The organism is Bradyrhizobium sp. AUGA SZCCT0105 (genome assembly GCF_018129565.1).
Classification (GTDB): Bacteria; Pseudomonadota; Alphaproteobacteria; order Rhizobiales; family Xanthobacteraceae; genus Bradyrhizobium.
The window spans coordinates 172863-229719 of the sequence record NZ_JAFCMK010000004.1; the positions used below are offsets into that span (position 1 = coordinate 172863).

Annotated in this window: 53 protein-coding genes (2 of these 53 only partly in view); 26 read left to right on the forward strand and 27 right to left on the reverse strand. The window is 64.5% G+C overall.

Annotation, left to right across the window (positions count from 1 at the left end):
* Positions 1-1329, reverse strand: partial view of an alkaline phosphatase family protein gene (locus tag JQ573_RS20430; RefSeq protein ID WP_249132050.1) — the 5' portion only. 330 nt of this gene lie to the left of the window's left edge; 1329 of the gene's 1659 nt are visible here — the first part of the coding sequence; the start codon lies at positions 1327-1329; the stop codon falls past the left edge of the window.
* A gap of 380 nt (positions 1330-1709) precedes the next feature.
* Between JQ573_RS20430 and JQ573_RS20435 the strand changes: the two genes are divergently transcribed.
* The 8 genes from JQ573_RS20435 to JQ573_RS20470 all read left to right on the forward strand — a co-directional run bounded on the left by JQ573_RS20435 (position 1710) and on the right by JQ573_RS20470 (position 7315).
* Positions 1710-2606, forward strand: coding sequence for a tripartite tricarboxylate transporter substrate-binding protein (locus JQ573_RS20435; protein ID WP_249132131.1), 897 nt, complete (start codon positions 1710-1712; stop codon positions 2604-2606).
* A gap of 192 nt (positions 2607-2798) precedes the next feature.
* The gene (pstS, locus tag JQ573_RS20440; RefSeq protein ID WP_212316730.1) at positions 2799-3809 is read left to right on the forward strand and encodes a phosphate ABC transporter substrate-binding protein PstS; all 1011 of its coding nucleotides are present in this window, start codon (positions 2799-2801) and stop codon (positions 3807-3809) included.
* A gap of 199 nt (positions 3810-4008) precedes the next feature.
* A complete protein-coding gene (locus JQ573_RS20445; RefSeq protein WP_249132051.1) occupies positions 4009-4725 on the forward strand; it encodes a TetR/AcrR family transcriptional regulator in 717 nt (238 codons plus the stop codon).
* Positions 4726-4772: 47 nt separating this feature from the next.
* A complete protein-coding gene (locus JQ573_RS20450; RefSeq protein WP_212316731.1) occupies positions 4773-5021 on the forward strand; it encodes a hypothetical protein in 249 nt (82 codons plus the stop codon).
* 169 nt (positions 5022-5190) lie between these two features.
* Positions 5191-5907, forward strand: coding sequence for a septum site-determining protein MinC (minC, locus tag JQ573_RS20455; protein WP_212316732.1), 717 nt, complete (start codon positions 5191-5193; stop codon positions 5905-5907).
* 21 nt (positions 5908-5928) lie between these two features.
* Entirely contained in the window at positions 5929-6744 is an 816-nt protein-coding gene (gene minD, locus JQ573_RS20460) for a septum site-determining protein MinD (protein ID WP_212316733.1), read from the forward strand.
* Positions 6744-7022, forward strand: coding sequence for a cell division topological specificity factor MinE (gene minE, locus JQ573_RS20465; RefSeq protein ID WP_171948207.1), 279 nt, complete (start codon positions 6744-6746; stop codon positions 7020-7022). The genes minD and minE overlap by 1 nt, the downstream gene beginning before the upstream one ends.
* Positions 7019-7315, forward strand: coding sequence for a hypothetical protein (locus JQ573_RS20470; RefSeq protein WP_092122321.1), 297 nt, complete (start codon positions 7019-7021; stop codon positions 7313-7315). The genes minE and JQ573_RS20470 overlap by 4 nt, the downstream gene beginning before the upstream one ends.
* A gap of 23 nt (positions 7316-7338) precedes the next feature.
* Here the strand turns inward: JQ573_RS20470 and JQ573_RS20475 are convergent, their stop codons facing one another.
* Entirely contained in the window at positions 7339-8310 is a 972-nt protein-coding gene (locus tag JQ573_RS20475; protein WP_312011548.1) for an NAD-dependent protein deacetylase, read from the reverse strand.
* Here JQ573_RS20475 and JQ573_RS20480 point away from each other — a divergent pair.
* Complete coding sequence (locus JQ573_RS20480; protein ID WP_312011549.1) at positions 8294-8674, forward strand: c-type cytochrome; 381 nt, start codon at positions 8294-8296, stop codon at positions 8672-8674. The genes JQ573_RS20475 and JQ573_RS20480 overlap by 17 nt on opposite strands.
* Positions 8675-8694: 20 nt before the next feature.
* Here the strand turns inward: JQ573_RS20480 and JQ573_RS20485 are convergent, their stop codons facing one another.
* Together JQ573_RS20485 and JQ573_RS20490 are read right to left on the reverse strand one after the other, a co-directional pair.
* The gene (locus JQ573_RS20485) at positions 8695-9828 is read right to left on the reverse strand and encodes a LysM peptidoglycan-binding domain-containing protein (protein WP_249132053.1); all 1134 of its coding nucleotides are present in this window, start codon (positions 9826-9828) and stop codon (positions 8695-8697) included.
* Positions 9829-10023: 195 nt separating this feature from the next.
* A complete protein-coding gene (locus JQ573_RS20490) occupies positions 10024-10230 on the reverse strand; it encodes a hypothetical protein (RefSeq protein ID WP_092122331.1) in 207 nt (68 codons plus the stop codon).
* A 294-nt stretch (positions 10231-10524) separates the two neighbouring features.
* Here JQ573_RS20490 and JQ573_RS20495 point away from each other — a divergent pair, with 294 nt between their 5' ends.
* Positions 10525-10767 carry a hypothetical protein gene (locus tag JQ573_RS20495; protein WP_176534192.1) on the forward strand — a complete coding sequence of 81 codons (243 nt, stop codon included), beginning with the start codon at positions 10525-10527 and terminating at the stop codon, positions 10765-10767.
* Between the two features lie 20 nt (positions 10768-10787).
* Here the strand turns inward: JQ573_RS20495 and JQ573_RS20500 are convergent, their stop codons facing one another.
* Entirely contained in the window at positions 10788-11252 is a 465-nt protein-coding gene (locus JQ573_RS20500) for an Lrp/AsnC family transcriptional regulator (protein ID WP_092122337.1), read from the reverse strand.
* 161 nt (positions 11253-11413) lie between these two features.
* Here JQ573_RS20500 and JQ573_RS20505 point away from each other — a divergent pair, with 161 nt between their 5' ends.
* Positions 11414-12427: a 1-aminocyclopropane-1-carboxylate deaminase gene (locus JQ573_RS20505; RefSeq protein WP_212316739.1), complete on the forward strand. Its 1014-nt coding sequence runs from the start codon at positions 11414-11416 to the stop codon at positions 12425-12427.
* Between the two features lie 125 nt (positions 12428-12552).
* Here the strand turns inward: JQ573_RS20505 and JQ573_RS20510 are convergent, their stop codons facing one another.
* Positions 12553-12783, reverse strand: a complete 231-nt coding sequence (locus JQ573_RS20510; RefSeq protein WP_212316741.1) for a hypothetical protein — start codon at positions 12781-12783, stop codon at positions 12553-12555.
* Positions 12784-13060: 277 nt separating this feature from the next.
* Here JQ573_RS20510 and JQ573_RS20515 point away from each other — a divergent pair, with 277 nt between their 5' ends.
* Positions 13061-14326 carry a S1C family serine protease gene (locus JQ573_RS20515; RefSeq protein ID WP_212316742.1) on the forward strand — a complete coding sequence of 422 codons (1266 nt, stop codon included), beginning with the start codon at positions 13061-13063 and terminating at the stop codon, positions 14324-14326.
* Positions 14327-14486: 160 nt separating this feature from the next.
* Here the strand turns inward: JQ573_RS20515 and JQ573_RS20520 are convergent, their stop codons facing one another.
* Together JQ573_RS20520 and JQ573_RS20525 are read right to left on the reverse strand one after the other, a co-directional pair.
* Positions 14487-15428 (reverse strand): metallophosphoesterase, encoded by a 942-nt coding sequence (locus JQ573_RS20520; protein WP_212316743.1) that lies wholly within the window; start codon positions 15426-15428, stop codon positions 14487-14489.
* An 83-nt stretch (positions 15429-15511) separates the two neighbouring features.
* The gene (locus JQ573_RS20525) at positions 15512-17260 is read right to left on the reverse strand and encodes an NAD(P)/FAD-dependent oxidoreductase (RefSeq protein WP_212316744.1); all 1749 of its coding nucleotides are present in this window, start codon (positions 17258-17260) and stop codon (positions 15512-15514) included.
* Positions 17261-17643: 383 nt separating this feature from the next.
* Here JQ573_RS20525 and JQ573_RS20530 point away from each other — a divergent pair, with 383 nt between their 5' ends.
* Positions 17644-19350 (forward strand): SWIM zinc finger domain-containing protein, encoded by a 1707-nt coding sequence (locus JQ573_RS20530; protein WP_212316745.1) that lies wholly within the window; start codon positions 17644-17646, stop codon positions 19348-19350.
* Between the two features lie 7 nt (positions 19351-19357).
* Here JQ573_RS20530 and recQ read toward each other — a convergent pair whose 3' ends face one another.
* Together recQ and JQ573_RS20540 are read right to left on the reverse strand one after the other, a co-directional pair.
* On the reverse strand, positions 19358-21226 hold the full coding sequence (recQ, locus tag JQ573_RS20535) for a DNA helicase RecQ (protein WP_212316746.1): 1869 nt from the start codon (positions 21224-21226) through the stop codon (positions 19358-19360).
* Positions 21227-21470: 244 nt separating this feature from the next.
* Positions 21471-22691, reverse strand: a complete 1221-nt coding sequence (locus JQ573_RS20540; RefSeq protein ID WP_212316747.1) for a DUF2235 domain-containing protein — start codon at positions 22689-22691, stop codon at positions 21471-21473.
* Between the two features lie 331 nt (positions 22692-23022).
* Here JQ573_RS20540 and JQ573_RS20545 point away from each other — a divergent pair, with 331 nt between their 5' ends.
* Entirely contained in the window at positions 23023-23550 is a 528-nt protein-coding gene (locus JQ573_RS20545; protein WP_249132056.1) for a hypothetical protein, read from the forward strand.
* 113 nt (positions 23551-23663) lie between these two features.
* On the opposite strand, the gene JQ573_RS20550 is transcribed toward JQ573_RS20545, so the two are convergent.
* The 9 genes from JQ573_RS20550 to JQ573_RS20590 all read right to left on the reverse strand — a co-directional run bounded on the left by JQ573_RS20550 (position 23664) and on the right by JQ573_RS20590 (position 31619).
* Positions 23664-25040, reverse strand: a complete 1377-nt coding sequence (locus tag JQ573_RS20550) for a VWA domain-containing protein (RefSeq protein ID WP_212316748.1) — start codon at positions 25038-25040, stop codon at positions 23664-23666.
* Between the two features lie 6 nt (positions 25041-25046).
* Positions 25047-25994: a MoxR family ATPase gene (locus tag JQ573_RS20555; protein WP_212316750.1), complete on the reverse strand. Its 948-nt coding sequence runs from the start codon at positions 25992-25994 to the stop codon at positions 25047-25049.
* Between the two features lie 164 nt (positions 25995-26158).
* The gene (locus tag JQ573_RS20560; RefSeq protein WP_173639424.1) at positions 26159-26482 is read right to left on the reverse strand and encodes a hypothetical protein; all 324 of its coding nucleotides are present in this window, start codon (positions 26480-26482) and stop codon (positions 26159-26161) included.
* Positions 26483-26657: 175 nt separating this feature from the next.
* The gene (locus JQ573_RS20565) at positions 26658-27290 is read right to left on the reverse strand and encodes an HAD-IA family hydrolase (RefSeq protein ID WP_212316751.1); all 633 of its coding nucleotides are present in this window, start codon (positions 27288-27290) and stop codon (positions 26658-26660) included.
* A gap of 154 nt (positions 27291-27444) precedes the next feature.
* Positions 27445-28131, reverse strand: coding sequence for an isoprenylcysteine carboxylmethyltransferase family protein (locus tag JQ573_RS20570; RefSeq protein WP_212316753.1), 687 nt, complete (start codon positions 28129-28131; stop codon positions 27445-27447).
* 99 nt (positions 28132-28230) lie between these two features.
* Positions 28231-28572, reverse strand: coding sequence for a hypothetical protein (locus JQ573_RS20575; protein ID WP_212316755.1), 342 nt, complete (start codon positions 28570-28572; stop codon positions 28231-28233).
* A gap of 36 nt (positions 28573-28608) precedes the next feature.
* The gene (locus tag JQ573_RS20580) at positions 28609-28788 is read right to left on the reverse strand and encodes a hypothetical protein (RefSeq protein ID WP_092126523.1); all 180 of its coding nucleotides are present in this window, start codon (positions 28786-28788) and stop codon (positions 28609-28611) included.
* Positions 28789-28847: 59 nt separating this feature from the next.
* Entirely contained in the window at positions 28848-29039 is a 192-nt protein-coding gene (locus JQ573_RS20585; RefSeq protein WP_029080476.1) for a hypothetical protein, read from the reverse strand.
* A 174-nt stretch (positions 29040-29213) separates the two neighbouring features.
* A complete protein-coding gene (locus tag JQ573_RS20590; protein WP_312011550.1) occupies positions 29214-31619 on the reverse strand; it encodes a S8 family serine peptidase in 2406 nt (801 codons plus the stop codon).
* On the opposite strand from JQ573_RS20590, the gene JQ573_RS20595 reads away from it, so the two are divergent.
* Positions 31578-31877, forward strand: a complete 300-nt coding sequence (locus JQ573_RS20595; protein WP_212317303.1) for a hypothetical protein — start codon at positions 31578-31580, stop codon at positions 31875-31877. The two genes, JQ573_RS20590 and JQ573_RS20595, sit on opposite strands and share 42 nt — an antisense overlap.
* Before the next feature lie 162 nt (positions 31878-32039).
* Here the strand turns inward: JQ573_RS20595 and JQ573_RS20600 are convergent, their stop codons facing one another.
* Complete coding sequence (locus JQ573_RS20600) at positions 32040-32714, reverse strand: response regulator transcription factor (protein ID WP_212316759.1); 675 nt, start codon at positions 32712-32714, stop codon at positions 32040-32042.
* 439 nt (positions 32715-33153) lie between these two features.
* Here JQ573_RS20600 and JQ573_RS20605 point away from each other — a divergent pair, with 439 nt between their 5' ends.
* The gene (locus tag JQ573_RS20605; protein ID WP_212316761.1) at positions 33154-33915 is read left to right on the forward strand and encodes a trypsin-like serine protease; all 762 of its coding nucleotides are present in this window, start codon (positions 33154-33156) and stop codon (positions 33913-33915) included.
* A 164-nt stretch (positions 33916-34079) separates the two neighbouring features.
* On the opposite strand, the gene JQ573_RS20610 is transcribed toward JQ573_RS20605, so the two are convergent.
* From JQ573_RS20610 to JQ573_RS20620, 3 genes are all read right to left on the reverse strand, one after another.
* Complete coding sequence (locus tag JQ573_RS20610) at positions 34080-36302, reverse strand: acetate--CoA ligase family protein (protein WP_212316763.1); 2223 nt, start codon at positions 36300-36302, stop codon at positions 34080-34082.
* Positions 36303-36470: 168 nt separating this feature from the next.
* On the reverse strand, positions 36471-37061 hold the full coding sequence (locus JQ573_RS20615) for a class GN sortase (RefSeq protein ID WP_212316765.1): 591 nt from the start codon (positions 37059-37061) through the stop codon (positions 36471-36473).
* Between the two features lie 191 nt (positions 37062-37252).
* Positions 37253-39472, reverse strand: coding sequence for a marine proteobacterial sortase target protein (locus JQ573_RS20620; protein ID WP_409334692.1), 2220 nt, complete (start codon positions 39470-39472; stop codon positions 37253-37255).
* Between the two features lie 253 nt (positions 39473-39725).
* On the opposite strand from JQ573_RS20620, the gene JQ573_RS20625 reads away from it, so the two are divergent.
* Positions 39726-40490 (forward strand): helix-turn-helix transcriptional regulator, encoded by a 765-nt coding sequence (locus JQ573_RS20625; RefSeq protein ID WP_212316769.1) that lies wholly within the window; start codon positions 39726-39728, stop codon positions 40488-40490.
* A 283-nt stretch (positions 40491-40773) separates the two neighbouring features.
* On the opposite strand, the gene JQ573_RS20630 is transcribed toward JQ573_RS20625, so the two are convergent.
* Both JQ573_RS20630 and JQ573_RS20635 read right to left on the reverse strand, forming a co-directional pair.
* Positions 40774-41994 carry an ABC transporter substrate-binding protein gene (locus tag JQ573_RS20630; protein WP_212316772.1) on the reverse strand — a complete coding sequence of 407 codons (1221 nt, stop codon included), beginning with the start codon at positions 41992-41994 and terminating at the stop codon, positions 40774-40776.
* 127 nt (positions 41995-42121) lie between these two features.
* Positions 42122-43663, reverse strand: a complete 1542-nt coding sequence (locus tag JQ573_RS20635) for a long-chain fatty acid--CoA ligase (RefSeq protein WP_212316774.1) — start codon at positions 43661-43663, stop codon at positions 42122-42124.
* A 215-nt stretch (positions 43664-43878) separates the two neighbouring features.
* Here JQ573_RS20635 and JQ573_RS20640 point away from each other — a divergent pair, with 215 nt between their 5' ends.
* The 5 genes from JQ573_RS20640 to JQ573_RS20660 all read left to right on the forward strand — a co-directional run bounded on the left by JQ573_RS20640 (position 43879) and on the right by JQ573_RS20660 (position 49366).
* Positions 43879-45015 (forward strand): acyl-CoA dehydrogenase family protein, encoded by a 1137-nt coding sequence (locus JQ573_RS20640; protein ID WP_212316775.1) that lies wholly within the window; start codon positions 43879-43881, stop codon positions 45013-45015.
* 141 nt (positions 45016-45156) lie between these two features.
* A complete protein-coding gene (locus JQ573_RS20645) occupies positions 45157-46314 on the forward strand; it encodes an acyl-CoA dehydrogenase family protein (RefSeq protein WP_212316776.1) in 1158 nt (385 codons plus the stop codon).
* 50 nt (positions 46315-46364) lie between these two features.
* The gene (locus JQ573_RS20650) at positions 46365-47576 is read left to right on the forward strand and encodes an acyl-CoA dehydrogenase family protein (RefSeq protein ID WP_212316777.1); all 1212 of its coding nucleotides are present in this window, start codon (positions 46365-46367) and stop codon (positions 47574-47576) included.
* Between the two features lie 99 nt (positions 47577-47675).
* A complete protein-coding gene (locus JQ573_RS20655) occupies positions 47676-48332 on the forward strand; it encodes a glutathione S-transferase family protein (RefSeq protein WP_212316778.1) in 657 nt (218 codons plus the stop codon).
* Positions 48333-48538: 206 nt separating this feature from the next.
* Positions 48539-49366: a helix-turn-helix domain-containing protein gene (locus JQ573_RS20660; protein WP_212316779.1), complete on the forward strand. Its 828-nt coding sequence runs from the start codon at positions 48539-48541 to the stop codon at positions 49364-49366.
* Between the two features lie 25 nt (positions 49367-49391).
* Here the strand turns inward: JQ573_RS20660 and JQ573_RS20665 are convergent, their stop codons facing one another.
* Together JQ573_RS20665 and JQ573_RS20670 are read right to left on the reverse strand one after the other, a co-directional pair.
* Positions 49392-50342 carry a hypothetical protein gene (locus JQ573_RS20665; protein WP_212316780.1) on the reverse strand — a complete coding sequence of 317 codons (951 nt, stop codon included), beginning with the start codon at positions 50340-50342 and terminating at the stop codon, positions 49392-49394.
* A 69-nt stretch (positions 50343-50411) separates the two neighbouring features.
* Entirely contained in the window at positions 50412-51635 is a 1224-nt protein-coding gene (locus JQ573_RS20670) for an ABC transporter substrate-binding protein (protein ID WP_212316781.1), read from the reverse strand.
* Between the two features lie 215 nt (positions 51636-51850).
* Here JQ573_RS20670 and JQ573_RS20675 point away from each other — a divergent pair, with 215 nt between their 5' ends.
* From JQ573_RS20675 to JQ573_RS20690, 4 genes are all read left to right on the forward strand, one after another.
* A complete protein-coding gene (locus JQ573_RS20675) occupies positions 51851-52717 on the forward strand; it encodes a 3-keto-5-aminohexanoate cleavage protein (RefSeq protein WP_212316783.1) in 867 nt (288 codons plus the stop codon).
* 124 nt (positions 52718-52841) lie between these two features.
* Positions 52842-54443: an AMP-binding protein gene (locus JQ573_RS20680; RefSeq protein ID WP_212316785.1), complete on the forward strand. Its 1602-nt coding sequence runs from the start codon at positions 52842-52844 to the stop codon at positions 54441-54443.
* Between the two features lie 132 nt (positions 54444-54575).
* Complete coding sequence (locus JQ573_RS20685) at positions 54576-56192, forward strand: acyl-CoA carboxylase subunit beta (protein WP_212316787.1); 1617 nt, start codon at positions 54576-54578, stop codon at positions 56190-56192.
* Positions 56189-56857, forward strand: partial view of an acetyl-CoA carboxylase biotin carboxylase subunit gene (locus tag JQ573_RS20690; RefSeq protein WP_212316789.1) — the beginning only. Its footprint extends 1311 nt past the window's final position; 669 of the gene's 1980 nt are visible here — the first part of the coding sequence; it begins with the start codon at positions 56189-56191; its stop codon lies off the right edge, out of view. Before JQ573_RS20685 ends, JQ573_RS20690 begins: the two co-directional genes overlap by 4 nt.

A 56857-nucleotide genomic window follows, 5' to 3' on the forward strand; every position in this document is an offset into this window, starting at 1 on the left:
CAGATCGGCGGCGTGGGCCAGGATGTAAGCCTTGGCATCTGCGTAGTAGGGATGGCCAGTCGCCGGATTGGTCGCCTGCTGCAGCTCCGGCGACAACCAGACGAGCGCCTCGTCGTCGCAGATCTCGAAGCCGTTGGTGCCGAAACCGGGCGCCTTGCTGTACAGCGCGTCGGAGATCGCCACGCGGTCCTTGACGTCGATCGGTGACTGGCCGTGCTTGGCGCTGACGATGATCAGCGTCGAATCGTAGAGATTTTGCGTCTTGAGCTCGTTGACGAACTTGCCGAGCGCATCGTCCACGAACTGGAATTGCAGCGTGAGCGCATTACCGGGCGTCGCTTTGCCGTCGGCATAGCCGCCGACAAGCGATTTGTCGGCGTCCGCGTGGCCGGCCTTGGCGAGCTTCTGGCCGACGCTGACCGCCTGGAAGTTCATGCCGAAGATCGCGGGCACCGGCTGACGCTGGGTTCGCGTGCCGTCATAGCCGTCGATCCAGTTCAACACCGCCTTCACTTTCAGCGAGTCGTAGGAGCGGACGCCGGTGAAGCTCTTGGTGTAGTCGTCGCCGGGCTGGGCGCCGGGGTCGATCGTGTCCTGCGAGTTGATCTCCGGCGTGAAGAGCTCGTCGAGGCCCTTGCCCGACGGACCCGCGAGGTCCTCGTAGGCAGGATGCTTGTCGGACCAGGCCGTGCGCATGCCGGCCTCCTTGATCACCTCGAAGACCGTGTTGGTGCGCACGTATTCGTGGGGATAGACCGGCACGCACTGGCCGTTCACCAGCTTGCGCTGCATGTGATCCGGATCGAGCTGGGTGTAGACCTGACCCAGCGTGCCGCCGGCGGTGTAATCGGCGACCAGCCCGCTGGAGTAATTGTAGGTCTTGTCGAGCGCTTCGAAGTTGGTGAGCTCGGTTCCCGCCGGGCCGACGCAACCGGGGTCCGCAAGACCCTGGCTGGTGTAGAAGGCCTTGGCCGGATATTCGGTGCGGTCATAGCTGTCGTCATAGAACAGGCCGCCGCCCTTCGGCGTGGCGCCCGTGACCTGCGCGAGCATGCCGGGAAAGCTGTCGGATGGCGCGGTGGTCAAAGCGTTCGGATAGACGACGCCCTTTCCGGTGAGCTGGGCGAAGTTGCCGCCGGGGCGGCTTTCGACCCAACGCTTCAAATCGACGGCGTGCATGCCGTCGACGCTGATCAGCAGGACGTGCTTGTAGCCATGTCGCTGCGAATGGTCGTTGTCGTCATCCGCTTGCGCGACGGCGACGCCGCAAGCCAGCATGGCTGCCGCGATCGCGGCAGTTGACAGGAAATAGTCACGAAAGCCACTCATGAGTTCGCCCCTCTTTGATTTCGGTGAATTTGGAATCGCCTGCGCTGGCCGCGACAACTTGTCGCGGTCAATTGACGGCGGGATGACGCTTTCATGCGAGTTCGATGACCGTGGTCGTGGCTGACCGGCATCCCATGGTTGCAGGATTGGCCCAATCTGGGCGACGCGCCGGCCGGGCGACGCCGCGCAACGACAAGCTTTGCCGTTCAAACGCGGACATCACGTCTCTGACGTCTTACGCTGGACCGCGCGACACTGCCGGCTCTATGAGAGCATGAGGGGGAACGCGCATGCCCAACATGTCTCGCCGGCCATTCCTGCAACTCGCGCTCGGCGCGGCGACGCTGCCGCTTGCTTCCCGTCGCGCGCGCGCCGAGACCATGGCGCGCCCCATCACTTTGATCGTGCCGTTCGCCGCCGGTGGGCCGACCGACGTGCTGGCGCGGATCCTCGCCGAATATATGCGCAATACGCTCGGCCATCCCGTCATCATCGAGAATGTCACGGGCGCCTCCGGCACTGTCGCGGGCCTGCGCGCCTCGCGCGCGGCGCCGGACGGCACCACGATCACGATCGGGCACTGGGGCACGCATTGCCTCAACGGCGCGATCTATCAGCTGCAATATGACGTGCGCGAATTCGCGCCGATTGCACTGATCGCGAGCGGACCGCAGCTCATCATCGGACGGCCCGATCTGCCGGCGCAGAATCTGAACGAGCTGATCGCCTGGCTCAAGACCAATGGCGACAAGGCCACCGCCGGCACCGCGGGCCCGGGTTCGGGCGCGCATGTCGCGGGCGTGTTCTTCCAGCAGTTGACGAACACGAACTTCTCCTTCGTGCCGTATCGCGGCGCTGGTCCCGCGCTGAACGATCTGATGGCCGGGCATATCGACATCATGTTCGATCAGGCCTCCAACTCGCTGCCGCAGGTGAAGAGCGGGACCGTGAAGGCCTTTGCGGTGACAGCGTCGTCGCGGCTCGCATCGGCACCCGATATTCCGACCGTCGACGAAGCCGGACTGCCGGGTCTCTACATCGCCTATTGGCACGGCATCTGGGCGCCGAAGGGCACGCCGGCCGATATCGTATCTGTTCTGTCGAAGGCGGTGACGTCGGCGCTCGCCGAGCCCGTCGTCCGGCAACGCTTCGCCGAACTCGGGCAGGAGATCCCGTCACCGGATAGACAGAGCCCCGCCGCGCTGCGCGACCATCAAGCCGCCGAGGTCGAGAAGTGGTGGCCGATCGTCAAGTCGGCCAACATCAAGGCGGAATAACTTCCAGCGCGACGCTCCGTCAAACTCAAGGGAACCGCGACAGGCGGTATCCCGTGCGGTTCCGAACTTTTGACGTAGGCCGAAGGTCAGGGGCCACTGTCATCCCGTCGTCATGGGCCTCCGAAAAAACGTTGCGACAGCTTACGAGAGCATCGCGCGCGCGAGACCTCTCGCGTTTCCACGGAGATCAACATGAAAATCGTCAAGACAATCGTGGCCGCCAGTCTGGTGGCTATGGCGACGCCGAGCTTCGCAGCCGACATCACCGGTGCCGGTTCGACATTTATCTTCCCTGTCCTCTCCAAATGGGCCGACGCCTACAAGAAGGATTCAGGCAGTGGCGTGAATTACCAGTCGATCGGTTCGGGTGCCGGCATCAAGCAGATTGAAGCCAACACCGTGACCTTCGGTGCCACCGACGCGCCGCTGAAGTCCGACCAGTTGCAGAAGGACGGTCTTGCGCAGTGGCCGATGATCATGGGGGCGATCGTTCCGGTGGTGAACCTCGACGGCGTGAAGGCCGGCGATCTGGTTCTCGACGGTCCGACGCTTGCCAACATTTTCCTCGGCAAGATCACCAAGTGGGATGACGCCGCGATCAAGAAGCTCAATCCGAAGGCCAAGCTGCCATCCGAGGCGATCTCGGTGGTTCATCGCGCCGACGGTTCGGGAACGACTTTCAACTTCACCGACTATCTGAGCAAGGTCAGCCCGGATTGGAAGAGCAAGATCGGTTCCGGCACCGCGGTCGAATGGCCGGTCGGCGTCGGCGCCAAGGGCAACGAAGGCGTTGCGGGCAATATCGCGCAGGCCAAGAACTCGATCGGCTATGTCGAGTATGCCTACGCCAAGCAGAACAAGCTGACCTACACCGCGTTGATCAACAAGGCGGGCAAGACCATTCAGCCGACCAACGAAGCGTTCCAGGCTGCGGCGTCGAACGCCGACTGGACCAACGCGCCCGGCTACTACCTGATCCTGACCGACCAGCCGGGCGACAAGTCCTGGCCGATCGTCGCTTCGACGTTCATCCTGTTGCACAAGGACGCGACCGACAAGGCGGCCTCGAAGGAAGCGCTCAAGTTCTTCAAGTTCGCCTTTGACAAGGGCGCCAAGAGCGCGGAAGAGCTCGACTACATCCCGATGCCGGACAGCGTCGTGAAGCAGATCGAGAAGACCTGGGCTGCTGACGTCAAGAGCTGAGCTGCCCACTTTCGGATCCGCTCAATGGCATGAAGCCGGCGTCGGTTGACGCCGGCTTTTTCTTCGGCGGTTGACCGCCACGCTCACATTCGCGGCATTTCATCTATCTACCTGAATGTTATGCGCTTTTAGATCGTGCCTCGAACTTGAAATGCGGACTTACCAATTTATATGTTCGTCTGAACATATTTGGTGAGCGATGATTGGAACGACGACTGCCGCCGCGCTGCCGGCCTCCCGGCCCAAGGGACGCCGCAGCAAGGACATGCCCGACGGCCGCCAGGCGCTGCTGATCGCGGCGACCGAGGCCTTTGCGAGCCTCGGTTTCGACGGCGCCGACCTGCGTAGCGTCGCCGCGGCAGCGGGCGTCGCGCCGAATCTCGTGCGCGTCCACTTCGGCAACAAGGCCGCGCTATGGGAGGCCTGCCTCGACCGCATCGTGACGCTTGCGGAGCCTGTGATGGCCGAGGTGCACACCATCGCCACCGACACGCGCCGTTCGCTGGCCGACCGGCTGCGCGATCTCATCATCCGCGTCGCCACGTTCTATGCCTCGCATCCGCAGGTGAGGGACTTCGTGGTTCGCCACGGTGCGGAAGCGCCGGAGCGCTCCGCAATGGTGACCGAAAAGCTGCTGCGTCCGGCCTATGAGAGCGCGCGCGAGCTCTTCGAGGCCGGCATCGCGGCGGGCATCATCCGCAGCAGCCATCCGGCGCTGTTCTTTGCGTTGCTCAACGCGGCGCTCAACCAGCCGCCGGCCTTTCCGATGCTGCTCGGCCGGTTTGCGCCCGAGATCGATCCCGAGACAGGGCGGACGCAGCTGCTCGATACGACGATCGCAACGCTTCTGCATCTTCCGCCGTCGCAAGCCGACGCCGAACCCGCAGCCGGCAACGGCCGCAAGCCGCTGTCGTGACATCCAGCCTCGACCAACACTTCAACCTGCCAGTGAGAGAGTGATCCATGAAACTTCGTCTTGCCCTCGTGCTTCTCGGTGCAACCATCGCGCCCGCCATGGCCCAGTCCGGACTGAACGAATCCATGCAGCGTCAAGCCTGCATGGGTGACGCGGTCCGCCTGTGCGGCGCCTACATTCCGGATCGCGGCCGGATCAGGGATTGCATGGCGGCGCAGGTCGAGCAGCTCAGCCCGTCATGCCGCGCGGTGTTCGATGCATCGGTGCAGGCCGAGCGATCGCCGTCGCGGCGTTGATCCTCGCCGCCGGTCCCAGAATCATGCGTCCAGGCAACAGGTCGCAGCCAACAGCGGTTGTCCGAGGAGCAGTCCTCGCAAATCCGTGAAAACACCTCCTTCCGTTAACCTTTGATTAACCATGCGGTCCGATTGTTAACCATTCGACAAGAGAACCGAGTCAGAGGCGATGGACGCAACTCAACAGGTGGCACGTCAGCAGGTCCGCATGCGCGGCCGTTCCTATGTTGCGTTCGTTTTCTCGCCCGTCGTGCCGGTCGTGTCCTGGCTCGCCGAGATCGACGCGACGCTGGGAAAGTCGCCGGGCTTCTTCGCCGGCAAGCCTGTGGTGCTCGACCTTTCGGCGGTCGACCTCAGCCAGGCCGCGATCGCGCATCTGGTCGGCAGCCTCGCTGAACGCAACATCCGCATTCTCGGCATCGAGGGCGTCGACGAATCCAAGCTCGGCGCCAACCTGCCGCCGCTTCTGACCGGCGGCCGCGCCTGCGCGATCACCCATGTCGAGCCGAAGACGCCGCCGGCGCAGGAAAAGAACAAAGACAAGGACAAGACCAAGCTGCCGTCGCTGCTGCTGGAAAGCCCGGTGCGTTCCGGCCAGTCGATCGTGTTCGCCGAGGGCGACGTCACCGTGCTCGGCTCGGTCGGCTCCGGCGCCGAGATCGTCGCCGGCGGCTCGATCCATGTCTACGGCACGCTGCGCGGCCGCGCGATGGCCGGCATCAACGGCAATTCGGCGGCCCGGATCTTCTGCCAGAGGATCGAGGCCGAACTGCTCGCCATCGACGGCTACTACCAGACCGCAGATGAAATCGCCGACAGCTTGCGCAACCGGCCCGCCCAGGCGTGGCTCGAGGGCGAGATGCTGCGCATCACAGCTTTGAACTGATCGACCACAAGGAGAGAGAGAATGGCCAAGGTATTGGTCGTGACGTCTGGGAAGGGCGGGGTCGGCAAGACGACCTCCACCGCCGCGCTTGGCGCGGCGCTCGCGCAAATGGGCCAGAACGTCGTCGTCATCGATTTCGACGTCGGCCTGCGTAACCTCGATTTGGTGATGGGCGCGGAACGGCGGGTCGTGTTCGACCTCATCAATGTGGTGCAGGGCGTCGCCAAGCTGCCGCAGGCCTTGATCCGCGACAAGCGGTTGGAGAATCTCTGGCTGCTGCCGGCGTCGCAGACCCGCGACAAGGACGCGCTGACCGAAGAAGGCGTCAAGCGCGTGATCGCCGATCTCAAGACCAAGTTCGACTGGATCCTGTGCGACAGCCCGGCCGGCATCGAGCGCGGCGCGACGCTCGCGATGCGCTATGCCGACGAGGCGATCATCGTCACCAATCCGGAAGTGTCGTCGGTGCGCGATTCCGACCGCATCATCGGCATGCTGGATTCCAAGACGGCTCGCGCCGAGCGTGGCGAGCGGGTCGAGAAGCATCTGCTGGTCACCCGCTATGACAGCGCCCGCGCCGCGCGCGGCGAGATGCTGTCGATCGACGACATTCTGGAGATCCTTGCCACGCCGCTGCTCGGCATCGTCCCCGAAAGCCAGGACGTGCTGCGCGCCTCCAATGTCGGCTGCCCGGTCACGCTGAACGCTGCAAGCAGCGCGCCGGCGCGGGCCTATACCGACGCGGTGCGCCGCCTGATGGGCGAGGCGGTCGAGATGATCGTGCCGGTCGAGCGCAAGGGGTTGATGGACCGGCTGCTGCGACGGAGGGCGGCATGATGAACGTAATGCGGCTGTTCGGCGGCCGCTCTGCATCGGCGCCCGTCGCGCGGGAGCGGTTGCAGATCCTGCTTTCGCATGAGCGCGGCCGGACCGGCACGCCGGACCTTCTAGAGATGCTCCGCTCGGAAATCCTGGGCGTGGTCTCCAAGCATATCGATGTCGATCCCGACAAGGTCGTGGTCCGGATGGACCGGGGCAAGTTCGTTTCGATGCTCGAAGTCGACATCGAGGTTCCCAACGGCGTGCAACGATCAAAGATGGTGGCGGCCACATGACAGCAGACAGCAACAGTCACATCGCCTGGCAGCGCGCGCAGCTGAAGAAGCTGCGTGCGGCGTTGAAGGCGATCGAGGTCGATCAGCTCGGCAAGGCCAATTGCGGCCGCGCGACGCAGATGACGATCGACGAATTGCAGCGCAAGATCGGCGAATCAGGCCGCTGCATCGCCGAGTACGAGCGCCGCACGCGTCGTCCGTTGGCAACGGACCGCGGCAGCCTCGCCAGCGTCAGCTGGACGCACTGGAACGCCAACATGCCGATGGCCAAGTCGCAGCGCCATCGCGCGTGAGAGCGCGGGCGAACGGCGCTGGCCTATAGCAAAAACGCCAGCGCCGTCTCGCACTGGTCCTCGATCTTGAGCGTGAGCAGCTCGTCGGCGCGGGTGCGGCCGAGATTGACCCCGGCGATCGGCAAGCCGCGCTGCTCCGCCATCCGGACGAAGCGAAACCCGGAATAGACCATCAGCGAGGAGCCGACGACCAGGAGAGCGTCGGCCTGCTCGAGATGCGCCTGCGCCGACGCAACGGTGTCGCGCGGCACGTTCTCGCCGAAGAACACCACGTCGGGTTTCAGCACGCCGCCGCAGGCCTCGCAGGCCGGCACCACGAACGACGAAAAATCCTGCTCGAGATCGGCATCGCCGTCAGGGGCATCGACGGCATCGAGCGCGAGCCAGGCGGGATTCAGCCGCGCCAGCTCGCCCTGAAACTGCTCGCGGGGCGTCGTCGCGCCGCAGCCGAGGCAGCGCACCACATCGAGCCGGCCGTGCAGGTCGATCACGCGCTGGCTGCCCGCGGCCTGATGCAGGCGGTCGACATTTTGCGTCAGCAGCAGCTCGCAGCGGCCTTGTTGTTCGAGCTTCGCCAGGGCGCGATGCGCACCATTTGGCATCGCGCGACCAAACCGCCGCCAGCCGACCATGCTGCGCGCCCAGTAGCGCTGGCGCGTCGCCGCCTCACCCAGGAATGCCTGGATCGTCACCGGCCGCGTCCGCTTCCAGTTGCCGTCGCTGTCGCGATAGTCGGGAATGCCGGAATTGGTGCTGCAGCCGGCCCCGGTCAGGACAAACAGGCGCTGGTGGCCGGCGACGAAATCCTCAAGGGCGGGGTGCTGCATGGCAGCACATCTAGTGTGGCGGGCATGCCTGCGCCAGATGTGGGGCCTGCCAGATGAGGACCCTTCGCGTGGCCTCTGCGTTGACCGCATGGCGGCCGGGGAGGGATGTTGCAAACTGTCTTGCTTAGCGCAATTGCCGAGGGAGAGACCGATGCGGCCAGGATTCATCGTCGTCGTTTGCGGCCTGATGTCCCTGCTTTTGTCGCCGTCCCATGGCGAGGATGCGGGCGTGTCCGGCGAGCAGGCGTTCAATAATTCTTGCCGCACCTGCCACACCGTCAAGGAGGGGGACAATCGTGTCGGCCCGAACCTGCACGGCATCATCGGCCGCAAGGCCGGATCCTTGGCGAACTTTCCCTGCTCGGAGGCGATGAAATCATCCGACATTGTCTGGGATGACAGCGCGCTGCTGCGCTTCATCGAGGATCCCGAAGCCGTGGTGTCGGGCAACGGCATGAAGCCGCATACCGGCGTGCGCTCGGCGGAGGATCGCGCCAAGATCGTCGCCTTCCTGAAATCCCCCGGCAAGTGAGCGTTGCCGGAATGCCGGCCTCACCGTGCCGGCAGCACAAAGACCTGGCCGGGATAGATCAAATTGGGATTACGGATCTGCTGCGAGTTGGCCCGATAGATCACCGCGTAGCGCTGGCCGGCACCCAATGCGCGCTGGCTGATCCGCCACAGGCTGTCGCCGCGCGCCACGGTGGTCGTGGTGATCTTCGGCACGATCACGGCGGAGGGTGAGCTCAATGCGGCGGTGGTTGCCGCCGCAACCTGCGGCGTGGTCCCATCCGTACGGCCGGACGATGCCGCAGGCGCCGGGATCGATGCGGTCGTCGTCGTGTCCGGAACGTTGAACGGCACTTCGGCACGCGCGCGGACCTTGCCTGAGCCGGGGTCGACGTCGTCAAGCCGGATCCGATAATCGCCGGTCGTTACGCCCTTGTTGATCGTGACCGAGAGGTGCCCCGCTGCGTCGGCAGTCGCGGATGTGATCAGACTGTCGTTGAGATAGAGCCTGACGTTCGCGCCGGGAGTTGCCTGAGCGCTGACATGGAGCTTGCCGCCCGGTTCGGTCTCGACGGCCTCGACAGCCACCTTCCCGTGCGTCGCTGCCGCAGGTTGCGACAGCACGCGGATCGGCTTGTCCGGCGCCATCAGCGCGACCATCGGCCGCTCGCTGGCCGCAGCGTCGAGCGCCACTGCCACGCTCTGCTTGGAGGTCATCTGCTTGCCGTCATGCGTGATGCGCAGGGTGAGGTCATAGTTTCCCGGCGGAAGCGGGCGCGGCACCATGACGAACTGGCCGGACTTGTCCGCCACGGCGCGATCATGCACCTCGCCATTGCGCAGCAATTCCACCGTCGCGCCAGGGAGCGCCCGGCCGGCGACAACGGTCTCGCCGGTCGGCTCGATGCTGACGACGTCGAACTCCGGCACCGCGTTGCCGCCCGGTGTTGGCGACGGTCCTGCCAAAGCGTTGGCCAGCGCCGCGGTCTCGGTCTGCGTCTTTGCCAGCGCAGTCTTGTCTTGGTCTTGCGTGGGCGCGGATGGCGCCGTCGCCATCAAGCGGGTGTTTACGCCCAGGATCTGTTGGGTTTGATGGATGCCGAAGATGAACGCAGCGGTGCCGCCGGCCGCAAGTGCCAGCAACGGTATGGCCAGTCTCATCGCCGTGACGTTCATGACGGTCATCCCCGGATGAATCGACCCGCGCATCCACGCGCGCGACCCTGCAGCCCTGTGGGGAGTCCGGAAAGAGACTGCGCCGATTTGCGCGGCCCATCAAGTCGAATGAAAGGACTACTCCTCTCGGGCAGGCTGGCCGACGCCGCAGCTGTAGGGGATCGCGTCTGGCTCAGAACCCCGGCGGCGCATTGCCTATTGCGAGTACGTCAGCTGCTCTTCCGTCACCACGCGCTCGATATTGCCTGCCTTGCTCCTGATTCGGTATCGAAGCCGCCCGTCTGCCTCAATCGGCATGCGTTGAATGATGGTGTAGACCGCCGGCTCATCGGCCTCGGCGCGACCTTGCGGCCCCTGGGCCCGGTGGTGAACGTCTTCATTCAGCTTGTAGGCATATGACATCTGTCCACCTCTGCAGTTGGGGGTGCTCTCACGCAGGACTGTGCTGTGACGCAATGGAGCTGTGGCTTCCCGTATGGACGCGGCTTGCTGTTCGATAGCCGCGTCAGGCCTCTCCGGAGTCCGCAGGAGCACGTTGGTTACATTGACCGAATTCGCCGCAAATAGCCACCGAATACTCGCCTTCGACCAAGGATGGGTGAGAGTGTTGGGTGGGTTCCCGGCCGTTTGCGGCCTCAATTGCCATTTGATCTCCGCAGGCAGATGCTGCCAGCCAATGGTACAAGGGAGAGCAACATGAGCAAGGCAGGTCTCGACCACCGGCATCCCAACAAGGATGGCGAAATCAGCGGCAAGCACGGCAACACGCTGCTCCGCACCTTGCGCAAGGTTTACGGGCCAGGTTTCGCGGCGGGTTATCCCGAAACCGAGAAGCTGAGCGATGTCCTGGCTGCGTTGAACGAGACCTCGCTGAGCCAACTCCGCAGAGATCATCAGACCGGCCACCTCGCGCACAAGATCGCCAAAGCTTCGAAGTAGGTGCTGAGCGGAACCGCAGCTCAGAACTCCAGCTCCGCATTGTCCACCACCTCCTTCATCACGAAGAAGGTGCGGGTCTGCCGCACACCGGGCAGCGCGATCAGCTGGTCGCCATGGATGCGGTTGAAATCCTCCATGTCGCCGACGCGGATCTTGAGGAAATAATCGAAGTCGCCGGCGACGAGGTGACAGTCGAGCACGAACTTCAGCTTCGCCACCGCCTGCTCGAAGCTCGCAAAGCTCTCCGGCGTCGAGCGGTCGAGCACGACGCCGACCATCACCAGAGCGCCCTTGCCGACCTTGCGCGGCGCGACCATGGCGCGGACGCCGCTGAGAAAGCCCTCGTCGAACAGCGCCTGGGTCCGGCGATGGCAGGTGGCGGGGCTGACGCCGACCTGGTCGGCCAGCTCGGCGTTGCTGAGCCGGCCGTTCTTTTGCAGCAATCTCAACATCTTGAGGTCGATGCGGTCGAGTCGGGCGGACATGGAAGAATCTCTCATTGTTAGCCAGTAATGTGAGAGAAAACATATCATCCAGTGCAAATTCAGCAATCTTCGGCGATCGGGCGGCCTGACTTAGAGAGCACCTTTCGCAGCTGTAGTGATAGTTCTGGCCGCCGTTCCAGACCACCAAAGAGGATGCCAGTATGCTGGAGAAGTTCGCACGCTACCCGCTCACCTTCGGGCCGACCGCCATCGAGAAGCTCGATCGGCTGTCCAAGCACCTCGGCGGCAAGGTCGAGCTCTATGCCAAGCGCGAGGATTGCAATTCCGGGCTCGCCTTCGGCGGCAACAAGCTGCGCAAGCTCGAATACATCATCCCCGACGCGATCGCCTCCAACGCCGACACGCTGGTGTCGATCGGCGGCGTGCAGTCGAACCATACGCGCATGGTTGCGGCGGTTGCGGCCAAGATCGGCATGAAGTGCCGGCTGGTGCAGGAAAGCTGGGTGCCGCATGAGGACGCAGTCTATGACCGCGTCGGCAACATCCTGCTCTCGCGCGTGATGGGCGCGGATGTGCGCCTGGTCGACGAAGGTTTTGACATCGGCATCCGCCAGAGCTGGGAACAGGCGATCGAGGAAGTGAAGGCGGCGGGCGGCAAGCCCTACGCGATCCCGGCCGGCGCTTCCGTGCACAAATATGGTGGGCTCGGCTATGTCGGCTTCGCCGAAGAGGTGCGCGCGCAGGAGCGTCAGCTCGGCGTCAAGTTCGACTACATCATCGTCTGCACGGTGACCGGCTCGACCCATGCCGGCATGCTGGTCGGCTTCGCCGCCGACGGGCGCGCGCGCAACGTGATCGGCATCGATGGTTCGTTCACGCCTGCGCAGACCAAGGCACAGGTGCTGTCGATCGCGCAGAACACCGCTGATCTGGTCGAGCTCGGCCGCGACATTGTCGAGGATGATGTCGTGCTGATCGAGGACTACGCTTATCCCGCCTATGGCGTGCCGTCGGAAGAGACCAAGGCGGCGATCCGGCTCAGCGCGCGGCTGGAGGGCATGATCACCGACCCTGTCTACGAGGGGAAATCGATGCAGGGCATGATCGATCTGGTGCAGAAGGGTTTCTTCCCGGCCGGGTCGAAGGTGCTCTACGCCCATCTCGGCGGCGCGCCGGCGCTCAACGGCTACGCCTACGCGTTCAGGAACGGCTGAGGCAGGCGACGCTTCTCATTTCGTAGCCCGGATGGAGCGAAGCGCAATCCGGGACAACCGAGGCCCCGGATTTCGCTTCGCTTCATCCGGGCTACAGGTCCCGTCCGTCCTGCGTCAGGTCCGCGTCAGCTTCGCCCGGTATTTTCGTCGTGCCGGGCGAGTCGGGAGACCTTCGCGTGAGGATGATGAATGCAGCCGGCCGAGCCATCGCCGCGCTCGGCGTCGGCATCGTCGCGGTGGGGCATTGGTTTTGGGCTTACCCGGGCCACGGCGCCGTGTTGCGCGCCCGCCTGCTGGCGCTGAACCACGCGGTCGAACTCTATGCCGGCATTTTCCTGATCGGTATCGGCGTTCATGGGCTGGCATCCCGCTGCTGGTTCAGCGATCCAAATCCGCCGGCGCAGTCTTCGGTTCGGGAGCCGCAATAGCGTCCGCCTGGCGCGGCGGCTGGACTATGTCCGGGTTGACATTTCAGGAACATAATAGGAACATGCCATGTGTAACCAGAGGGTGTGGTGATCGCCTCATCCGCGGCGGTATTGCGTGGCCGCTGGACCAAAGGCCAAGCCGCGCACCACTTGCGGATGAATTTCTCCGCCTCCTATAAGGGGTTGTGGCTGGGGAGTGCATGTCATGAGAGTTGCGATCTGGGCGGCCGTTGTGGCCGCGTGGCTGTTTGCGTCCGCAACTCCATCGAGCGCCCGCGGTCCCTACGGCTCGATCACGGTCGGCAATTGGAAGGGCGGCGCCTTCACCGACGACAAGAGCGGTGCGTTCACGCATTGCTCGGCGGGGAGCACCTACCAGAGCGGCATCTTCTTCATGGTGGCGGTTGCCGCGAATGGCAGCTGGCGGCTGGGCTTGGCTCATGACAGTTGGCGTTTGACGCCGGGCGAAGCCTTTCCGCTTGCGCTGACCTTCGACGGCCAGCCTGCGTTCAATGTCTACGGCATGCCGCTCGGCGAGAAGCTCGTGAATGTCGAGATGCCGGTGAATTCGGCGCTGATCAACCAGTTCCGCAAGGCGCGCCAGATGACGGCGTTCGCGCAGGGGCAATTGTTTCAGTTCAACCTCAATCAGACCGCGCAGCTGTTGCCGGCGCTGCTCAACTGCGTGGTCTCGGTGAAGAAGAACGGCGTCTCCAACGCCGGCGAGTTCGCGGTCGCGACAAAGCCTGCGGCCGCGCCGCCGCAACAGGCTGCTGCACCCAACGCGCCGCCCGCGAAGCAGGCGAGATCAGGCACCGGCACCGGCTTCGTCGTCAGCGATAGCGGTCACGTCGTCACCAACCATCATGTCGTCGATGGTTGCAGCGAGATCACGGGCAATCTGAGCGGTGCGGCGGCTGTCAAATTGCGGTTAGTGTCCGACGACGAGACCAACGATCTCGCGCTGCTGCAGGCGCCGTCCCCGTTCAAGGATGTCGCGAGCATCCGGCAGAACTCGATTCGGGTTGGCGACGGAGTCGTGGCGATCGGCTACCCCTATCATGGCCTGCTGACATCCGATTTCACGGTGACCACGGGCATCGTTTCTTCGCTGAGCGGCATCCTCAACGACACGCGTCATCTGCAGATCAGCGCCGCGGTACAGCCCGGCAACAGCGGTGGGCCGCTGTTCGATCTCGGCGGCGCCGTGGTCGGCGTGGTGGCCGCGAAGCTCGACGCGGTCAGGATGGCGCGGGCCACGGGATCGATCCCGGAAAACATCAACTTCGCCATCAAGACCGGCGCGCTGCGCGACTTCCTTGACAACAGCGCGGTGATGTACCGGACCGCCGAATGGCGCGACGGGACCAAGAAGGAGACGTCCGATATCGCCAAGGATGCGCGCGGCTACACCCTGTTGATCACCTGCACGGTGGACGAGCAGAGCGCGAGCGCGAAGAAGGGCAATTGAGACCTCCGCTACTCCCTCTCCCCATCCTTACGGCAGGGCGATCGCATATGGCGATCGGCCACACGTCATTCCCTGCGAAAGTCCGGGCAGCCGCCGGCTACTTTGCATGGGGTTGTTTTCGATATTTTGGCCGTGCGCGCCTGCGACGTACGGGCGGGTATCAGCCGAGCCGGCGCAGCGTATGCACCGTGATCTCGGCCGGGCAGTTCAGCCGCACCGGCGCAAGGCTGGTGCCGGCGCCGGCCGAGGTGTAGCCGGCAAGTTCGCCGAACCGCCAGGCGCCCCGGCCCATCCGGCGCGGCAGCCGCGCCTCCAGCTTGATCGCGATGCCGCCGGGCAGGCAGAGCTGGCCGCCATGGGTATGGCCGCTCAGCATCAGGTCGAAGCCGGCCGCTGCCGCCTCGCGATAGGATTCCGGCGTATGCGCGAGCAGGATCGAGAACGCATCGCGCGGGATCGCCGCGGCAGATTTTGCAATGTCGTCGGTGCGATAGAAATGCGCATCGTCGATGCCGGCGAGATGGATCGTCGCGCCATCGCGCGTGATCGGCTCCTGCTCGTTGAACAGCATCCTGATGCCCATCGCTTCCAGCGCCGGCGTCATGCGGATGCTGTCGTGGTTGCCGAGGATGCCGTAGAGCGGCAGCTTGATCAGTGCGCAGAGATCCTTCATCAGCGCGAGACTGGTTTCGAACGGGCCAAACGTCTTGCCGCGATAATCGCCGGTGAGGACGCAGATGTCGCAAGCGACATAGCGGACGATGTCAGCCAGATGCCGCATCGCTCCCTGGCTGATGTCGGCGTGGAGATCGCTGAGATGAAGGATGGTGAAGCCGTCGAACGCCGCCGGCAGGCGCGTCGACGTCACCAGGTTGCGCCTTACCTCGACCCGGTCGGCGTTGCGCCGCGCGCGGCCATGGAGGCCGGTCAGCTTGAGCGCAGTTTCGACGACCCATGGCGCCAGCTTCCAGTTCTCGACGTTGAACACGAGTGTGCCTTGGCCGAACAGTTGCTTCTCATGCGCGGCCTCGATTCCGAGTCGGCGCACGACGTGATCCGCGCCGATCCGCTCGACCAATCCCTGCAATGCCGTGTCGGCCATCGTCCCCCGTGCGGCCCGCGATGCGAAACGCGAACCCGGCGCGACACTATCATGCGCAATCCCGGCGGGGATACCGCGGAAGCTCAGACCATGGGGACGCGCTTGGCGGCAACCGCGGCCGGCGAGATCACCTCGATGTCGAGCGGCACCTGCCAGCGCTCGGTGAAGCGGACCTGCGGCGGCGTGTTGGCTTTGCGCGCACCCTGCAGCACGAAGCCGTCATAGCCCGAATTCATCACCTCATTGCATTTCTGCACATAGATCGGGAAGCCGCCGATATAGGGCATGAACACGCGGGGACGGCCCGGGATGTTGGCGCCGACATACCAGGAGCTGCAGGTCGAGCGCAGCGATACCGTGGAGACGTCGTTGACATGGGCGACCCAGGCGTCCTCATCGTCGCGGACCGCCTCGATCGTGCCTGCGCCGATGTCGCGCATGTGGCTGATGCAGTCCGCCAGCCAGTCGACATGCTGCTCGATCGCCTGGATCATGCTCGCGAGCACCGATGGGCTGCCGGGCCCGGTGATCATGAACAGGTTCGGAAATCCCTCCGAGGCGAGGCCGAGATAGGCGCGCGGGCCGGCCTGCCATTTTTCGGCGAGCGTCTGCCCGCCGCGGCCGGTGATCGCGATCTTGTCGAACGAGCCCGTCATGGCGGCAAAGCCGGTGGCGGAGACGATCGCATCGAACTTGTATTCGGTGCCGTCGACCACAATGCCCTCGGTGGTGAAGCGCTCGATCGGCGTCTTCGACACGTCGACCAGCTTCACATGCGGCAGATTGTAGGTCTCGAAATAGTTGGTATCGACGCAGAGCCGCTTGCAGCCGAACACGTTTTGCGGGCACAGCAGCTCGGCAGTGGCGGGATCCTTGACGATGCCGCGGATCTTCTCGCGTGCGAAATCGGCGATGGTGTCGTTGGCGGCCTTCTCGAACAAGAGGTCGCCGAACGCGCCGAGGAAGGGCAGGCCGCCGCGCTGCCAGGCTTCCTCATACAGCCGCTCGCGTTCGTGCTCGCTTGCCTGTAAGGCGGGCTGGGCGTTGAACTGAAAGTAGAAGCCGGTCGGGCGCGCACGTGCTTTCGCGCGCAGCTCCGGATAATGCGCCTTGGCTTCCTTCAGATACTCCGCCGACAGGCGCTCGTTCCATGCCGGCACCGACCAGGTCGCGGTACGCTGGAACACGGTGAGCTCGGACGCCTGCTGCGCGATGATCGGGATCGACTGGATCGCGGACGATCCGGTTCCGATGACGCCGACGCGCAGGCCGGTGAAGTCGACACCCTCATGCGGCCATTCGCCGGTGTGATAGATTGGTCCGCGGAAATCCGCCATCCCGGGGAAAGCGGGTCGGTTCGGCGCCGACAGGCAGCCCACCGCCATGATGCAGAATTTGGCGGTGACCCTGTCGCCGCGATCGGTTTCGATCAACCAGCTGCCTGCCTTCTCGTCGAACGTCGCCGCGGTGACGCGGGTGTCGAACACGATCTGGCTGCGCAGGTCGAAGCGGTCGGCGACGTGGTTGGCGTAGGCGAGAATTTCGGGCTGCGGAGAATATTTCTCCGACCAGCTCCAGTCCTGATCGAGTTCCTCGGAGAACGAGAAGGAGTATTGCAGGCTCTCGACGTCGCAGCGCGCGCCGGGATAGCGATTCCAATACCAGGTGCCGCCGACGCCGCCGCCGGCCTCATAGACCCGCGCGGTGAAGCCGAGCCCGCGCAGCCGATGCAGCATGTACATGCCGGCGAACCCTGCACCGATCACGACGGCGTCGAACGTTCCACTTTCGGCAGGGCGCGCAGCTTTGCGCGCGGTGCTCTCCTGAGCCATGGCCCGTCTCTTCCCTATCTCTTGTCGTTATGACTTGTCCGCGCCTCGGTGGACGCGTTGGGCAAAAGATTAGGGCGAGGGCGACGCGGCCCGCAAGCACATGGGTTGCCGCGCCGGGTATGGCTCCTATGCCGCTGGGCGGAGGGCTGCGGTATCCGGGCGCTGCTTCAGGCGAGGCGCTGAACCTTGCGCGCGAGGCCGCGAACAGCAAGAGCGGCAGATGACGGAACAGGGGACTGTCGTCAATCCCTGTGATCTTGAGACCCTCGAATCTCGTCGGGGTCGGCGCAGTCGGATATAGTCCGGGCTATCGAACCTCTCGAGAGCAATGGGCCGTCCATATGGCGCAAGCCCGAAAGCGATCCGCCTCCGATATTGAGGCTATGCTACGGACCGACCGATTCGATCTCGCGGCGTTGCGCGAGGTCGCTGGTGACAAGACCTTTGCTCGCGGCAGCGCTTATCAGGCGGATCGGCGGGTGGAGATCATCACGATCGACGAGGCCCGCGTGGTTGCGCGGGTAGCAGGTACTGAAATCTATCGCTGTGAGCTGACCGGCCAAGGCGAGATCTTTTCCGGCGCTTGCACTTGTCAGGCCTTCGCCGATCGAGGCTTCTGCAAGCATCTGACCGCGGTAGCCTTGACCGTCAACAATCTGGAGCCGGACGAACTGGGACAGGCCTCGAACCGGCTTGGCAAGATCCGTGATCATCTGCGCGCGAAGGGCATCGATCGTCTTGTCGAAATGATTATTGGACTCGCTGAGCGCGCTCCCAAATTGCTTGAGGAGCTGGAGCTGTCGGCCGCGCTCGACTCGGCCGACGATGCCACGCTGAGCGCACAACTCAAGAGAGCCATCACTGACGCGACCCGCGTCCGCGGCTACATCGAATATCGCGACATGCGCGACTGGGTGCGTCACATTGATGGCGCACTTGATCGCATTTCGGTTCTGCTCGGAGGCGGGAGAGCGTTGCTTGTCCTCGAACTGCTCGATCATTTCTTCGGACGAATGGACGAGGCGCTGACCAAGGTCGATGATTCCGATGGCGGCGGGGGAGCTTGCTACGCGCGGGCCTGCGAAATTCATCTTGCCGCCTGCGAGCAGGCAAAGCCTGATTCCATCGAATTGGCGCGCGTGCTGTTTGCCCGCGAAGTCAATTCCGACTGGGACTTCTTCTTTGGCGCGAGCGAGACCTATGCTGATGTCTTGGGTACGGCGGGGCTAGCCGAGTATCGCAGGCTGGCGACCGAAGCGTGGCAAAAGATAAGATCCAGGCGAGGGAGGCGAACCGAGATCCGGACCGGCGGAGAATATGCGCTTCGGGCTATGATGGAGCGCTTTGCTGAACGAGACGGTGATGTCGACGCGGGCATCGCCATTCGGGCGAGTGATCTGTCGACTGCGTATGACTATCTCGGTATTGCTCAGCTCTGTCTCGACAACGGACGGGAACAGGAAGCGCTGAAATGGGCTGAAGAGGGGTTGTGGAAATTCGAGGATGAGCCCGACCAGCGTCTGGTTCTCTTTACCTGTGGTCTGCTTCAGCGCAGCGGCCGAAATGAAGACGCCAACGAACGGCTCTGGAAGCTGTTCAGTCGGGAACCCAGCGTCGAGCTGTACCTGCGATTGAAATCCGACGCCGGCGATTGCAACGCCCAGATCCTCGTCCGCGACAAGGCCATCGCCGCGCTGAGCGTCCGAGCGGGGAAGTCTGGTTCGCAATCGGAATGGAGTGTGTTCGGAGCAGCCGAGGTTCTGGTTCGAGTGCTCATGGCGGAGGGTCTGCTGGCAGACGCATGGGCGGCTGCCGACAAGCACGGATGCCGCGAAATTCTGATGGAAGAACTCGCCAGGGCGAGCGAAACGGATCTTCCTGCCGAGGCGTTGAAGGCCTATGCTCAGCTGGTCGAACGCAAGGTTCGGCTAGGTGGCCAGGGCAACTACAGCGACGCTCACGCTATGATCAAACGGATGCGGCGGCTTGACGGAGCCATCCAACATTCGGCCTACCTCGCTGACCTCATGACGCGCCACAAGGCGAAGCGGAATTTTATCAAGCTGTTGACGTCGAAGATGGTATCTTGAGGTTGGTTCAGCCTTCCGTCCTTTTCACGATCCGGATCAGCTCGTCGCCGTAATGCTCGAGCTTCTTGTCGCCGATCCCGGCGACGTTGCGCAGTTCGTCCAGCGTATCCGGCCGCATCGCGGCGATGCCGTCGATGGTCGAATCGTGCAGCACCACATAGGCCGGCACGCCGCGCTGCCGCGCGACCTCCGAGCGCCAGGCGCGCAGCGCCGCATGCAGCGCTGGGCTTGCGATCCCGCCGGGGCTGTCGGCGGCGGGCGCGAGCTCGCCGCGGCGCGACTTGCCGCGGACCGCGCGATTGCGCGCGCCTTCCGGCTGCTCGCGCAGCATCACCGCGGTCTCGCCTTTCAGCACACCGCGGGCGCTGTCGGTCAGCTTCAGCGCGCCAAAGGCGTCGCTGTCGGCGCGCAGATGGCCCATTGCCACCAGCTGGCGCAGCACCGCGCGCCATTGCTTCTCGTTGAGCTCGCGGCCGATGCCGAACACCGACAATTGGTCGTGATTGAACTGCTTGACGCGTTCGGTCAGCCGCCCCACCAGCACGTCGATCAGGTGCATGGCGCCGAAGCGTTGTCCGGTGCGATAGACGCAGGACAATAGCTTCTGTGCGAGCACCCTGCCGTCGCGGACACGCGGCGGCGTCAGGCAGTTGTCGCAATTGCCGCAGCTTTCGTCCGTGCGGGTCTCGCCGAAATAGCCGAGCAGGCGCTGGCGCCGGCAATGCACCGTCTCCGCGAGCGCAACCAGCGCGTCGAGCTTGCCGATCGAGACGCGCTTGAAGGCGTCGGAGCCGGTCGATTCGTCGATCATGCGGCGCTGCTGCACGATGTCGGAGAGACCATAGGCCATCCACGCAGCCGACGGCTTGCCGTCGCGCCCGGCGCGTCCGGTTTCCTGGTAGTAGGCCTCGATGCTCTTGGGCAAATCGAGATGCGCGACGAAGCGCACGTCGGGCTTGTCGATGCCCATGCCGAACGCAATCGTGGCAACGATCACGATGCCGTCCTCATTGAGGAAGCGATCCTGATGCCGGGCGCGCACGCTGGCGTCGAGCCCGGCGTGATAGGGCAGCGCGGGAATGCCGGCCTCGCTCAGCGATGCCGCGACGTCCTCGACCTTGGCGCGGGACAGGCAATAGACCACACCGGCATCGCCGGTATGCCGCTCCTTGATGAAGGACTTCAGCTGCGTGGTGGCGTTCTGCTTGTCGACGATCTCGTAGCGGATGTTGGGGCGGTCGAAGCTTGCGACGAACTCCGGTGCGTCGGTGAGTGACAGCCGCTCGGCGATCTCCTTTCGCGTCATCGCATCCGCGGTCGCCGTCAGCGCGATGCGCGGCACCTTGGGGAAGCGCTCGGCGAGTGCGGACAGGCCGATATATTCCGGGCGGAAGTCATGGCCCCATTGCGAGACGCAATGCGCCTCGTCGATCGCAAACAGCGCGATCTGCGCCTGGCCCAGCAGATTGAGGCAGCGTGGCGTCAGCAGCCGTTCCGGCGCAACATAGAGCAGGTCGAGATCGCCCGCGAGCAGCCGCCGCTCGACCTCGGAGGCTTCCTGATAGGACAGCGTCGAGTTCAGCACCGCGGCGTTGACGCCGGCCTCGGAGAGGCCCGCGACCTGGTCACGCATCAGCGCGATCAAGGGCGACACCACGATGCCGCAGCCGTCGCGCAGCAGCGACGGCAGCTGGTAGCACAGCGACTTGCCGCCGCCGGTCGGCATCAGCACCAGGCAATTGCCGCCATCGGTGACATGGCGGACGATCTTCTCCTGCGCACCGCGGAAGCCCGACAGGCCGAACACGGAACTGAGCACGGACCGCGCGTCGCGAGGCGAAGCGGATGCATGATCGAGGGCTGGTTGGGCGGTCATGATCCCTGAGAGGGCGATTCGGGTTCCCGGATCGAACGATTCCGGAACGAAACGTGTTAATACACCGTCCTGCGATAAACTCAATTGAGGCAATGGCAGCCGGCCATCGCGCGCGCCGATACGGTCGGCTGAGCTCAGCCGCACGCGGATCAAGGATACCGATCGATTCGCAAAGCGCTTTCGAGCGAAGTGGATGCCGCTTCGCGTAAAGAAAAGCGCCTCAGGATAGGAAACTCTGACGTTGTCAGGCCGCCGGAGCGGGCGGCGCCGGTGGCGGCGTCATTGGCTCGACCTTGTAGGTCTTCGGCAGGTTGATCGGCCGGTAGGCCGGATCCTTGTCCATGCGCTCCAGCACCGAGGCGTGGATGGTCGCCCCCTCCGGTATAGGCCGCGGCTCGCCGCGCGGCAGATAGAAGCCGAGGAAGGACTTCCGTTCCGGCCATTCCTTCCATTTGTCGCTCTTCGGAATCCATTCCAGGATTTCCCAGGCGGCGGTCAGCGAATTGTGCAGCGGAGCCGTCGCGCTCGGCGGCACGTAGTCGTGCTTGTGCGGCGGCAGCGGCATCCCCCAGGCGAGATGATCGATCAGCGCCTGATCCATGTGCAGCCCGGCGGACCTGGCCTGCTCGAGCATCCAGATCAGCGGAAACTTTGACGGCCCGCTCTGGTCCTCGGGATAGCCGCCGCCGACGTCGGAGTGCACGCCGGCGAACCAGACCTGGCGAATGTCCTGCTCCACCTCCGTTGCCGGATTGAATGGATCGGAGCGGAACTTCTGCGGTTCGATCCAGCGGTTGAGGCGGAACATGCGCCTGCGTTCATCGATCGAGATCGCCTGGCGGAATCGCCTGACACTGGAATTGGTGCGGGTGAACAGCAGCGTCTGGATGTCGAACAGGAAGTTGTCCTGCCGCGGCACGATGATCGAGGCGACGGTGTCCCAGACTCCGACGAACTCGATGTCGATGTTGCGCCCGCCGGCGATCTGGCTGAAGTGCCAGGCTTCCTTCAGCGGGGCATCGTCGAACGTGCCGTCCGATTTCTGGGAGTCGGAGCTGGCTTTCTTGTAGGTGTTGAACGCGTAGTCCGCGATATCGAGCTGGTCGACCGGCAGGAGGCCCATTACATGGACGAAGGCCGCCAGCGTGCGCACGGTATAGGCGCCGCGGCTGAAGCCGAACATCCAGACCCGGTCGCCGGGCTCCCAGAGCCGGCACAAAAACTGGTAGGCGCCAAGCGTGTCCTCGTCGAGACCGGCACCGAAGGCCAGCCCGAAAAGGCCGCGCACCTCCTGCTTGAAGCGGCCCCAGCTGTTCTGCAGGCCGATCGTGCCGAGACCCGGATGATAGTAGATACGCTGCCGGTCATCCTTGTCGGCGACGCGAAACAGCTTCAGGACGTTGGAAATATTGGCGCCGATCTCGTTGCCGGTGCCGTCGCAACAAATCACAAGATCCTTCGGCATCCGTTGCCCCCGCGGCCGCCGTGAAAATTCGCGACCTCTATGTACGGCAGAACACGGGGATGATTCAATCTCCAATTGAAGGCGGTTCTGTGTACGCGGCATGAACGCCGACTGTCGTTCTGGAGTCTGCGGCCGGCATCGGTCGCGCGCGCGCACTCCACGGCGATCCGCAGAATTCAATTGCAACACTTTGGAAAAGGTGGAAATCTCATCGACAGTCATTGCGATATTGCGTCGATATTTTCTCCCCTTCAGGGATTTCGCCGGTGCGCGCGATCATCTTGCCCGCTGCTTTCCGCAGCTTCCGCAGCCTGGACAGGAACGGATCGGCATGAGCCACCAAGCTCTCGTGACGATCATTCTCGCGGGATTGGTGGTGAGTGCGTTCGGACTGTTCTGGTGGGTCGGCAGCTACTCCGATCGCGTTTTCGCCGATAGATTCCGGACCCGCTTTCCAGAGAAGACGCTGAGCTACACCGGCGATCAGCTCGGCGAGCTGGTGCAATCCGATCTCCGGATGAAATATGTCTTCCCGATTCTGTTCCCGCTCGATCTCGTCGTCATGCTGGCGCTGGCGGGCGCGATGGGCGCGGCGTCATCATACTGGCTCAACCAGATCTATCCGACCGCAGCGTGGCTCGGCCTGGTCGTGCCGGCCGTGTATCTGCTGAGCGACCTGATCGAGGATTGCTTGCTGGCCTGGTTGTTGCTGCACGGCGACCCGCATGCGGCGGCACGTTCCGTTTCGATCCTGAAGGCGATCACGACGATCAAGCTCGTGAGCATCTTTGCCTCGATCGCGCTGACGCTGGTTGCGTTCGTCGGATGGCAATTCCACAGCGACTCGCTTCGCCTCTAGAGCTTCGGTTCTGATTGAATCAGGACCGAAGCTCTAGATTTTTGTTTTGACGCGTTTTTCTTCACGCGAACCGGTGTCCACTTCGCTCGAAAACGCTCTAAAGCGCTGGCGATCTACTGATACGTCGCCACGATGTCGGAGACGGCGCGCTCGAGCTGCCGGGCGGTCGCGCATTGGCGCACCACGGTGCAGAAGGTCGCGTAGCGCGGCATCTCGGAATCGCCGAAGCCCCAGACCATGCGGCCTTCGGGGTTGAGCCACACCAGGCGCTTGGAGCGCTCGCCGATGCGACGCAGGATGTCGGCGCGCGGATCGAGATTGTTGCTGCGGGCGTCGCCGAGCACGATCACCGTGGTCTGCGGCGTGATCGCGCTCATCCAATTGTGCTCGAAATCGGCGAACGAATTGCCATAGTCGGACGAGCCGAAGCCGACCTTGGACATGATCTCCTTCATCGCCTCTTCCGGCGATTTCGATTCCAGGATGTCGCTGACCTCGATCAGGTGGCCCGAGAAGGCGAACGAGCGGACGTCGTCGACCACCTCGTGCAGGCTGTGGATCAGGAGCAGGAAGAAGTCCGACACGCGGGCAACCGAACCCGAGACGTCGCACAGCGCGACGATCTTCGGCCGGTCGCGATGCTTGCGCTTCCACGCGGTGAGGAACGGCACGCCGCCCCAGGCCGCGTTCCGGCGCAGCGTGCGGCGAACGTCGAGATGGCCGCGGCGCTGACGCTTGCGCGGCTTGGAATAGCGCTCGCGCAGCCGGCGCGCGATCTGGCGGATCAGCGCGCGCATCTGCTCGACCTGGCGCGGCTCGATCCGCGCCAGCGGCGCGTTGCGCAGGATCTCGTTGCGCAAATTTTCGGTCTCTTCGCGCCCGTAAAGCAGCAAGGCTTGCGAGACCGCGTCGCGAACCGTGCCGCGCAGGCCGTTGAGCGCTTCCTGCAGCCGCTCGGCGAGCGCCGGATTGCGCGTGGTCTGCTCGTCGATGTCGTCGCGCAGGCGCTGGATGCCCATCGCATCGAGGATGCGGGTCTGGAAGATGCCGCGCTGGGTGAAGTAGCGGATGTCGGGTAGCGAGGCGGCGCCGGAGGCATTGGCGATCGCCGTCGATATCGCGGCGCGATCCTGCGACAGCAGCATCTGCGCCAGCGGCCCGACATTCTCGTTGGCGGCGCCGCCCGCCGCATCGCCATGCTCATCGGCCGACGGGTTGGCGCCGGATTCGCTGTTGTCGTCGGTCTTGTTCTGCTCGGCGCTTTCCTGCTGCGGCTCGGGCTGGCTGAAGAACAGGTCAAAGCATTCGCCGAGCGAGCGCTTCTCGTCCTGGGTCTTGGCAAGCGTCAGCAGGAACGTGTCGCGCAGGATGTCGCGGTCGGCAAAGCCGACCTGGGCGACCGCTCGCATCGCATCGATGCTTTCCGCGGGCGAGACCCGGACCCCGGCTCCCCGCGCCGCACGAAAGAAGCGATGCAGGTTCTCGCGCATCTTGGTCTAGCTGAACACGCCTTGGCGCGACGCCTTGGCGATGAAGGACGAAATCTGCGGCGTCGCGGCCTCGATATCGGCCTCGTATTTCAGGAGCACGTTGAGCGTGTCCTTGACGATCTCGGTGTCGAGCTCGCTCGCTTGTAGCAGAACCAGCACGCGGGCCCAGTCGATCGCCTCGCTGACCGAGGGCAGCTTCTTCAGGTCGAGCGAGCGGATCTCGTGGATGAAGCCGACCATCTGCTTGCGCAGCGTCTGCGAGATGCCGGGCACCCGGCTCTCGACGATGCGCTCTTCAAGCTTCTGCTCGGGGAAGCCGATATGCAGATGCATGCAGCGCCGCTTCAAGGCATCGCCGAGATCGCGTTCGCTGTTGGAGGTCAGGATCACGGTCGGCGGCGCCACCGCGGAGACGGTGCCGAGCTCGGGGATCGTGACCTGGAAGTCGGAGAGAATTTCCAGCAGCAGCGATTCGAATTCGGCGTCCGACTTGTCGATCTCGTCGATCAGCAGCACGCAGCCGGCCGGCTGCTCCAGCGCCTGCAACAGTGGCCGCGGCTCGACGAATTCCTTGGAGAAAAACACGTCGCCGAAGGTGTGGAGCTGGTCGAGCGCTGCGGCCAGCGTCTGCGCGCCGCCGAGCACCTCGCCGAGCTTGTCCTTCAGGATCTGGGTGTAGAGCAGCTGCTTGGCATATTTCCACTCATACAGAGCCTTGGCTTCGTCGAGGCCTTCATAGCACTGCAGGCGGATCATCTTCAGGCCGCGCCAGGCGGCGATCGCCTTCGCAAGCTCGGTCTTGCCGACGCCGGCAGGGCCTTCGACCAGGATCGGCTTCTCGATCTGCTGCGACAGATAGACCGCAGTCGCGATCTGCCGGCTCGCAATATAGCCTTGCGCGGCGAGGCCGCTTTCCACGGCCTCGATCGAGGCGGTGGGCCTGGTGTCAGCCACGAGGATCAGCTCCGAATTTGCCTTGAACTCGGACCTGTTCTGCTCCCGTTGCGGGCAAAGCACAAGGCTCGTTTGGCCGCAACGGCATGAGGATTAAAGGCTGGGGTTAGCGCATGGTTCCGGGGTTATTTCCGCCGAGCGCAATACGGGAGGAGCGGCAGCCTCTAGCCCGCGCAGCTCTTCACGAAATCCTTGCGCTGTGGGCCGACGATCTTCTGGTCGATCGCCTGCTTCAGGCAATCGAGATGCGCCTGGGCCATGCAGAGCTGCATCTGGTCATGCCGGTCCTGTCCCTTCAGCGCCTTCGCCGCGCTCTGGCAGGCCGCGCGCTTGGCACCGGGGACGGGCGCTGCCGCCGACGTGTTCTCTTGCGCGGGAGCCGCCGCCGGCGCTGCCGCCGGTGCGGGGGTTGAAGTCGATTGCGCGAACGCTGCGACCGAGACCAGCAGCGAACCAGCCGAGACCAAGGCGACGACGAGATGTTTCATGGGATGTGCCTCCGCGGGCATGATCCGGAGAAGTGAACGTCGGCTTTTCCGGAACGTCATGCTCAGACCAGGAATGGGATCACGATGCGATTTCATGGTCGCGCCGTGACCCAAGGGGAGGCTGAGAATTAGTGACTGCCGCCTGAATGCGGAGTGAATATGCCGCCAGGCCGCTTCACCTCAGCGTGAGGCCGGTCGCCGCTTCGAGCTCGGAGATCGCCTGCGCGGCGTCCGCGACCTTGATCGTGGTCATGCCCACCTCGCGCGCCGGCTTCAGGTTGACACCGAGATCGTCGAGATAGACGCAGTTCTTCGGGTTCACCCGCAGCGTCTCCACCATCATCTGGTAGATGCGCGGGTTCGGCTTGCGCAGGCCGATCTTCGCGGACTCGATGACGTGGTCGAACAGCGACATCACCTCGGCAACATAGAGCGTGCGTCCGCTATGGCTGCCGATTGCGTTCGACGGCAGATTGTTGGTGATGCAGCCGGTCTTGAATTTCGCCTTGATGCGCTTCAGCGCCTCGACCATTTCCGGGCGCAGGTCGCCGGACAGCAGCGGCAACACGTCCTTGCCACGCACCTCGGCGCCGAGCGCCTTCGATTCCGTCGCGAACAGCTCGTCGAACGCGTCGATGCCGATCTCGGCGCGCTCGAACTTGGCCCAGGCGTTTTCCAGATGGTTGGCGGCGTTGGTGCGGCGGATGATGTCGACCGGCAGGCCGCGCTCGGTCTCGTAGCGCGCGAAGGCCTCGAACGGCGAGGTGGTCAACACGCCGCCGAAATCCCAGATCACTGCCTCGATCATCAATGTCCTGCCCGTTGCAAGGCGGCGGCTTCGCCTCGGGTCGTCCGGCCGTTTTGGCCGAAGACAGGGAAACGCGCGTTCAGCCTTCTTTATTGGAATTGCCGCCGATCAGGCAAGCCGCCAGTTTGCGGCAAACTCCGCCATACGGAACGGCTCACCAGACCATCGGAACCAGGCGGTAGCGCACGCGCCCGAGATATTCGGCATAACCGTCGAGCTCGGCAGCGAGCATCCGCTCCTCCATCATGGACCGCAAACCGAGCAGCGCCGCCATGACAGGCACGATGCCAAGGCCATACCAGGATCCGAGCAGCAACGGCGTGCCGATATAGGTCAACAGGCCGCTGGCATAGATCGGATGCCGCACATAGGCGTACGGCCCCGTCGTCACCGCAGCATGTCCGCGCTCGCGCTGGATCTTCACGACCGGGGCGGCGTAGCTGTTTTCCCGGTAGGTCCGGTAGACGATGTAGAACGACGCGGCGATCATCACCGCGCCGGCGCATTGCAGCCAGAGCGGGATGAACGATGTCTGGTAGCGCACCGCGTGGAGCGCCATCAGCGGCAGCCATGTCAGCCACAACAGCGGCATGATCGTCGTGATGACGCGATCCCACCCGGCCTGGCCGCGCGCGGTGCGGCGCTCCGCCAGCAGCCCCGGATCATGTCTTGCGAGCCATGCCTCGGTGATCAGTCCGCCGATCGTGATCTCGAGCAGGAACATCCAGGCGCCGGCCCATCGTATGGTGCCGGCCGCTAGAAACAGGAGAGTCCCGAGGCCCACAAATGTGCAGGCGGCGCGGCGCAGATTGATGCCAGGGGGATTGCCGTTCTGGTTCATGTCTCTCTCCGACGAGCGGCAACGGCCGCGCCGCCGGATCGGGCGGGCCGTTGCATGTCCGGGTAGCGGATCGAAGCGCCGCTCAGTGCGTGGACCTGGTCACGGTCTGCGGGTCCAGTTTCGTGCCTGTCCGGAATAGACCTTGCTCGGCAACCCGCGGGCCGTGGGATCGAGCAGGATCTTCATCGCGGTGTTGAGGCGCTCCTCCGAACGCGGCGAGCCATCATGGCGCATCTGCTGCGGAGCACCGGGGCCCTGCGGAGGCGCCATGTAGGCCGACGTTGTCGGCGGGGCGGGCGTGGTGGCGATCTTCGGACGGGCGACAACGGCCGCCTCCAACGGGCGCCGCGCGTCGGCAAGGCTTGACGCTGCGGATGCTGATTCCGCCGGCGGCGGAGAGGCGGCGCTGTCGGATCCGGATTTGCGGGGCGGTTTTGCCATGGCATCGGCTCCATAGGTTGGGTGATGACGACGACGTCAGGATTTGTCTTCGTCGGATGTGGTGCGTTTGGCGATGATCGGGTTGCGGTCGCTGATCGCGGCGAGCAGCGAGGCGTGGCTCACGACTGACGACACGACGATCTTTCCGGACGGCTCGATCCGGCGACCGTTCTGCTGCTGTTGCTGTGGGCTCCTGGCGGTGGATTTCTGCATCATGTCGGCCTCCTCGAGGGCAGGGGGTGGGGCCCGACAGCGCCGGGCCCCGAGTTTGGCGATCAGATGCCGAAAGCACCGAGGACGCCCGGCAGCGCCTGCACGGCCGTACCGAGGATGTCCTGCCAACCCTGCGGGTTGACCGACCCGTTGGTCGCCACTTCGGCAATCCGCTTCGGACCGCGCTCGATGCCCTCACACTGGATCGGGCTACGCACGCTGCCGAAGGTCTCAAAGTCGTTCCTTGCGTACATGTTCAGCTCCTTCTTTCGGTTTGAATTGACGGCAACTACGGGAGGTGGGCACCGACCGGGGCAGCCGTCGCTGGACGTCGCCCAGGGGATCGCTCATCGCGTCGATCCCCTGGACCACGTGACGCTAATTCGCGCCACGTTCTGATCTCCTCCGGACGCAGAGGAGCAATCGCGTCAATAGACCTGCCACTGCCGCAGCGGCCCGACCGCCACCGGCACCACGTCGCTCACGTCGATCGTGTACTGATAGACTTCGCGCGCCTGGGTCAGGACCTGCGTCGGGTTGAAGAAGCGGTAGGTCACGTCGTGGCAAATCGATTCCGGACGGCAGATGAGACTCTGGTCGACCTCGACGGTGTCGAGCCGCAAGCCCTTCTTGGCGACGTCGGTGAAGATCTTCCGCGTATTGTAGGCATTCATCGCCGAGTAGTTCAGCGCGCGATCCTGCGGCGAAAGTCCGACATTGCGGAATTCGTTGTAGATCCGCTCGAGGAAGCCCTCGGCCCCGTCCGGCCAGGTGGTGGGGTCGGGCCCGAACAGCGTGTAGAGATCCCACTGGTAGAAGCCGCGCCAATCGGTCACCAGCGTCGGAACGACCGTGCCGTTGAGCAGTTTGGTCGTGTTGGTGCTGTCGACCCAGCCGGCCATCGAGACCCGCGCGACGCCGCCGCGCGGCGGGAATGCGGGCGGCGTGATCGGTCGTGCGTCAGCGCCGGCGGCAGCCGCATTCGCCAGCACCACGGTGCGGGTCGTTGCGGGATCGTCGTGCGAAACCTCCTGATGCCACAGCGCCAGGATCAGCGCGGCGAAGAATCCGAGACCGAACACGTCGAGCGGCTTGATCGCATAGATCGGGATCGAATCGATCGTCATCGTCCAGGTGATGGCGTCGGCGTCCGGGAAGTTGTTGCCGGCGCCGGCCGGAGTCGCGGTCTCGCCTTCAGCCTGGTTCAGCAGATAACGCGCCATGATCGCCGGATTGTACGGCGCCGAGGTATCGCCGGAGTGATCGCGCTCCGGTCCGAACGCCGGATCGCCGCGTCCGATCAGGCTGTCGCGCCAGTTGGCGATCGCCTGCACGAAGTAGTCGAGGCGGGCTTCCTTGCCGAAATCGTAGAACAGCCGGCCGATCGGGAAGGCGAGTTGTCCGGTGGACTCGGGCGTCGCGCCCTGCGGACGCATGCCGCCGCCACAGCCGCAGTTCTTCTCGCTGGTTCGAACCGCGGGCGCTTCGTACATCGGCAGCGCCTGGGGCATTGCGACGGGAAGCGCATTGCTCGGCATCAGCGCGTGCAGTTGCTGCGGCTGCAGCCAGGTTTGCGGCATCATGCCGGCCGTCGGCATCGCCATCTGCGGCATCATCATCTGCGGCATCATCATCTGCGGCATCACCATCTGGGGTGCCGGTGCCGGCATCCAGACCATGTCGCCGCCCGCATGGGGGGCGTGATACGGATAAGGCGCGGGTGCGGCGATCGGCGCGGCGACGACGCCGTGATCAACGGGGACGGCCATGGCCGCAGGTGCCGTCGGCGCGGCGGGCTGCGCCTCGCTTGGCATGATCCCGGCGTTGCTTCGCAGGACCGAGCCGTCAGGCCCGAATATGCGCGGAGCCGATGGTGCAGACATTGCTGATAGATCTCCCATGGAACCCTCTCTGGTTGCAGTTGGCTGAGCGGCGGATGACGGTTGGACGAAAGGGCGCGCGGACACTCCCCAGAAGCGGGGAGGCGCGGCCGTGGCACCCGACGGCATGACGGCGTCCGCCTGCTCGCCAAGCAGGGCGGCGACAGCCGCGGGAATATCGAGCCGTCCGGCGAGACAGCGCGAGGCGCTGCCATCGTTGCGGCACGGCGCCGCGCTTTCGAGCAGCGCGGCACGGACGGCTTGCGGATCGGCCTTGCGTCCGTTCTGGCGCAGGCATGAGAGCAGCAGCGCGACGACGCCGGTGACGATCGGCGCCGCGTAGCTCGTTCCGGAACGCAGGCTGACGTTGCGGACCGGCGAGGCGCCGGCGATGTTCTCGCCCGGCGCCAGGATGCCGTTCTCGAGATAGGCGTCGCCGAAATTGCTGAACGGCAGCGGGTTGCCGGCCAGATCGCACGCGCCGACCGCAAGCACCGAAGCGAGGCTGCCCGGCACCTGGACGCAGCGGCAGCCATCATTGCCGGCGGCGGCGACGATCAGTTTGCCGGCGCGCTCGCAGGCCCGCACCGCGTCGACCAGAATGCGATCGGCCTGTCCCGTCGCGGATTGCTGACCGCTGCTGATGTTGATGATGTCGGCGCCCACCGCCAGCGCCTGGTTGATCGCAAGCGCCAATGTGCTTTGCGAGGACGGCTCGATCTGTCCGGCGGCATTCTCGCGATAGATCGAGAACACGGTTGCGTTGCAGTTCGGCGCGACGCCGAGCACCGGGCTGCCGGGCGTGCCCATCAGCACGCTCGTGACATGCGTGCCGTGCTCGGACTGGATGATCGATGAAGACGGCGCGACGAACTCGCCGCCCATGGCGACACGGGCCTGCCTGAGCGAGGGATGATTGAGATCGACGGGGCCGTCGATGATCGCGATCTTCACCGCGGGGTCGCCACCCGACGTTCTCTGCCACAAGGCAGCCAGACCAGCGATGTCGGCAACTGGATTCATGAAATCGATCCTGGCCGATCTGCTGCGAATTCGTGCAGCCGATCCGTCTTCCACGGCAATCTGCAACCGCGCAGCGAGCAAAAAGAGCGGCACGTCGCTGCGTTGGTGCTGTTGTGGCAGGTGTGCCGCGAAAGGCCTATTCACCGCGGTGGATCAGAAAGGATCGAGCCGATGATGCGGATCGACTGATCCATGAGATCGATCCTGCGCCTCGAAAGATCGATCAAAGGGTTTAGTCGGGATCGGTCTCACGGCGTGATGCGCTCTCATGCGCGCAAAGCCGCGCAGCATCTGCGCAGCAATGCATGCGCGCGCTGCGGTCAGTCGAATACGGAATTCAGGTCGCTGGTGTCAGTCGAGCTCGCGGCGACGATCGAGAGCCGGCGCAGATGATGCGAGCCACGGCGCTTCGCGGACCCGCCGCATCGCCTGCGCCCGGCGCGGCAGGCCGAGCTTTTGCAGCACGTGATGGACGTGATGCTTGACGGTGGCAAGACTGAGATTGAGATCGCGCGCGATCTCCTTGTTCGACATGCCCTGCCCGATGAGCTTGAGAACCTCGCCTTCGCGGCGCGTCAGTCCCTGGTCCGTATCGATCGTATCTGCCTGACGTTCCATGCAAAACAACGCGCGCAGCAGTCCGCCGGAAATCTCGGCGCTGCAGGCAAGCCGCCCTGACGCCACGTCCGACAGTGCGCGGCAGAGCTCGTCGAAGCTGGCATTCCGGGAAATGTAGCCGCTAAACCCGGCCCGGCCGCAGCGAACCACGTCGCGCCGGTCCTCATTGAGGCCGAGCGCCACCAGCGCGATCTCCGCATGCTCGCTCGCAATCACGCGCACCTCGTCGAGATCGATGCCCTGTGTGACGTCGATCAGAATGACACTCACACTGTTGGTCTCGAGGGTCGCGCGCAGGCCGGCAAGATCGGCGACCGCCGCCTCGACGGCAAACTCGGCGTGGTTCTGGAAACTCGAGGTAAGCCCCTCGCTGAACAGCCTGATCGGCGTGACGACCGCGATCCTCATGATTATCCTCGAAACTCAACGAAATGGCGGATGAAAAGCCGTCTGTAAGTCAACGGCACCGGCATCCAGAAAGTCATGAAGGTAAGTATGCGGTATGCTGCCAGAGGTTGTATTATATTATCAGGTCGAAATTACGGCTCTGATGCGCGCGGGATCAAGAGATACAGTTCACATTCGAACGTCGTGCCGGCAGCGCAGCGCAGGATACGATGTGATGGATATCGCGGCAAGCTGGCGACACGCAGCGCGTGCGCACCATGGGCTGCAGGAAATCTCGTGGCGGCTTCAACGCCGTAGTGATCGACGCCTAGATATTTAGACAATTGACGCGTGTGGGCGCGGGTGCTCTGTACAAGATTGCGTGTTCTTCGGCCGAGTGTGAGCGACGCAATGCCGCGCCTCGGATGTGCTCAATCCAGATGCAGATCGACAGGATTCCATGACGAGCGTGATTCGAGCGACAGCCTTTCTGACCCTGTTGATGGCAACGCCGGCCCTTGCGATCGTCGGTGGTGGCGCGCCGTCGACCGATGGCGTCGCGCGCGCCGTCGTCACCATCGTCGGCTCGCGTGGCAATTTCTGCACCGGCGCGCTGATCGCGCCGAAGGTGGTGCTGACCGCGGCGCATTGCGTGCAGGCCGGCGCCGACTACAAGATCGTCGACTATGGGCCGGACCGGCAACCGAAGCTGCAGGACGTCAAGACGGTTGCGATCCATCCCGGCTTTCGGATGCAGGCGATGACCAATCATGTCGCGACCGCCGATGTCGCGCTGCTGCAGCTTGCGGATCCGGCCGCAGGCAAGGCGCCGGCCGTGCTCGGCATGCCCAACATTCCGATCCAGGTCGGCGGCCGCTTCACCGTCGCAGGCGTCGGTGTCACCGTGCGCGGCGACGGCAAGAGCGGCGGCAGCATTCGCGTCGCTGGCCTGATCGCGAGCGGCAAGCCCGGCACGCTGCAGATCCGTCTGGTCGATCCGGTCGGGCAGGGCGTGCGCGACGGGCTCGGCGCCTGCACCGGCGATTCCGGTGCGCCCGTGTTCGAAGACAAGCCAGGCGGGCCTGTCATCGTCGGCGTGGTGAGCTGGTCCACCGGCCCGAACGGCACCGCCGGTTGCGGCGGCATCACCGGGGTGACGCCGCTCACGCTCTATCGTGACTGGGTGATGCAGACCGCGCTGCAGTGGGGGGCGAGCTTCTAGCCGAGCGATGCTTTCGAGCCAGCCGGACACTCGCGATCCGTCATCCTGAGGTGCGAGCCTCTTCGGCGAGCCTCGAAGGATGCACGGCCCCACTGTGGCCGATTCATCCTTCGAGGCTCGCTGCGCTCGCACCTCAGGATGACGGTGATGAATTCGCGATGAACCTAATGCCCCGCCGCCTTGTTCGCGGCGGCGTTGTTCAGCACGATCAGGCCGTCGACGGCGACGCCGAGCTTGCTGTTGATCAGGAACGGATTGACGTCGATCGAGGCGATGCGGCCATTGGCGTCGGCCATCAGGTTGGAGAGCCCGACCAGCGCCTTCACCGCCGACGGCTCGTGCAGCGCGGGCTTGCCGCGATAGCCCTTCAGCTTGACGCCGGCCTTGGTCTTGGCGATCAGCTCTTTCGCCTCGGCGGCATCGAGCGGCGCGCCGGCAAGGGCGACGTCCTTCAGCAGTTCGATGTCGACGCCGCCGGTGCCGAACAGCACCACGGGGCCCATCTCGGCATCGAGCGAAGCGCCGACCACGAGCTCGAGGTCGGCCTTGACCTGTTGCGCAATCAGGATGCCCTCGAGCTTCGGCTTGCCCTTCAGCTTCTTCACCCGCGCGGTGATGTCGTTGAACGCCTTCTTCACCTCCGCCGCATTGCCGAGGTTCAGCACCACGCCGCCGATATCCGACTTGTGCAGGATGTCGGGGCTGACAACTTTCGCGACCACCGGGAAGCCGATTGCCTTGGCGATCTTCACGGCCTCCGCCGCGGTCTGCGCGACGTCTTCCTTGGAGATCGGGATGCCATAGGCCTTGAGCAGCTGCTTCGAGGCAACCTCGTCGAGCGCGGCGGCGCCGTTGGCCGCCTTCAGCGTCTTCTCCAGCACCGCGCGCGCGGATGCCTTCGAGCTCGACACGATGTCGGGCACTTCCTTGCGCAGACCTGCGTACTCGATCAGCGACTTGATCGCGCCGACCGCGCGGTCGAGCCCCTGCATGACCGCGATATCGGGCAGCGACTTGCGCAGTCCCTTGGTGAACTCGGTGAAGCCGATCGACATCGCGCTGATATAGATCACCGGCTTGTTGGCCTGGCCCGCCATCTCGTTGACGATGCGCAGATTGCGCTCGCGCAGCTCATGCGGCGCCTTCGGCAGCTCGGCATCGATGATGACGATGTCGGTGTCGGGATCGTCGATCATGATCTTGATCGACTTCATGTAGACGGAGGGATCGACCACCGCAGCGAAGCCGGCGTCGAGCGGGTTGCCGACGATGCTGCCGGGCCCGAGCATCTTGGCCAGCTGCTCCGTCGCGTTCGGGCTCAGGGCTGCGAAATTCAGGCCGGCGGAATAGAACGCGTCGATCAGCAGCCCGCGCTTCCCGCCCGACAGCGACACCGCCGCGAGGCGGTTGCCCTTTGGCGGATCGGCATGGACGAAGCACTCGGTGGTCTCGATCAATTCATCCAGCCCGCGCACCCGGATCACGCCTTCGCGGGTCGAGATCGCATCGAATGTCTCGATCGAGCCGGCGAGCGCGCCGGTATGCGCCATTGCGGCGGCGCGACCGCCTTCGGAGGAGCCGAGCTTGAGCGCGATCACCGGCTTGCCTGCGGCGCGCGCGGCCTTGCAGGCTTCGCGGAACACCTTTGTGTTCCTGACGCCTTCGAGATAGACCACGATGACGCGGATGCTCGGATCGGCGGCGAAATAGCTCATCAGGTCCGGGGTCTCGAGGCCGGATTCATTGCCGGTCGTGACCATGTAGCCGACGCCGACGCCGCGATCCTCCAGCGCCTGGCGGATCGCCATCACGATCGCGCCGGATTGACCGGCGATCGCCACCGCGCCCGGCTCCATGGTGACGATGCGGTCGTCGATATTGGTGAACAGGTTCTCGCCGGCGCTGAGATTGCCGAGGCAATTCGGACCGGTGACGGCCAGTCCGGTCTCCTTGATCGCCTGCTTCAGCTCCTCCGCGAGCCGCTGGCTCTCCTCGTCCTGTAGCTCGCTGAAGCCGGATGTGACGATGGTCGCCGAGCGGGCGCCGGCAGCGGCCGCGTCGCGGATCACTTGCACGGCGAATCGCGCCGGTACCAGCACCAACACATGGTCCGGCTTTTCCGGAAGGCTGGCGAAATCCTTGTAGCAGGTGACGCCCCAGATCGTTTCGCGCTTGGCGTTGATCGGAAACAGGCCGCCGGCATATTCGTATTTGACGAGATTGTTCCAGATCCGTTCGGCATAGTTGCCGGGCTTGTCGGTGGCGCCGACCAGCACGATGTTGCGCGGGTGCAGCATCGCGTGGATGCTCTTGACGATGTCGCTGGCGTCAGCGGGCGGTGCCCATTTGCGGGACGAATGTGACGCGGTGCCTGCGAAAGCTTCCATGGAGCCTGCCCTTATCCTTGTTCTACTTGTTTCCTCTGGCCCACGGCGGATCACCGCAGAACGCGACTTTTCATTGTTTTTATGGCCGATGGAAGGGGGTAGCAACTCACGCTGGCGCAAGTCAGGCCAACGCTTGCAATATCCCGGCAGGCGCAAAATCGATGCGGATCAGGAACCTGAGTCGGATAGGCTCGAATCCGATTGAATCATGGTCGCGTGCAACAGATAACGCTCGGGGCCGGATGTCAGCGCGTCGAACGGCCAGCAGGTCGACAGCACCAGCTCATACCGGTTGGTGAGCGGAACGATGCCCGATTGATCGAAGCGGACGACCGAGCTGCGATCGGCCCGGTAGCGAAAAATCTTGCCGTCGCTTCTCGTGACGTCGATCTCGTCACCGATTGTGACGTCCTTGAGAAAGCGGAAATGGGTGTCGCGATGCGCGGAATAGACCGCGATGCCCGGCTCGCCGGCATCGACGGTCTCTTCGACATGGCCGGGACCGAACGCCAGCGCCTGGCCGCTGCTGCCGGCCAACGCAATCGCGGAAGCGTGCAGACGCTTCACCTCGATCCGGGCGACGGGCCAGGTATCGGCCCAGCGCCACGGCTTCACGGGATGTCCGGTCGCGATGCTCTTTGCGAAAGCGCGCTCCAGCAGCACCTGCGCGAGCAGTGCCTTGGCGTGGATATAGGCGCCTTGGCCGAACAGGATCAGGCCGATGAGGGCGAAAGCGAGCGGGAGGATAAAGCGGCGCATTGTTGAGCCTTCCGTCATTCCGGGGCGCGTAGCGAACCCGGAATCTCGAGATTCCGGGTTCGATGCTGCACATCGCCCCGGAATGACACTCGAAGAGAAAGTGGCGCGCGCGGCCCCGGGGGGACGGGTGAGAAGGCCGCGCGCGCTCTTGAAAGAGAAGGTCGGGGGGCACCGCCTCCTTTCATCCGACGTCAGTGGGACAACGTCTGACGTCGGTTGAACACCAGAAGCAGAAGGCTGACCGTAAGCAGGATCACACCTGCGATCATCTTCAGCTCGGCGTCGGTCGCGGTCTTCGGCAGCTGGATCGTGCCGGGACCTTGCGTCGCGACTGGTGACCGCTTCAGCGCGGTGAGCTGCACCTTGCCGTCACCCGCGTCGGCGCGCCGCTCGGTCGGTGCAGCTGGCAGGCGCGGACGCTCGCCGAACACCTTTGCGAAATCCCAGCCGGCGGGCAGGTTGAGCGGCAGTTCGGAGAGCTTGAGCGGCTCGCCTTCGGGACGGCTCGGCGTCTTGTCGACCGCAACCAGGCTGGTCAGCCGCGTCACAAGCTGATGCTCCAGCGCCAGCGCGAGGATGGTCTTGTCGGCATCTTCAGGGCTCTGTTGGCGTGTGGTGCGCGTGACCTCGGCATCCTCGATCTTGCGGCGTGCCCACAGTTTCGACAGGCCCTTGCCTTCGGCCGCACCGGCGAGCGGCAGCGTCACGCTCCACGGACGGTCGCCGATGCGGCCCTTGATCTCGACCGAGCCGGCAAGCTTGTCGAGCTTCGCGGCCAGCACCAGCGGCTCGTCGCGGTAGACGTCGGGCAGTGCCGACGGCGTCAGGTCGGCCGTCGCATCGGAGAATTTTGCGGTGAGGTTGGTCACCGCGGGATTCTCCAGCTTGCCGAACAGGTCGCGCATCCGCTCGTCGACCTGCTCGACCGAGCCGATATGGGTGAAGGTGCCGCGGCCGAGCTCGGCAGCGCGCGTCATCAGGTAGGTGTTCGGCGCCGAGCCGATGCCGACCATGAAGATTCGTGAGCGACCGCGCAGCGCGCTGACGGTCTCGAACAATTGCTGCTCGTTGCCGATGGCGCCGTCGGTGAGGAACACGACCTGCCGGACATGGTCGGCGTCGTCGTGGTTGGTGTCGGAGAGCGCCGCGCGCATCGCCGGCACCATCTCGGTGCCGCCACGGGCCTGGATCGCACTGACGAACGACGTCGCGTTGCCGATATTGGCGCTGTTGGCGGCGACCGGCGACGGGAACAGGGTGTCCATGGTGTCGTCGAAGCGGATCACGTTGAAGCGATCGGTCGGCTGCAGGCGGCCGAGCGCGTAGATGAGGCTCGCCTTGGCCTGGATGATCGAGGTGCCGCCCATCGAGCCGGAATTGTCGATCACGAAGATCACTTCGCGCGGCAGGGCCTTCTGTTGCGCCTGCTCGACCGATGGCGGGGTGACGAAGGCCAGCAGATAGTCGGAATTGCCGACATGCTCGCGGAACAGTCCGACCGACGGCGCCTTCTCGGCGGCCGGCTTCCAGGTCAGCTCGAAATCGCGATCGGCGGGCACCGGGCCTTCGGCGAGTTTGACAACGCGCGTGGTGCTGTCGGGGCTCTCGATCCTGACCTGGTGGAAATGGCTCTTCACGTCACCGAGCGGGAACCCAGCGTTGAGGTGCACCGTGATGTTGGTCGGATTGATCGGGGCGTTCGTCGCGGGATCGAGCACTTCAGAGGTGATGCGATCGCGGTCCGGCACCGGATCGGTCGTGGTGGCGCCCCAGCCACTGCCATCGGCGCGGAGGTCGACGCTCTGCACCACCGGGCGCGGATTATAGCGCGGGCCGATCACCATCGGCACCCGCAGCGAGAATTCGTTGCCGTTCTGCTGCACCGGCTCCTGATACTCGATCTGCACCAGCACGGTCTCGCCGGGACCGATATTGGCCACCGAGTTGGTGAAGATGTTCGGCCGCTCCTGTTCAGTGAGCGCGGCCTTCTGGCCATTCTGCTTGGCCTGCTCGTAGATCGCGCGGGCCTGCTGCCGCTCCTTGATGTCGCCGACTACGATGCGGTCGCCGACCACCATCTTCAGCGTGTCGACCGCGCCGCCGGCCGGCAGCGGATAGACATAGGTCGCTTCCACCCAGTCCTTGGTCGGGTTGCGGAAGATCTGCGTGACGCGGGCGCGGACCGTCGGGCCCGACACGGTGAGGTCGACATCGATGCCGAGCCTGGTTGCGTCGGCATAACCGTCGTCGGTCTTGAACAACAGCGATCCGGAGCGGGCCTCGCTCGGCCGCAGCACCGCCTGTTGCGGCAACTCGGCTGACCACACAGGATCGAAGCTCACGAACAGCGCCGCAAAGCCGATCACCAGCGCGGCGACGCCTTCCACCAGGAAGAACAGCGCAATGCGCATCCGGCGCGACAGCCGGATCTGCCGGCCGCTCTCACATGCATCGTAAATCGTCATTTTCGTCACTCCCGAGCGAGACTTTCGCTGCCTCGCGATCATGGAGAACGGCGGTTTTGGCGCGAGCAGAATGATCGGCAATGATTGGCCGCCGTCCGGCGCGGGCCGCCGGCGGCCGAGGCGGGTTTGTGCGGTTTTGTGATGGATTGTCCGGTCTGCTAGACTGCACGGAATCAAGGGGAACCGGGCAGGAATCAGGATGCCGACGCCTGACAAGCAGCTTTCAGCCGAGCAGAGCCAGCAGGTCGCGGAGACCATCCGCGAGGAAATCGCGCGCCGCCGCATCTCGCGGCAGACGCTGGCCGAGCAGGCGAAGCTCAGCCTGTCGACACTGGAGAAGGTGCTCGGCGGCCGCCGCCCGTTCACGCTAGCGACCACCGTGCGGCTCGAGCAGGCGCTCGGCGTCCCCTTGCGCAAGCTGCCGGAGGCGATGGCGGCGGCTGTGCCTGCCAATGGCGGGATCGCGCCTGACAGCCTCGGATCCTATTCGCGCCGCTCGGTGGCGCGGATCGAAGGCACTTACATCACGGTGCGCCCGTCGTTCGGCGAGCAGGGCGCGGTCTATGCCTATCGGACGGAGATCGCCTGGGACGATGCGGCGTCATCGCTCGGCTTCCGCGAGGGCGAGCGGCAGGATGCCGATTACACCCAGTATGGCGAGGTGGCGGTGCCGAATGAATCGGGCTTCGTCTATCTCGTGACTAACCGGCACGGCCAGCATCGCGTGATCACGGTCTCGCGCCCGCGCAATTCCGGCGAGATGTACGGCATCATCACGACGCTGCTCGCCGGCCGCGGCTCGCTACTGACGCCGGTCGCCGCGCCGATCGCATTCCTGCCGGTCAAGAACGTGCCGAAGCCGAGCCTCGGCCGGGTGTCGGCCGACGATGTCAACTACGCCCTCTATCGCGAGCACCTGCGCCGCACGATCGACGAGCCGTTCGCGATTTTTTTGCCGGGGTAGCTCCAGTTGCGCCGGTCGCGGCGATCGTTGCTGCGCAACTAACCACGTCGCGCCGCTAGTTCCGTCATCCTGAGGTGCGAGCGGAGCGAGCCTCGAAGGATGCACGGCCGCCAGCGGGGCCGTCGACCTTTCGAGACGCCGCTCTGCGGCTCCTCAGGGTGACGGTGAGAGAGACGGGCGCGCGACCCACTTGCTCTGGCCTCGGCCTCAACACTCCTGCAAAATAACGAAGCCGCCCGAATGGGCGGCTTCGCAATAACGTTCACTCGTCGAGCGGCTGACACTAGCCGCCGGTCTCGGCGCTGATGATGTCGCCGAACAGCTCCCACTGTCCGTTCTTGAACTGCATCATCTTGAGCTGCTCGACCGGAGCGAAGTCGGTCGCGCTGGTGTTGATCCGGATGCCGGGGATCAGCGTGTCGGGCGTGAAGTCCTTCAGGCTGGCGGCCTGCTTCATCACGTTCTCACGCGTCAAATTGTCACCGGCCTGCTTCAACACCTGCACCATGGTCTGCGCCGCGGCGTAGCCATAGACCAGATTGGCGTCGGACAGGTTGGCGCCCGGCATGTACTTCTCGGCGAAGGCCATGAACTTCTTCATGCCCTCGTCATTCTTCCACTGCGGATCGGACGCGTCCTTGAGGTACCCGGCCGACAGTACGCCTTCGGATGCTTCGAGGCCGGCGGGCTTCATGACAGCGCCGATCGAGATCGAGACGTCGGTCATCACGTGCATCGGCTTCCAGCCGAGCTCGGCGATCTTCTTGATCGCCTGCGCGGCGAATTTCGGCGTCGAGATGTTGACGAACACGTCGGCGCCGGTGTCCTTCAGCTTGACGATGTGAGAATCGATCGACGGCTCTGTCGTCTCGTAGCTTTCCTCGGCGACGATCTTGACGCTCGACTTGTCGAGCACCTCCTTGAGGCCGACCAGGTAGTCCTTGCCGAAATCGTCATTGGCATAGAAGATCACGACCTTGGCATCGGGCTTGGCCTTGAGGATGTACTTGCCGAAGATCCGCGCCTCGACGCGATAGCTCGGCTGGAAGCCCATGGTCCACGGGAAATCCTTCGGATCGTTCCACTTGCTGGCGCCGGTGGCGAGGAACAGCTGCGGCACCTTCTTGGCGTTGTGATACTTCTGCACCGCGGTCTGGGTCGGCGTGCCCAGCGCGTTGAACACCAGGAACACCTCGTCGCTCTCGATCAGCTTGCGGATCTGCTCCACGGTCTTCGGCGGCGAGTAGCCGTCGTCATAGGAGATCCAGTTGATCTTGCGGCCGTTGATGCCGCCCTGATCGTTGATCATCTTGAAATAGGCTTCTTCGGTCTTGCCGATGACGCCGTAGGCGGAGGCGGGACCGCTATAGGCCTCGACATTGCCGATCTTGATCTCGGTGTCGGAGGCGCCGGTGTCATACTTCTTTTGTGCAAAGGTGGCCTGGGTGGAGAGCAGGCAGAGCGCCGCGGCGGCGGCCAGCAGCGACAATTTTGTGGTTTTCATAAAGGCAATTTCCTCGATTGATTCGGGTTGGGGACTTACGCAACGAACCCGCAGCCGGTTCGGGCAGACGGTTGCGGGCAACACTTCTCTCGACATGGCCAGGGAGACGCGACACGCGTCCCCAGGCTCATGCGGCAGTATCGGTCGGCTTCGGCTGGCTGAATTGCTGCCGCAGCGTCGGCTTATGAATTTTGCCTGTCGCATTCCGCGGCAGGGCATCGATGAATTCGATCAGGCGCGGGCACTTGAACCGCGCCAGATTGGCCTGGCAATGCGCGTGGATCTCGGCCGGCGTCAGCGTGTGGCCCGGCTTCACGGCGATCACGGCCATCCCGACCTCGCCCCATTGCTCGTTCGGGATGCCGATGACGGCGGCCTCGGCGACGGCCGCCAATTGATGCAGCACGCTCTCGACCTCGGCCGGATAGACGTTCTCGCCGCCGGAAATGTACATGTCCTTCCAGCGGTCGACGATGTAGTAGAAGCCTTCCTCGTCGATCCGCGTGGCGTCGCCGGTGTGCAGCCAGCCGTCGGTGAAGGACGAGGCGTTGGCGTCCGGCCTGTTCCAGTAGCCCGGCGTGATGTTCGGGCCCTTGACCCAGAGCTCGCCGAGTTCGCCGACCGCGGCATCGCTGCCGTCGGGCCGTACGATCCGAACTTCGGTATGCAGCACGGGCTTGCCGGACGAGCCGGCCTTGCGCGCGGCATCCTCGCGATCGAGCACCATTACCGCGGGCGAGGTTTCGGTCATGCCGTAGCCCTGCTGCAGCGCGACGCCGCGCGCCTCCCAGGTTTTCAGCAGCGGCACCGGCATCGGCGCGCCGCCGACGCCGCCGATCAGCAGGCGGCTGAAGTCCACTGATGCGAAGGCCGGATGCTGCGCCATGAACTGGTAGATCGCGGGCACGCCGAAGAACACGTTGATGCCCTGCAAGGGATCGCCGATCAGCTTCAGCGCCTCGCCGGGATCGAACGCGCGCATGATCAGCACCGTGCCGCCGGCATGCAGCACCGGGTTGGTGTAGCAATTCAGCCCGCCGGTGTGGAACAGTGGTAGCACCGTCAGCAGCACCGAGGCCGGCGAGATGTAGGCGGGGCCGCCGAGATTGACGCAATTCCAGAACGTCATCCCATGCGTGATGATCGCGCCCTTGGGCTGGCCCGTGGTGCCCGAGGTGTACATGATGGTCGAGATGTCATCGAGCGTGACCTCCTCGAACCGTTCGAGCGGTTTCGCCGCCGCGATGCCGGCCTCATAGGCACCGCCCGGGCCGAGCCGCACGGTCGATGCGACGTCGCAGAGCTTGGCGACCGCAAGCGCGGTCTCGGCGAGGTCGTCGTCATGGATCATCACCTTGGGCGCGGCGTCGCCGGTAATGTAGCGCAGCTCGGGAACGGTGAGGCGGGTGTTGAGCGGCAGGAAGACCGCCCCGATCCGGAAGCAGGCGAACTGCACCTCCAGCGTATCGGTGGTGTTCAGCGCCAGCACCGCGACCCGGTCGCCACTGGCGACCTTGAGGGTGTCGCGCAGCCAGCCGGCGAGCCGCGACACGCGGGCGTCGAGTTCCGCATAGCTGAAGCGGCGACCGCTTGCGAGATCGACAAGCGCCATCTTGTCCGGCGTGCGCCGGCGATGATGCGCGATCCAGTCGTAATAACGAACCGGCAAATGTCCCTCCTCTGGAACGGCAGTCTTGCGCCGCCTGTTCCTGGCTCGATTGATGCCATGAATTGGCAGTGGAGGGGGCGTATTAGGATACTGTCTTGCGTTTAGTGGCTGGCGGGTGGCCAGATGGAAACCCGATCCGGCGAACAGCCACTCGACGCAAGTGAACAGGGAAAAATCCGGACATCGTCGGAGGCGGGAATCAACGGAGCACGCGGATGGCAAACCCATTCTACACCAGCGAGCATGAGGCCTTTCGCGAGGTGATGCGGCGCTTTGTGGCCAAGGAAATCGAGCCTTATGCCCATCAATGGGACGAAGAGGGCGAGTTTCCACGCGCGCTCTATGCCAAGGCGTCCGAAATCGGGCTGCTCGGCCTCGGTTTCCCGGAAGAATATGGCGGGATCGCCGCCGACCAGTTCATGAAGATCGTGGCCTCGCAGGAGCTGGCGCGCGCCGGCGCCGGCGGCGTCTCCGCGAGCCTGATGAGCCACACCATCGGCTCGCCGCCGATCGCCCGCGCCGCTCGCCCGGAGATCAAGGCGCGGGTGCTGCCGGAGGTGCTTGCGGGCAAGAAGATCTCCGCGCTGGCGATAACCGAGCCGAGCGGCGGCTCCGATGTCGCGAACCTGCGCACCAAGGCGCGGCGCGACGGCGACCATTACGTCGTCTCCGGCGAGAAGACCTTCATCACCTCGGGCATGCGCGCCGACTATCTGACGGTCGCGGTGCGCACCGGCGGCGAGGGGCCGGGTGGCGTCAGCCTGCTCCTGATCGAGGGCAATACGCCGGGCCTCTCCCGCACCAAGCTGAAGAAGATGGGCTGGTGGGCGTCGGATACCGCGACCTTGCATTTCGACGAATGCCGCGTGCCGGTCGAGAACCTGATCGGCGAGGAAGGCCAGGGCTTCAAGATCATCATGCAGAACTTCAACAGCGAGCGCATGGGCATGGCGGCGGGCTGCACCGCCTATGCGCGCGTCTGTCTCGACGAGGCGGTCGCCTATGCCAAGGAGCGCAAGACGTTCGGCAAGCCGATCGCCCAGCACCAGGTGATCAGGCACAAGATCGTCGACATGGCGCAGAAGGTCGCGGCCTCGCAGGCGATGCTGGAAATGCTGGCGTGGCGGCTCGGCCAGGGCGAAAGCCCGGTTGCCGAGATCTGCATGATGAAGAACCAGGCGACGCAGACCATGGCGCACTGTGCCTCCGAGGCGGTGCAGATCTTCGGCGGCGCCGGCTTCATGCGCGGCATCAAGGTCGAGCGCATTTACCGCGAGGTCAAGGTCAACGCCATCGGCGGCGGCACCGAGGAGATCATGAAGGATCTCGCGAGCCGTCAGATGGGGTTGTAGGAGATGCCGCTCACCCTCAGCCGTCATTCCGGGGCGACGCGAAGCGGCGAGCCCGGAATCCATCAGGCAGCAGATTCGAAGTGAAATGGATTCCGGGTTCGATGCTTCGCATCGCCTCGGAATGACGAGGATTAAAGCAACATGCTCTTCACCGCCGACCACGACGAACCGCGCCGCGCTCTACAAAAATTCATCGCAGCCGAGATCAATCCCCATGTCGACGAATGGGAGAAGGCCGACATCTTCCCGGCGCATGAGCTGTTCAAGAAGCTCGGCAATCTCGGCTTCCTCGGCCTCAACAAGCCGGTCGAATTCGGCGGCCAGGGGCTCGATTACTCCTACGCACTGATGATGGCTGAAGAGTTAGGAGCCATCACCTGCGGCGGCGTGCCGATGGCGATCGGGGTGCAGACCGACATGGCGACGCCCGCGCTGGCGCGGTTCGGCTCCGATGAGGTGCGGCGCGAATTCCTGGTGCCGGCGATTGCGGGCGACCAGGTCGCCTGCATCGGCGTCTCCGAGCCCGGCGCCGGCTCCGACGTCGCCTCGATCAAGACCAGTGCGCGCTCCGACGGCGACGACTACGTCATCAATGGCGGCAAGATGTGGATCACCAACGGCACCCAGGCCGACTGGATCTGCCTGCTCGCCAACACCAGCGACGGCGAGGTCCATCGCAACAAGTCGCTGATCTGCGTGCCGATGAAGACCAAAGGCGTGCAGGTCGCGCGCAAACTCGACAAGCTCGGCATGCGCTCCTCCGACACCGCGCAGATCTTCTTCGACAATGTCCGGGTGCCGAAGCGCAACCGGATCGGCGAGGAGGGCCAGGGCTTCACCTACCAGATGATCCAGTTCCAGGAGGAGCGGCTGTGGGGCGCGGCCGCCTGCCTGAAGGCGCATGAATTCATCATCAACGAGACCATCGACTATACACGCAACCGCAAGGCGTTCGGCGGTTCGATCCTCGACAACCAGGTGGTGCACTTCAAGCTCGCGGAGATGCAGACCGAGGTCGAGCTGCTGCGCTCGCTGATCTATCGCGCCGGCGAGGCGCTGGTGGCGGGCGAGGATGTGACGCGGCTCGCGACCATGGCCAAGCTGAAGGCCGGCCGGCTCGGCCGCGAGCTCACCGACGCCTGCCTGCAATATTGGGGCGGCATGGGTTTCACCAACGAGACGCCGGTCAGCCGCGCCTATCGCGACAGCCGCCTGACCTCGATCGGCGGCGGCGCCGACGAGGTGATGCTGATGGTATTGTGCAAGATGATGGGCACGCTGCCCGGGATGAAGAAATAGCGCGAAGCCGGTCCGACGGATTGCATCGCCGCGCAGAGATGGAGGCCGCTATGCTCTTTCAGGAGAGCCAGAAAGTCGTCGAGCTGAAGCATCGCCTTCAGTCGTTCATGGATCGCCATGTCTATCCGAACGAGGCGCGGTTCTACCGTGAGGCGGAAGAGCTCGGCCCATGGAAGGTCTTTCCGGTCGTCGAGGAGCTGAAGCCCATCGCGAAGGAAGAGGGGCTGTGGAATCTGTTCCTGCCCGAGAGCGAGCATGGCGCAGGCCTCACCAATCTCGAATATGCGCCGCTCTGCGAGATCATGGGCCGATCGCATCTTGCGCCCGAACTCTTCAATTGCTCGGCGCCTGATACCGGCAACATGGAGGTGCTGGCGCGCTACGGCACCAGGGAGCATCAGGAGCGGTGGCTGAAGCCGCTGCTTGCGGGCGAGATCCGGTCCTGCTTTGCGATGACTGAGCCGGCCGTCGCTTCCAGCGACGCGACCAACATCGAGAGCTCAATCGTGCGCGACGGCGATGACTACATCATCAACGGCCGCAAATGGTACACCACCAACGCCACCGATCCGCGCTGCAAGATCTGCATCTTCATGGGCAAGACCGATCCCAATAATCTGGACCGGCATCGCCAGCAGTCGATGATCCTGGTGCCGATGGATGCGCAAGGGATCGAGGTGCTGCGCCCGCTTCCGGTGTTCGGCTTCTATGGCGTGCCGGACCGCGCCTCGGAGGTCGTGTTCACCAATGTACGGGTGCCCGCAAGCAACATGCTGCTCGGCGAGGGCCGCGGCTTCGAGATCGCGCAGGGCCGCCTTGGTCCTGGCCGCATTCATCACTGCATGCGGCTGATCGGGCTTGCCGAACGCACGCTGGAGAAGATGTGCGTCAGGACCAGGAGCCGGGTCGCGTTCGGCAAGCCGGTCGCGGAGCAGACCGTCACGCAGGAGCGGATCGCGGAATCGCGCATCATGATCGAGCAGGCGCGCCTCCTAACGCTCAACGCGGCCCACATGATGGACACCGTCGGCAACAGGGTGGCCAAGGCCGAGATCGCCATGATCAAGGTCGCGGTGCCCAACATGGCGTGCCAGGTCATCGACTGGGCGATCCAGGCGCATGGCGGCGGCGGCACCAGCAACGATTTCGGGCTCGCGGCGGCCTATGCGACGGCCCGTCTGCTGCGTCTCGCCGACGGTCCGGACGAGGTCCATCGCAACCAGATCGCGCGGCTCGAGCTGCGCAAATACGGCAATGCCTGAACCGGAAACCTGCGCGATGAATCCACCGCGCACGACAATGTTGCAGTCACCGCGCCGGCGCTCCATGGTGGCGGCGATCAAGAACACGGGAAACGCCTGATGATCACGCTCTATCACTGCGATGCCGCGCGCTCGTTCCGTCCGTTGTGGATGCTGGAGGAGCTCGGGCTGCCTTATGAGCTGAAGATGCTGCCGTTCCCGCCGCGCGTGTTCGCCAAGGAATATCTCGGCATCAATCCGCTCGGCACCATCCCGTTCATGGTCGATGGCGAGACGAAGATGACGGAGTCCTCGGGCATCTGCCACTACCTCGGCACCAAATATGGCCCGACGCCGCTGATCGTAGGTCCCGACGAGCCGGCCTATGGCGCGTTCTTGAACTGGATGTATTTTTCCGATGCGACGCTGACCTTTCCGCAGACACTGGTGCTTCGCTACAGCCAGCTCGAGCCGGAGGAGCGGCGCAACCCGCAGGTCGCGGGCGATTATGCAAAATGGTTCCTGGGCCGCCTGCGCGCGGTCGAGGCCGCTGCCGCGAACTCTGAATTCCTCTGCGCGGAACGCTTCACGGCCGCCGACATCACCAATGGCTATGCGCTCCGGCTCGCCAGCAATATCGGCCTCGCCAAGGATTTCGGGCCGAACGTCGCGGCCTATTGGGCGCGGCTGCAGCAGCGCGATGGTTACAGGCGCGCGGTGGCGTCGGAGCAAAAAGCCGGGCAGGAACAGAACGTTGCGCCGCGGGCGCGGCCCTGATGATGCGTTGTTCCAGGGTGGTCCGAAGGACCAGACCACAAATGCACAATTGTGCATCGGGGAATCTTGAGATCCCACGATGTGCAATTGCGCATTGGGGTTCGATGCGTCGCATCGTCCCGGAATGACAACGTATCGCTTTTGCGAATTTGCGCTATGGTAGCTCCGCCGCAGCGGCCCAAAGAGCCGCGCGAGGAGGAACCGCCATGGACGCGATCGTGGACGCGAAGTGCCAAGAGTCCGGCCAGCCGTCCGGCCACCGGATGCTGATCACGCCGGAACGGGTGTTCTATGCCGGGCTGCTCGGCCGCCCGCGCGAACGCTGTCCGGGCGCATTCCATGTCTATGTTGCGATCCGCGAGGGCTTGCATCTGTCGACCAGCGAAGGTCGCGAGTCCCATGGCGAGCTCGCGGTGACGATGCCGAACCTGCGCCACACCATCACCAGCGAATATCGATCCGCGATCTGCGTTGCGATCGAGCCGGAAAGCGTGCCTGACGGTACGCTCGAAGCCGTCGCCCGCCGCCTGCAAGGATCCGACTCGCATTTGTTCGCGAACCGGATTCGCAATGCCTATGCGACGCTTGCCGAGATGCAGCATCGCGATGCGATCGCGAATGCCGAGTTCGACACCATGTGCTTCGGCGACGCGCTGCCGCAGCGTGTGCTCGATCCGCGGGTGGTGCGTGCGATCAGCCGCATCGGGCAGTTCTCCGGCGAGCCGGTGACCGCGGCAGGCTGCGCCACCGAGGCCGGGCTGTCGCCGTCGCGCTTCCTGCATCTGTTCAAGGAGGAGACCGGGATCTCGTTCCGCTCCTTCCGCGCCTGGAAGCGCGCGCGGCATCTGCTGCACTTCGCCAACCAGGACATCAATCTGGCGCATCTCGCGCAGGATATCGGCTATCCCGATAGCACGCATTTCAGCCACTCGATCCGCCGCTTCTATGGCTTAAAGCCGCGCGCGATCTTCTCCGGCTCGCGGGATCTGGCGATCTACCGCACCGGGCAGGCGGTGGGCGAACAGGCGCTGTGAGTTGAGCTCGCAGGCAACGCCACGGTCAATGCACCACAGTCTGGACGACCACTGAGGTCAGGGTACTTGGCTTGTCCTCGGGGAGCGTGTGGGTTGGCCGAGCCTGCCAGCTCTGGATGACAAATGCGTCGGGCGAAATCGTCGGATCTGCGACGAGCTCGTGATATCGCTGAACGGCATGACGGGTCCAGGCGAGGTCGCTGTGGTCGCCCGGATCGCCGTCGATCACGACGCCATAGCTAAGGCCTGCCGCGTGCAGTCGGCTCTTCCAGACCGTGAGTTGTGGCCGCCAGTTATTCTGCCAGATCAGGTCAGCCTGCAGGAAGGCCAAAGGCTTGCCGGTCTTCGCCTTGAACAGCTCTGCGAACCTCAGGATTTCGCTGAGGCGGCCGGACGTCTGGTCTGTCACGGGCTCGATGTCGCCGAACTGAACGGCCGGGAACACTGCCTTCAAGGCTTCGACGCTCGGGGCGATGTTGTCGACGACCTCTTCAGTCGTGTACTGGCATGCGCGGTGGGCGAAATGTCCCCAGGTCATGGGCTCGTCGAAGGCGACATAGGCGATCTCGCCGCCCTGGGCCGCGACCCGCTCCGCCGCCTTCTTGATGACCGCGGTGGTGGTGTAGCCGGGAATGCCATTTCCGCACCGGGTCGTGGCGACCAAAATCTCCGCCTCCATGGCGAGTGCGATGTGGCGGCGGCGAAGATCGTGGATCACGGCGGCGAGGTCCGCGTCGCTCGATCGATGCAGGAACTGGGTGGAGAGCTTGAAGACCTGGATCGCCGCAGCCGCGCGGCGCCACGGCGCGTTTTGCTGGAACAATCCCATGAAGTCGCTCGCCGTGGCGCCGCCGCCGCGATCGGCCTGAACCACGGGGTCGACGCCCGAAAGCCAGATCTGCGCCGCCGCCGCCGACGTCGTGATCAAGCAGGCGCCGAGCGCGATGCCGAGAAACAAGGATCTGGGATTCGTCAAGGGATTCACCTATATCGCTCACCAGTTGCGATATAGATCGCTTCGTTTCGGTCGTCATGACGGCCTTGATCACAAATTCGCGCCCTGGATCACCTCGCCGAATCGCAGCCAGCCGGGCCCTTCGATCCGCTGCAGCTGAAGCTGCTGCAGCGGGTGATGATTGGTCGGGCTGGTGTTGACGCGAATGCCGGGCAACAGCGTCGGGACCTCGACGTCTTTCAGGTTGTTCGCCTGCGCCATGATGTTGTCGCGGGTGAAGTTACCCTTGCACTGCTCAAGCACGATCTTGAGCACCTGTGCCACCGTGTAGGCGTAGAGGCTGTAGCCCTCCTTCGGATTGCCATCGGGGAAGTACTTCGCCATGAAGGCGAGGAAATCCTTGACGCCGGGGTCGTTGGCCCAGGCCGGATCGGCAACGTCCTTGACATAGGCCGATGAGATCGTGCCCTGCGACTTGTCGAGGCCGACAGGCGCAATGGTCGAGGAGATCGAGGCCGCGCCGCTCGCGATGAAATGCATCGGCTTCCAGCCGAGCTCATAGATCTTGCGGATCGACTGCGCGCAGAATTTCGCCGTGGTGCCCGAGATCAGCACATCGGGATTGGCGCCGCGCAGCGCGACGATCTGGGAATCGATCGTCGGATCGGTGACCTCGTGCGAGGCCACCACGGCCGATGTCGCGAACCGCTCGCCCAGCACGTCCCTGGTGCCGGCGACGAAATCCTTGCCGAGATCGTCATTCTGGTAGAGCACCGCGAATTTCGCGTTCTTGTTCTGGCTCAGCGCATATTTGACGAACACCTGCGCCTCGGTGCGCGCGCTCGGCGCAAAGCCCATGGTCCAGGGATAGCTCTTGTAGTCGCCCCATTTGTCGCCGTTCACCGACAGGAACAGATGCGGCACCTTGGCGGCGTTGATGTACTTGACGACCGACGAGTTCGGCGCGGTGCCGAGCATGTTGAACAGGAAGGCGACATTGTCGCTCTCGATCAGGCGGCGTACCTGCTCGACCGTCTTCGCCGGATTGAACGCGTCGTCGTAATAGATGTATTTGATCTGCCGGCCGGCGATGCCGCCCTGCTCGTTCAGCATCTTGAAATAGGCTTCCTGGCAGCGCGCCTGCACGCCGAGTGCCGACACCGGGCCGCTCAGCGAGGTGGTGCTGCCGATCCTGATCTCGGTCGCGGTGACGCCGGGCGTATCTTCGGCAAGCGACGACCTGAGACCCGCGACTGCGGCAAGGCCCGCACCCGCGGCGCCGGTAAGCCATCTGCGCCGGTTGATCGAGACCATGATTTTCTCCCCGTGATGCCGGCTTGTTGCGCCGCTTCTGCTTTGCAGGCAACCCTACGCGCCGCGTGGCCGTCGCGTCTTGTGTTAACCGGCTGACGGCGGATTCCGTCGTGAGCGCATCCACTTAGCCAGTCAACGCAAGATGGCGCACAGACAAATTTCTCATCATGGGAAAATCAGCCGCGCAGGTGCGCCGCAACCCGGACGAGAGACCCATGAGCGACAAGGCCGTCATCACCTGCGCGCTGAACGGCGTGCTTACCGACCCGAAGCAGCACAACGTTCCGGTGACGCCGGAAGAGATGGCGCGTGAGGCCAAGGCCGCGTTCAACGCCGGCGCCAGTATCATGCACATCCATCTGCGCCAGCAGGCGCCGAACAAGGGCCACCTGCCGTCATGGGAGGTCGGCGTCAGCAAGGAAATCCAGCAGGCGATCCGTGAAGCCTGTCCCGGCGTGATCATCAACCACACCACCGGCACCTCGGGCCCGAACTATCAGGGCGCGCTCGATTGCGTGCGCGAGACCAAGCCCGAGATCGCCGCCTGCAACGCCGGCTCGCTGAATTATCTCAAGGTCAAGGCCGACAACACCTGGGCGTGGCCGCCGATGATGTTCGATAACGCCGTCGAGAAGGTGCAGGACTATCTCGACGTGATGAAGGCCGCGGGCACCATTCCCGAATTCGAGTGCTTCGATGTCGGCATCGTGCGTTGCGTCGGCATGTACCGGCAGACCGGTATGTATTCCGGCCCGCTCGAATACAATTTCGTCATGGGCGTCGCCTCGGGCATGCCGGCCGATCCGGAGCTGCTGCCGATCCTCTTGAAGCTGAAGGTGCCGGATGCGCATTGGCAGGTCACCGCGATCGGCCGCGCCGAGATCTGGCCGCTGCACCAGCGCGCCGCCGACCTCGGTGGCCATTTGCGCAGCGGGCTGGAGGACACGTTCTATCTCGGCGACGGCACCAAGGTGACGTCGAACGGGCAGCTCGTCGAAGGGCTCGCCGCCTGCGCGCGGCGCGCGGGGCGCGAGATCGCGAGCCCGGCGGAAGCGCGACAGATCTTTGGGGTCAGGCACTAGGTGCTGTCATTCCGGGGCACGCGAAGCGTGAACCACAGATGCGCAATTGCGCATCGGGGAATCTCGAGATTCCGGGTCTGGTCCTTCGGACCATCCCGGAATGACGGCTGGGCGGAGGAAGCACATGGACAATCTCGCAGCAACCGGCGGCGTCACCGGCCCGGGCCGCATCGGACGGGTCGCGATCGGCGATCTCCTCAAGCGCGCCGCGCGGCGGTTTCCGGATCGCGTCGCCCTGACCGATGGCGGCCGGCAGGTCACCTTCACCGAGTTGGAGCGCGACGCCAATCGCTTCGCCAATTATCTGGTGCAGCGCGGGCTGAAGCCGGGCGAGAAAATCTCAACTATTTGCAATAACTCCGTCGAGTTCGTCAAAGCGCTGTTCGGCATCCACCGCGCTGGCCTGGTCTGGGTGCCGATCAACACCATGCTCGGGCCGTCGGACATGGACTACATCCTCGGCCACGCCGAGGTCCGCTTTGCGATCATCGACGACAATCTTCATGCTCAGGCCGATCGGCGCGCCGCGCTGGAGGCGCGCGGCATGGAGATGATCGCGATCGACCTGACCGGCAATGCCGGCAAGACCGGATTGCGCGAGTTCAACGGCTTGCTGGACGGACAATCCGACATCGAGCCTGACATCGAGATCAACGATCGTGATCTCGCAATGATCATCTATACGTCAGGCACGACCTCGCGACCGAAGGGGGCGATGCATTGCCACCTCGCCGTGGTCATGGCGGTGATGAGCAACTGCATCGAGATGCAGCTCTCGCGCGATGACGGGATCACCGGGCAGTTTCCGTTGTTTCACTGCGCCGGCCACGTGCTGCTGTTGAGCTATCTCTCGGTCGGCGGCCGCATGGCGCTGATGCGCGGCTTCGATCCGGTGGTGTGCATGGAGGCGATCGTGCGCGACCGGTTGACGGTGTTCGTCGGCCTGTCGCTGATGTACCAGGCGATCCTCGATCATCCGCGCCGGCGCGAATATGATCTGTCGGGCCTGCGCTGCTGCATCTACACCATGGCGCCGATGGGCAAGCCGCTGCTGGAGCGTGCGATCGCCGATCTCTGTCCGAACTTCGTGCTGACAAGCGGCCAGACCGAAATGTACCCGGCGACGACGATGTCGCGGCCGGAGGTGCAGCTCGACCGCTTCGGCAATTACTGGGGCGAGTCGCTGATCGTCAACGAGACCGCGATCATGGACGACAACGGCAACCTGTTGCCGCGCGGTGAGATCGGCGAGTTGGTGCATCGCGGACCCAACGTGATGATGGGCTATTACAAGGACCCGAAGTCGACCGAGGAGGCACGCAAGTTCGGTTGGCACCATACCGGCGACCTGGCCCTGATCGACGCCAATGGCGAAGTGCTGTTCCTCGATCGCAAGAAGGACATGATCAAGTCGGGTGGCGAGAACGTCGCTTCCGTCAAGATCGAGGAGACGCTGCTGGCGCACCCCGCGGTGCAGAACGCCGCCGTGGTCGGCCTGCCGCATCCGCAATGGGGCGAGGCAGTCTGCGCCTTCGTCAAGCTGAAGCCCGGTGCGGTGGCCGACGAGGCCGGCATCGAGGCGCATTGCAGAAAGCATCTTGGCGGCTTCCAGGTACCGAAGCTGGTGCGTATCCTCGAGGAGATGCCGATGACCGCGACCGGCAAGCTGCGCAAGGTCGAGCTGAGGCAGCAGTACAGTGCATATTTCGACGGAAAGAGCGCATGATAATAGCTATCTCTATCCTCGTCATTCCGGGGCGCGCGCAGCGCGAGCCCGGAATCCATAACCACCATAATGAGTATGGATTCCGGGCCTGCGCCTTCGGCGCATCCCGGAATGACGATGAAGGTTAGACCCATGGCCATCATCGAGAACACCATTTCCACCGGCAGCGCCGCGTTCCAGGGCAATCGCGACGGCATGCTGGCGCTGATCGCCCGGATGCGGGGGCTGGAGGAGCGCACACGCGCGGCCTCCGCCGTGGCAAAGGACCGCTTCCACAAGCGCGGTCAGCTGCTGCCGCGCGAGCGCGTCGCGCTGGTGCTCGATCCCGGCTCACCGTTCCTCGAACTCTCGACCCTCGCCGGCTACATGTTCGATGTGCCGGACGCGGACAAGAGCGTGCCCGGCGGCGGCCTGGTCGCCGGCATCGGCTTCGTCTCCGGCATCCGCTGCATGGTCAGCGCCAATGATGCCGGTATCGACGCCGGCGCGTTGCAGCCTTACGGCCTCGACAAGACGCTGCGGGTGCAGGAGCTCGCGCTGGAGAACAAGCTGCCCTATGTGCAGCTGGTCGAAAGCGCCGGCGCCAATCTGCTGCGCTACCGGGTCGAGGATTTCGTCCGCGGCGGCAACATCTTCCGCAATTTGGCGCGGCTGTCGGCGGCGGGACTTCCTGTCGTCACCGTCACCCACGGCTCCTCGACCGCGGGCGGTGCCTATCAGACCGGCCTTTCCGACTACATCGTGATGGTGCGCGGCCGCACCCGCGCCTTCCTCGCCGGGCCGCCCTTGCTCAAGGCGGCCACCGGCGAGATCGCGACCGAGGAGGAACTCGGCGGCGCCGAGATGCACACGCAGATCTCCGGCCTTGGCGATTATCTCGCCGAGGATGACCGCGATGCGCTGCGTATCGCGCGCGACATCATGGCCAAGCTGCCATGGGACCGTCCGACCCCCGAATCCGCTTCGTTCAAGCCGCCGCGTTATGACGCCGAGGAACTGCTCGGCATCATGCCGATGGACCACAAGCGGCCCGTCGACATGCGTCAGGCGATCGCGCGCTTCATCGACGATTCCGATTTCACCGAGTTCGGCGCCAATTACGGCCCGGCGACGATCTGCGGCCATGCCCGTATCGAAGGGCAGGCGATCGGCATCATCACCAACAACGGGCCGCTCGATGTGCCCGGTGCCAACAAGGCGACGCATTTCATCCAGGCCTGCTGCCAGTCGCGCACGCCGATCCTCTACATGAACAACACCACCGGCTACATGGTCGGCCGCGCCTATGAAGAGGCCGGCATGATCAAGCATGGCTCGAAGATGATCCAGGCGGTGACCTCGGCGACGGTGCCGCAGATCACGCTGTATTGCGGCGCCTCGTTCGGCGCCGGCAATTACGGGATGTGCGGCCGCGGCTTCCATCCGCGCTTCTGCTTCTCCTGGCCGAACGCCAAGACCGCCGTGATGGGCGGCGAGCAGGCCGCCGAAACCATGGCAATCGTCACCGAGGCCGCGGCCGCGCGGCGCGGCAAGCCGATCGAGAAGGAGAAGCTGGACGCGATGAAGGCGCAGATCACCGGCGTGTTCGATGGCCAGATGGACGTGTTCTCGACCAGCGCCCGCGTGCTCGATGACGGCGTGATCGATCCGCGCGATACGCGGACGGTGCTTGCCGAGGTGCTGGCGATCTGCCGCGAGGCCGTGGCACGCAGCCCGCAGCGGATGCAGTTCTCGGTGGCGCGGCCATGAGCGGAGCAATCGTGAAGCGGACACCGTTCTTCAAGATCTTGATCGCCAATCGCGGCGAGATCGCGCTGCGCATCATGCGCACGGCGCGGCGGCTCGGCTACGGCGTCGTCGCGGTCTACTCCGACGCCGATCGCGACGCGCTGCATGTGCGCGAGGCCGATCAGGCGGTGCGGATCGGCGAGGCGCTGCCCGCGCAATCCTATCTGAAGATCGACGCGATCATCGCAGCCGCCAAGGCGAGTGGCGCCGGCGCGGTGCATCCCGGCTACGGCTTCCTCGCCGAGAACGAGGACTTTGCGCAGGCCTGCCGCGATGCGGGACTGGCGTTCATCGGCCCGTCGCCGGAGGCGATCCTCGCGATGGGCAACAAGGCCGGCGCCAAGGAGATCATGCAAAAGGCCGGCGTGCCCTGCGTGCCCGGCTATCAGGGCGCCGATCAGAGCGGCACTGTGATGCTGGCGGAGGCCAAGGCGATTGGTTTTCCGGTCATGATCAAGGCGGTCGCCGGTGGCGGTGGCCGCGGCATGCGGCTGGTCGCGGATGCGTCGGCATTTCCGGATGCGCTACGCAGCGCGCGGTCGGAGGCGCAGGGGGCGTTCGGCGATCCCACCGTGATCCTCGAGCGCGCCATTGTCGATCCCCGCCACATCGAGATCCAGGTGTTC

Coding starts and splice junctions, on each gene's coding strand:
- JQ573_RS20505 (WP_212316739.1), top strand. CDS start 11,414: ATGCTGGAGAAGTTCGCACGCTACCCGCTCACCTTCGGGCCGACCGCC.
- JQ573_RS20650 (WP_212316777.1), top strand. CDS start 46,365: ATGCTCTTTCAGGAGAGCCAGAAAGTCGTCGAGCTGAAGCATCGCCTT.
- JQ573_RS20615 (WP_212316765.1), bottom strand. CDS start 37,061: ATGCGCCGCTTTATCCTCCCGCTCGCTTTCGCCCTCATCGGCCTGATC.
- JQ573_RS20530 (WP_212316745.1), top strand. CDS start 17,644: ATGCTACGGACCGACCGATTCGATCTCGCGGCGTTGCGCGAGGTCGCT.
- JQ573_RS20575 (WP_212316755.1), bottom strand. CDS start 28,572: ATGGCAAAACCGCCCCGCAAATCCGGATCCGACAGCGCCGCCTCTCCG.
- recQ (WP_212316746.1), bottom strand. CDS start 21,226: ATGACCGCCCAACCAGCCCTCGATCATGCATCCGCTTCGCCTCGCGAC.
- JQ573_RS20680 (WP_212316785.1), top strand. CDS start 52,842: ATGGACAATCTCGCAGCAACCGGCGGCGTCACCGGCCCGGGCCGCATC.
- JQ573_RS20600 (WP_212316759.1), bottom strand. CDS start 32,714: ATGAGGATCGCGGTCGTCACGCCGATCAGGCTGTTCAGCGAGGGGCTT.
- JQ573_RS20685 (WP_212316787.1), top strand. CDS start 54,576: ATGGCCATCATCGAGAACACCATTTCCACCGGCAGCGCCGCGTTCCAG.
- JQ573_RS20655 (WP_212316778.1), top strand. CDS start 47,676: ATGATCACGCTCTATCACTGCGATGCCGCGCGCTCGTTCCGTCCGTTG.
- JQ573_RS20475 (WP_312011548.1), bottom strand. CDS start 8,310: ATGAATCCTGGCCGCATCGGTCTCTCCCTCGGCAATTGCGCTAAGCAA.
- minE (WP_171948207.1), top strand. CDS start 6,744: ATGAACGTAATGCGGCTGTTCGGCGGCCGCTCTGCATCGGCGCCCGTC.
- JQ573_RS20540 (WP_212316747.1), bottom strand. CDS start 22,691: ATGCCGAAGGATCTTGTGATTTGTTGCGACGGCACCGGCAACGAGATC.
- JQ573_RS20625 (WP_212316769.1), top strand. CDS start 39,726: ATGCCGACGCCTGACAAGCAGCTTTCAGCCGAGCAGAGCCAGCAGGTC.
- JQ573_RS20545 (WP_249132056.1), top strand. CDS start 23,023: ATGAGCCACCAAGCTCTCGTGACGATCATTCTCGCGGGATTGGTGGTG.
- JQ573_RS20675 (WP_212316783.1), top strand. CDS start 51,851: ATGAGCGACAAGGCCGTCATCACCTGCGCGCTGAACGGCGTGCTTACC.
- JQ573_RS20485 (WP_249132053.1), bottom strand. CDS start 9,828: ATGAACGTCACGGCGATGAGACTGGCCATACCGTTGCTGGCACTTGCG.
- JQ573_RS20585 (WP_029080476.1), bottom strand. CDS start 29,039: ATGTACGCAAGGAACGACTTTGAGACCTTCGGCAGCGTGCGTAGCCCG.
- JQ573_RS20470 (WP_092122321.1), top strand. CDS start 7,019: ATGACAGCAGACAGCAACAGTCACATCGCCTGGCAGCGCGCGCAGCTG.
- JQ573_RS20490 (WP_092122331.1), bottom strand. CDS start 10,230: ATGTCATATGCCTACAAGCTGAATGAAGACGTTCACCACCGGGCCCAG.
- JQ573_RS20550 (WP_212316748.1), bottom strand. CDS start 25,040: ATGCGCGAGAACCTGCATCGCTTCTTTCGTGCGGCGCGGGGAGCCGGG.
- JQ573_RS20495 (WP_176534192.1), top strand. CDS start 10,525: ATGAGCAAGGCAGGTCTCGACCACCGGCATCCCAACAAGGATGGCGAA.
- JQ573_RS20640 (WP_212316775.1), top strand. CDS start 43,879: ATGGCAAACCCATTCTACACCAGCGAGCATGAGGCCTTTCGCGAGGTG.
- minD (WP_212316733.1), top strand. CDS start 5,929: ATGGCCAAGGTATTGGTCGTGACGTCTGGGAAGGGCGGGGTCGGCAAG.
- JQ573_RS20520 (WP_212316743.1), bottom strand. CDS start 15,428: ATGGCCGACACGGCATTGCAGGGATTGGTCGAGCGGATCGGCGCGGAT.
- JQ573_RS20670 (WP_212316781.1), bottom strand. CDS start 51,635: ATGGTCTCGATCAACCGGCGCAGATGGCTTACCGGCGCCGCGGGTGCG.
- JQ573_RS20560 (WP_173639424.1), bottom strand. CDS start 26,482: ATGAAACATCTCGTCGTCGCCTTGGTCTCGGCTGGTTCGCTGCTGGTC.
- JQ573_RS20500 (WP_092122337.1), bottom strand. CDS start 11,252: ATGTCCGCCCGACTCGACCGCATCGACCTCAAGATGTTGAGATTGCTG.
- JQ573_RS20515 (WP_212316742.1), top strand. CDS start 13,061: ATGAGAGTTGCGATCTGGGCGGCCGTTGTGGCCGCGTGGCTGTTTGCG.
- JQ573_RS20620 (WP_409334692.1), bottom strand. CDS start 39,472: ATGCGCATTGCGCTGTTCTTCCTGGTGGAAGGCGTCGCCGCGCTGGTG.
- JQ573_RS20630 (WP_212316772.1), bottom strand. CDS start 41,994: ATGAAAACCACAAAATTGTCGCTGCTGGCCGCCGCCGCGGCGCTCTGC.
- JQ573_RS20450 (WP_212316731.1), top strand. CDS start 4,773: ATGAAACTTCGTCTTGCCCTCGTGCTTCTCGGTGCAACCATCGCGCCC.
- JQ573_RS20510 (WP_212316741.1), bottom strand. CDS start 12,783: ATGAACGCCGATACCGATCAGGAAAATGCCGGCATAGAGTTCGACCGC.
- minC (WP_212316732.1), top strand. CDS start 5,191: ATGGACGCAACTCAACAGGTGGCACGTCAGCAGGTCCGCATGCGCGGC.
- JQ573_RS20570 (WP_212316753.1), bottom strand. CDS start 28,131: ATGAACCAGAACGGCAATCCCCCTGGCATCAATCTGCGCCGCGCCGCC.
- JQ573_RS20565 (WP_212316751.1), bottom strand. CDS start 27,290: ATGATCGAGGCAGTGATCTGGGATTTCGGCGGCGTGTTGACCACCTCG.
- JQ573_RS20480 (WP_312011549.1), top strand. CDS start 8,294: ATGCGGCCAGGATTCATCGTCGTCGTTTGCGGCCTGATGTCCCTGCTT.
- JQ573_RS20525 (WP_212316744.1), bottom strand. CDS start 17,260: ATGGCTCAGGAGAGCACCGCGCGCAAAGCTGCGCGCCCTGCCGAAAGT.
- JQ573_RS20435 (WP_249132131.1), top strand. CDS start 1,710: ATGGCGCGCCCCATCACTTTGATCGTGCCGTTCGCCGCCGGTGGGCCG.
- pstS (WP_212316730.1), top strand. CDS start 2,799: ATGAAAATCGTCAAGACAATCGTGGCCGCCAGTCTGGTGGCTATGGCG.
- JQ573_RS20445 (WP_249132051.1), top strand. CDS start 4,009: ATGATTGGAACGACGACTGCCGCCGCGCTGCCGGCCTCCCGGCCCAAG.
- JQ573_RS20610 (WP_212316763.1), bottom strand. CDS start 36,302: ATGGAAGCTTTCGCAGGCACCGCGTCACATTCGTCCCGCAAATGGGCA.
- JQ573_RS20580 (WP_092126523.1), bottom strand. CDS start 28,788: ATGATGCAGAAATCCACCGCCAGGAGCCCACAGCAACAGCAGCAGAAC.
- JQ573_RS20660 (WP_212316779.1), top strand. CDS start 48,539: ATGGACGCGATCGTGGACGCGAAGTGCCAAGAGTCCGGCCAGCCGTCC.
- JQ573_RS20595 (WP_212317303.1), top strand. CDS start 31,578: ATGATTGAGATCGACGGGGCCGTCGATGATCGCGATCTTCACCGCGGG.
- JQ573_RS20645 (WP_212316776.1), top strand. CDS start 45,157: ATGCTCTTCACCGCCGACCACGACGAACCGCGCCGCGCTCTACAAAAA.
- JQ573_RS20605 (WP_212316761.1), top strand. CDS start 33,154: ATGACGAGCGTGATTCGAGCGACAGCCTTTCTGACCCTGTTGATGGCA.